This is a genomic window from Marinobacterium ramblicola (genome assembly GCF_019084545.1).
Classification (GTDB): Bacteria; Pseudomonadota; Gammaproteobacteria; order Pseudomonadales; family Balneatricaceae; genus Marinobacterium_D; species Marinobacterium_D ramblicola.
The window spans coordinates 56034-113704 of the sequence record NZ_JAHREP010000007.1; the positions used below are offsets into that span (position 1 = coordinate 56034).

47 protein-coding genes, 1 tRNA gene and 1 other RNA gene (1 of these 49 only partly in view) are annotated in these 57671 nt (G+C 59.3%); 31 read left to right on the forward strand and 18 right to left on the reverse strand.

Annotation, left to right across the window (positions count from 1 at the left end):
- The first annotated feature begins 9 nt into the window (after window positions 1–9).
- Window positions 10–2022, forward strand: a complete 2013-nt coding sequence (gene rep / locus KQ940_RS06985) for a DNA helicase Rep (protein ID WP_217412723.1) — start codon at window positions 10–12, stop codon at window positions 2020–2022.
- Window positions 2023–2088: 66 nt separating this feature from the next.
- Here the strand turns inward: rep and KQ940_RS06990 are convergent, their stop codons facing one another.
- Both KQ940_RS06990 and KQ940_RS06995 read right to left on the reverse strand, forming a co-directional pair.
- Complete coding sequence (locus tag KQ940_RS06990; RefSeq protein ID WP_217412724.1) at window positions 2089–2523, reverse strand: c-type cytochrome; 435 nt, start codon at window positions 2521–2523, stop codon at window positions 2089–2091.
- A 145-nt stretch (window positions 2524–2668) separates the two neighbouring features.
- On the reverse strand, window positions 2669–3391 hold the full coding sequence (locus tag KQ940_RS06995; RefSeq protein ID WP_217412725.1) for a proteasome-type protease: 723 nt from the start codon (window positions 3389–3391) through the stop codon (window positions 2669–2671).
- A 136-nt stretch (window positions 3392–3527) separates the two neighbouring features.
- On the opposite strand from KQ940_RS06995, the gene KQ940_RS07000 reads away from it, so the two are divergent.
- From KQ940_RS07000 to KQ940_RS07010, 3 genes are all read left to right on the forward strand, one after another.
- A tRNA-Arg gene (locus KQ940_RS07000) sits at window positions 3528–3604 on the forward strand.
- 47 nt (window positions 3605–3651) lie between these two features.
- Window positions 3652–3774, forward strand: a non-coding RNA gene (locus KQ940_RS07005) — RtT sRNA.
- Between the two features lie 194 nt (window positions 3775–3968).
- Window positions 3969–4490, forward strand: coding sequence for a hypothetical protein (locus KQ940_RS07010; protein WP_217412726.1), 522 nt, complete (start codon window positions 3969–3971; stop codon window positions 4488–4490).
- Between the two features lie 85 nt (window positions 4491–4575).
- Here KQ940_RS07010 and KQ940_RS07015 read toward each other — a convergent pair whose 3' ends face one another.
- Together KQ940_RS07015 and KQ940_RS07020 are read right to left on the reverse strand one after the other, a co-directional pair.
- Window positions 4576–4947, reverse strand: a complete 372-nt coding sequence (locus tag KQ940_RS07015; protein ID WP_217412727.1) for a thiol-disulfide oxidoreductase DCC family protein — start codon at window positions 4945–4947, stop codon at window positions 4576–4578.
- Window positions 4948–5075: 128 nt separating this feature from the next.
- Window positions 5076–5531 (reverse strand): hypothetical protein, encoded by a 456-nt coding sequence (locus KQ940_RS07020; RefSeq protein WP_217412728.1) that lies wholly within the window; start codon window positions 5529–5531, stop codon window positions 5076–5078.
- A 155-nt stretch (window positions 5532–5686) separates the two neighbouring features.
- Here KQ940_RS07020 and KQ940_RS07025 point away from each other — a divergent pair, with 155 nt between their 5' ends.
- From KQ940_RS07025 to KQ940_RS07040, 4 genes are all read left to right on the forward strand, one after another.
- Window positions 5687–6769: a TRAP transporter substrate-binding protein gene (locus KQ940_RS07025; RefSeq protein WP_217412729.1), complete on the forward strand. Its 1083-nt coding sequence runs from the start codon at window positions 5687–5689 to the stop codon at window positions 6767–6769.
- A 261-nt stretch (window positions 6770–7030) separates the two neighbouring features.
- On the forward strand, window positions 7031–8977 hold the full coding sequence (locus tag KQ940_RS07030; protein WP_217412730.1) for a TonB-dependent receptor plug domain-containing protein: 1947 nt from the start codon (window positions 7031–7033) through the stop codon (window positions 8975–8977).
- Window positions 8978–9036: 59 nt separating this feature from the next.
- Window positions 9037–9594: a YfiR family protein gene (locus KQ940_RS07035; RefSeq protein WP_217412731.1), complete on the forward strand. Its 558-nt coding sequence runs from the start codon at window positions 9037–9039 to the stop codon at window positions 9592–9594.
- Complete coding sequence (locus tag KQ940_RS07040; protein ID WP_217412732.1) at window positions 9591–11666, forward strand: putative bifunctional diguanylate cyclase/phosphodiesterase; 2076 nt, start codon at window positions 9591–9593, stop codon at window positions 11664–11666. Before KQ940_RS07035 ends, KQ940_RS07040 begins: the two co-directional genes overlap by 4 nt.
- Before the next feature lie 78 nt (window positions 11667–11744).
- On the opposite strand, the gene KQ940_RS07045 is transcribed toward KQ940_RS07040, so the two are convergent.
- Complete coding sequence (locus KQ940_RS07045) at window positions 11745–12371, reverse strand: outer membrane beta-barrel protein (protein ID WP_217412733.1); 627 nt, start codon at window positions 12369–12371, stop codon at window positions 11745–11747.
- Between the two features lie 230 nt (window positions 12372–12601).
- Window positions 12602–13393, reverse strand: a complete 792-nt coding sequence (locus tag KQ940_RS07050) for a TIGR00266 family protein (protein ID WP_217412734.1) — start codon at window positions 13391–13393, stop codon at window positions 12602–12604.
- A gap of 229 nt (window positions 13394–13622) precedes the next feature.
- Here KQ940_RS07050 and KQ940_RS07055 point away from each other — a divergent pair, with 229 nt between their 5' ends.
- The 3 genes from KQ940_RS07055 to KQ940_RS07065 are packed head-to-tail and all read left to right on the forward strand — an operon-like array spanning window position 13623 to window position 17904.
- A complete protein-coding gene (locus KQ940_RS07055) occupies window positions 13623–14579 on the forward strand; it encodes an AAA family ATPase (RefSeq protein WP_217412735.1) in 957 nt (318 codons plus the stop codon).
- On the forward strand, window positions 14576–15796 hold the full coding sequence (locus tag KQ940_RS23050; RefSeq protein WP_217412736.1) for a DUF58 domain-containing protein: 1221 nt from the start codon (window positions 14576–14578) through the stop codon (window positions 15794–15796). Before KQ940_RS07055 ends, KQ940_RS23050 begins: the two co-directional genes overlap by 4 nt.
- The gene (locus KQ940_RS07065; RefSeq protein ID WP_217412737.1) at window positions 15793–17904 is read left to right on the forward strand and encodes a transglutaminase TgpA family protein; all 2112 of its coding nucleotides are present in this window, start codon (window positions 15793–15795) and stop codon (window positions 17902–17904) included. The genes KQ940_RS23050 and KQ940_RS07065 overlap by 4 nt, the downstream gene beginning before the upstream one ends.
- Here KQ940_RS07065 and KQ940_RS07070 read toward each other — a convergent pair whose 3' ends face one another.
- The 3 genes from KQ940_RS07070 to KQ940_RS07080 all read right to left on the reverse strand — a co-directional run bounded on the left by KQ940_RS07070 (window position 17905) and on the right by KQ940_RS07080 (window position 21298).
- The gene (locus KQ940_RS07070; RefSeq protein WP_217412738.1) at window positions 17905–20187 is read right to left on the reverse strand and encodes a putative bifunctional diguanylate cyclase/phosphodiesterase; all 2283 of its coding nucleotides are present in this window, start codon (window positions 20185–20187) and stop codon (window positions 17905–17907) included.
- 160 nt (window positions 20188–20347) lie between these two features.
- Window positions 20348–20914 carry an elongation factor P-like protein EfpL gene (gene efpL, locus KQ940_RS07075; RefSeq protein WP_217412739.1) on the reverse strand — a complete coding sequence of 189 codons (567 nt, stop codon included), beginning with the start codon at window positions 20912–20914 and terminating at the stop codon, window positions 20348–20350.
- Window positions 20915–20929: 15 nt separating this feature from the next.
- Window positions 20930–21298, reverse strand: coding sequence for an aminotransferase-like domain-containing protein (locus tag KQ940_RS07080; RefSeq protein ID WP_217412740.1), 369 nt, complete (start codon window positions 21296–21298; stop codon window positions 20930–20932).
- A 242-nt stretch (window positions 21299–21540) separates the two neighbouring features.
- On the opposite strand from KQ940_RS07080, the gene KQ940_RS07085 reads away from it, so the two are divergent.
- On the forward strand, window positions 21541–22431 hold the full coding sequence (locus KQ940_RS07085; RefSeq protein ID WP_217412741.1) for an EamA family transporter: 891 nt from the start codon (window positions 21541–21543) through the stop codon (window positions 22429–22431).
- On the opposite strand, the gene KQ940_RS07090 is transcribed toward KQ940_RS07085, so the two are convergent.
- The 8 genes from KQ940_RS07090 to KQ940_RS07120 form a co-directional block, all read right to left on the reverse strand.
- Window positions 22425–23363: a 2-hydroxyacid dehydrogenase gene (locus KQ940_RS07090; protein WP_217412742.1), complete on the reverse strand. Its 939-nt coding sequence runs from the start codon at window positions 23361–23363 to the stop codon at window positions 22425–22427. The two genes, KQ940_RS07085 and KQ940_RS07090, sit on opposite strands and share 7 nt — an antisense overlap.
- Window positions 23364–23424: 61 nt before the next feature.
- On the reverse strand, window positions 23425–24795 hold the full coding sequence (locus KQ940_RS07095) for an aspartate aminotransferase family protein (protein ID WP_217412743.1): 1371 nt from the start codon (window positions 24793–24795) through the stop codon (window positions 23425–23427).
- A 33-nt stretch (window positions 24796–24828) separates the two neighbouring features.
- Entirely contained in the window at window positions 24829–26319 is a 1491-nt protein-coding gene (locus tag KQ940_RS07100; protein WP_246589826.1) for an NAD-dependent succinate-semialdehyde dehydrogenase, read from the reverse strand.
- Between the two features lie 443 nt (window positions 26320–26762).
- Window positions 26763–28484, reverse strand: coding sequence for an ABC-three component system protein (locus KQ940_RS07105; RefSeq protein ID WP_217412744.1), 1722 nt, complete (start codon window positions 28482–28484; stop codon window positions 26763–26765).
- Window positions 28481–28729 (reverse strand): ABC-three component system middle component 6, encoded by a 249-nt coding sequence (locus KQ940_RS23055; RefSeq protein ID WP_343222626.1) that lies wholly within the window; start codon window positions 28727–28729, stop codon window positions 28481–28483. Before KQ940_RS23055 ends, KQ940_RS07105 begins: the two co-directional genes overlap by 4 nt.
- On the reverse strand, window positions 28726–29646 hold the full coding sequence (locus tag KQ940_RS07110; RefSeq protein ID WP_217412745.1) for an ABC-three component system protein: 921 nt from the start codon (window positions 29644–29646) through the stop codon (window positions 28726–28728). Before KQ940_RS07110 ends, KQ940_RS23055 begins: the two co-directional genes overlap by 4 nt.
- A gap of 416 nt (window positions 29647–30062) precedes the next feature.
- On the reverse strand, window positions 30063–31058 hold the full coding sequence (gene doeB / locus KQ940_RS07115; RefSeq protein WP_217412746.1) for a N(2)-acetyl-L-2,4-diaminobutanoate deacetylase DoeB: 996 nt from the start codon (window positions 31056–31058) through the stop codon (window positions 30063–30065).
- A gap of 84 nt (window positions 31059–31142) precedes the next feature.
- Entirely contained in the window at window positions 31143–32321 is a 1179-nt protein-coding gene (locus tag KQ940_RS07120) for a M24 family metallopeptidase (protein ID WP_217412747.1), read from the reverse strand.
- A gap of 254 nt (window positions 32322–32575) precedes the next feature.
- Here KQ940_RS07120 and KQ940_RS07125 point away from each other — a divergent pair, with 254 nt between their 5' ends.
- From KQ940_RS07125 to KQ940_RS07205, 17 genes are all read left to right on the forward strand, one after another.
- Window positions 32576–33595, forward strand: a complete 1020-nt coding sequence (locus KQ940_RS07125) for a TRAP transporter substrate-binding protein (RefSeq protein WP_217412748.1) — start codon at window positions 32576–32578, stop codon at window positions 33593–33595.
- Between the two features lie 172 nt (window positions 33596–33767).
- The gene (locus KQ940_RS07130; RefSeq protein ID WP_217412749.1) at window positions 33768–34346 is read left to right on the forward strand and encodes a TRAP transporter small permease; all 579 of its coding nucleotides are present in this window, start codon (window positions 33768–33770) and stop codon (window positions 34344–34346) included.
- Window positions 34347–34372: 26 nt separating this feature from the next.
- Window positions 34373–35662 carry a TRAP transporter large permease gene (locus KQ940_RS07135; RefSeq protein WP_217412750.1) on the forward strand — a complete coding sequence of 430 codons (1290 nt, stop codon included), beginning with the start codon at window positions 34373–34375 and terminating at the stop codon, window positions 35660–35662.
- 10 nt (window positions 35663–35672) lie between these two features.
- The gene (locus KQ940_RS07140) at window positions 35673–36110 is read left to right on the forward strand and encodes a universal stress protein (RefSeq protein ID WP_217412751.1); all 438 of its coding nucleotides are present in this window, start codon (window positions 35673–35675) and stop codon (window positions 36108–36110) included.
- Window positions 36111–36223: 113 nt separating this feature from the next.
- Entirely contained in the window at window positions 36224–36943 is a 720-nt protein-coding gene (locus KQ940_RS07145; RefSeq protein WP_217412752.1) for a GntR family transcriptional regulator, read from the forward strand.
- Window positions 36940–37950: a hydroxyectoine utilization dehydratase EutB gene (gene eutB, locus KQ940_RS07150; protein ID WP_217412753.1), complete on the forward strand. Its 1011-nt coding sequence runs from the start codon at window positions 36940–36942 to the stop codon at window positions 37948–37950. Before KQ940_RS07145 ends, eutB begins: the two co-directional genes overlap by 4 nt.
- 26 nt (window positions 37951–37976) lie before the next feature.
- Window positions 37977–38972, forward strand: coding sequence for a cyclodeaminase (locus KQ940_RS07155; RefSeq protein ID WP_217412754.1), 996 nt, complete (start codon window positions 37977–37979; stop codon window positions 38970–38972).
- Between the two features lie 44 nt (window positions 38973–39016).
- Complete coding sequence (locus tag KQ940_RS07160; protein ID WP_217412755.1) at window positions 39017–39505, forward strand: Lrp/AsnC family transcriptional regulator; 489 nt, start codon at window positions 39017–39019, stop codon at window positions 39503–39505.
- Window positions 39506–39595: 90 nt separating this feature from the next.
- Window positions 39596–40219: a guanylate kinase gene (gene gmk, locus KQ940_RS07165; RefSeq protein WP_217412756.1), complete on the forward strand. Its 624-nt coding sequence runs from the start codon at window positions 39596–39598 to the stop codon at window positions 40217–40219.
- A gap of 58 nt (window positions 40220–40277) precedes the next feature.
- Window positions 40278–40490 carry a DNA-directed RNA polymerase subunit omega gene (gene rpoZ / locus KQ940_RS07170; protein ID WP_036188105.1) on the forward strand — a complete coding sequence of 71 codons (213 nt, stop codon included), beginning with the start codon at window positions 40278–40280 and terminating at the stop codon, window positions 40488–40490.
- Window positions 40491–40589: 99 nt separating this feature from the next.
- Complete coding sequence (locus KQ940_RS07175; RefSeq protein WP_217412831.1) at window positions 40590–42713, forward strand: RelA/SpoT family protein; 2124 nt, start codon at window positions 40590–40592, stop codon at window positions 42711–42713.
- Between the two features lie 129 nt (window positions 42714–42842).
- The gene (locus tag KQ940_RS07180; RefSeq protein ID WP_281419219.1) at window positions 42843–45074 is read left to right on the forward strand and encodes a type I secretion system permease/ATPase; all 2232 of its coding nucleotides are present in this window, start codon (window positions 42843–42845) and stop codon (window positions 45072–45074) included.
- A gap of 10 nt (window positions 45075–45084) precedes the next feature.
- Window positions 45085–46470: an HlyD family type I secretion periplasmic adaptor subunit gene (locus KQ940_RS07185; protein WP_217412757.1), complete on the forward strand. Its 1386-nt coding sequence runs from the start codon at window positions 45085–45087 to the stop codon at window positions 46468–46470.
- Between the two features lie 28 nt (window positions 46471–46498).
- A complete protein-coding gene (locus KQ940_RS07190; protein ID WP_217412758.1) occupies window positions 46499–47146 on the forward strand; it encodes a hypothetical protein in 648 nt (215 codons plus the stop codon).
- Window positions 47147–47201: 55 nt separating this feature from the next.
- The gene (locus KQ940_RS07195) at window positions 47202–48041 is read left to right on the forward strand and encodes a hypothetical protein (protein WP_217412759.1); all 840 of its coding nucleotides are present in this window, start codon (window positions 47202–47204) and stop codon (window positions 48039–48041) included.
- An 806-nt stretch (window positions 48042–48847) separates the two neighbouring features.
- Window positions 48848–53092 (forward strand): beta strand repeat-containing protein, encoded by a 4245-nt coding sequence (locus tag KQ940_RS07200; RefSeq protein WP_217412760.1) that lies wholly within the window; start codon window positions 48848–48850, stop codon window positions 53090–53092.
- Window positions 53093–53275: 183 nt separating this feature from the next.
- Window positions 53276–54604: an aminoacyl-tRNA deacylase and HDOD domain-containing protein gene (locus KQ940_RS07205; RefSeq protein ID WP_343222627.1), complete on the forward strand. Its 1329-nt coding sequence runs from the start codon at window positions 53276–53278 to the stop codon at window positions 54602–54604.
- 25 nt (window positions 54605–54629) lie between these two features.
- Here KQ940_RS07205 and KQ940_RS07210 read toward each other — a convergent pair whose 3' ends face one another.
- On the reverse strand, window positions 54630–56549 hold the full coding sequence (locus KQ940_RS07210) for an ATP-binding cassette domain-containing protein (RefSeq protein ID WP_217412834.1): 1920 nt from the start codon (window positions 56547–56549) through the stop codon (window positions 54630–54632).
- A gap of 76 nt (window positions 56550–56625) precedes the next feature.
- On the opposite strand from KQ940_RS07210, the gene KQ940_RS07215 reads away from it, so the two are divergent.
- Window positions 56626–57126 carry a TIGR02444 family protein gene (locus tag KQ940_RS07215; RefSeq protein WP_217412761.1) on the forward strand — a complete coding sequence of 167 codons (501 nt, stop codon included), beginning with the start codon at window positions 56626–56628 and terminating at the stop codon, window positions 57124–57126.
- 60 nt (window positions 57127–57186) lie between these two features.
- On the forward strand, window positions 57187–57671 hold the 5' portion of the coding sequence (gene bamJ / locus KQ940_RS07220; RefSeq protein ID WP_217412762.1) for a BamJ family beta-barrel-assembly machinery protein. Its footprint extends 250 nt past the window's final position; only the first 485 of its 735 coding nucleotides appear in the window; the start codon lies at window positions 57187–57189; its stop codon lies off the right edge, out of view.

Genomic DNA, 57671 nt, shown 5'->3' on the forward strand with positions numbered 1-57671 from the left:
TGAGGTGCTATGAGCAAGCTGAACCCCCGTCAGCAAGAGGCGGTCCACTATATCGGTGGGCCGCTCTTGGTTCTGGCCGGTGCCGGATCGGGCAAAACCAGCGTGATCACGCGCAAGATCGCCTACCTGGTTCAGCAGTGCGGCATCGAGGCGCGCCACATTGCGGCAGTGACCTTTACCAACAAGGCCGCCCGCGAGATGAAGGAGCGTGTCGGCAACCTGATCCAGGGCAAGGCCAGCCGTGGTCTGACCGTGTCTACCTTCCACAACCTGGGCCTCAATATCATCCGCCGCGAACACAAGGCGCTGGGGTTCAAGCCCGGTTTCTCGATCTTCGACGATCAGGACAGCAAGGCGCTGCTGCGCGACCTGCTGATCCATCACGACGAGGATGCCGATCATGTACAGATGGTGCAGCACCAGATCTCGACCTGGAAGAATGACATGATCGAGCCGCAGCAGGCGCTGGAGCTGGCGCAGGGGCCGCATGAGATCCTGTCCGCGCGCGCCTACGAGGCCTACAACCGCCATCTGCGCGCCTACAACGCGGTTGATTTCGACGACCTGATTCTGGTGCCGGTGCGGCTGTTCACCGCACAGCCCGACGTACTGGAGCGCTGGCAGCACCGCATCCGCTACCTGCTGGTGGACGAATATCAGGACACCAACCTGTCGCAGTACCGCCTGGTGCGCCAGCTGGTCGGCCACCGCGCGGCGCTGACCGTGGTCGGCGATGACGACCAGTCGATCTACGCCTGGCGCGGCGCCCGGCCGGAGAACCTGGCGCAGCTGCAGGAGGATTTTCCCGGTCTCAAGGTGGTCAAGCTGGAGCAGAACTACCGCTCTACCAGCCGGATTCTGAAGGCGGCCAACACCCTGATCGCCAACAACCCGCACGTGTTCGACAAGACGCTGTGGAGCGAGATGGGCTTCGGCGAACCTATCCGGGTGATCCATACCCGCAACGAGGATGCCGAGTGCGACCGCATCGCCACCGAGATTCTGGATCGCCATCTGCGTGAGAAGATCCAGTTCCGCGACTTTGCCGTGCTCTATCGCGGCAACCACCAGTCACGCCTGCTGGAGATGAAACTGCAGAGCTACCAGGTGCCGTACAAGCTCAACGGCGGCACCTCCTTCTTCGCCCGCGCCGAGATCAAGGACCTGATGGGCTACCTGAAGGTTCTGGTCAACCGCGAGGACGACAACGCCTTTCTGCGCATCATCAACCTGCCCAGGCGGGAGATCGGGCCGACCACGCTGGAGAGGTTGGGCCACTACGCCAACGAGCGCCATATCAGCCTGTTCGATGCCTGTGGCGAGATCGGCCTGGAGCAGGTGTTGCCGGAGCGCGCCGTCGAGCGCCTGCGTCGTTTCTGCCATATGCTCGAGAGCCTGTATCAGCGCTGCCTGCAGGGCGACCCGATCGCTGCCATCCGCGAACTGATCGCCGAGATCGAATACGAGGACTGGATCCGGCAGAACTGCTCCAGCGATGCGGTGGCCGACAAGCGGATCCAGAACGTCTGGTTCCTGGTCGACTCCCTGCGTTCTACGCTGGAGCGTCTGCAGGAGGAGGACCCGGATGCCGGCATCCAAGAGGCGATTGCGCGGCTGATGCTGCTCGATATGCTCGATCGACAGGAGGAGGAAGACGACTCCGACCGGGTTCAGCTGATGACGTTGCACGCCAGCAAGGGGCTGGAGTTCCCCCATGTCTACCTGATGGGGATGGAGGAGGAGCTGCTGCCGCACCGCAACAGCATCGAGTCCGATACCATCGAGGAGGAGCGCCGCCTGGCCTATGTCGGCATCACCCGCGCCAAGCAGACCCTGGCGATGACCCTGGCCAAAAAACGGCGCCAGTTCGGTGAGGAGGTGGAGTGCGCGCCAAGCCGCTTCCTGGAGGAGCTGCCGCCGGAGGATATCGAAACCGAGGGGCTGGGGCAGGTGAATCCCGAACGCAACAAGGCGCGGGGCAGAGCGACGCTTGCTTCGCTATTGGATGGACTGGATTGCTGAATCCGCGTTCCTGAAACAGAAAAGACCACCCGGAGGTGGCCTTTTCGATGGCACGGGTGCTGAATATCAGCCGCCGTTCGCCATGTACTCGATGGCAGACTTGATCTCGTCGTCGGAGCAGTCGGCACAGGTACCACGCGGCGGCATGGAGTTAATGCCATTAAGCGCATTGCTCAGCAGGGTGTCCAGACCCTTCTCGGCCAGACGGTCGGCCATCTCGCTGGTGCCGAATTTCGGAGCGCCCAGCACGCCGGAGCCGTGGCAGGCGGCACACTTGCCGTTGTAGATCTCTTCACCGCTACGGGCGCCACCGGTCGAAGCGGTTGCCGCCGCGGCTGCGCCGCCGCAGCTTTCATCGCCCTGGATGCAGACTTCGCCGACCGGCTTGATACGCTCGATGATCGCCTCATCGGAAGTGGCAGCCTGTACGGTGCTGGTCAGCGCCAGTCCCAGGCCCAGTGCGGCAAGTGCTTTAACAGCATTGGCAGCAAATTTGTTCACAGTCACAACCTCTTGTCAGGAAATGGGCTTGGCAGCTTGTCTGCACACCCCACGCGAGGCAGGCAAAACTGCACCAAAAAACTGGTCAGGGATTATACCGGCAAAAAAGCCCGCACGAAAAGGCGGACCTTAGTCTTGCGACAGGTTAAAGCTCGGTATTGGGCAAACGGTTGAACAATTCACGTATGCCTTCGCCCCAGGCTTTACGCAGGGCCAGAAACTGCTCATCCTCAGCACTGATCTGGCGGGTACGCTCCAGGCTATAGCTGTCCTTGTCGTAGATCAGCACATCCAGCGGCAGGTCGACCGTCAGGTTACTTTTGATCGTTGAGTCCATTGAGATCAATCCGCAGGTCAGCGCCGTTTCCAGCGGAGTATCGGGCTTGATGATGCGATCCAGGATCGGCTTGCCGTATTTGAACTCGCCGATCTGGAAGAACGGGGTCTCGGCACTGGCCTCGATAAAGTTGCCCTGTGGGTAGATCAGGAACAGGCGTGGTTCCTCGCCACGGATCTGGCCGCCGAGCAGCAGGCTGCAGCCGAGATCGACCCCCTGGCTCTGCTGCGGATGAGTGTCGCGATCGATGATCTCCCGCATCAGCCTGCCGATATACGCGGCCTCGTCATACATCGACGGCAGCGTCATCAGGTTCTCTTCGGCCTCTTCAATACGCCGCTTCAGCAGTTCGACGATACTCTGGGTGGTGGCCAGGTTGCCGGCACTGAGCAGCACCAGGGCATGGTCGCGGCCGTTGCCAAAGGTAAACAGCTTGCGAAAGGTGGATATATTGTCCACGCCCGCGTTGGTTCGCGAGTCGGCCACACACACCAGCCCCTCGGCCAGTTTCATCGCAACACAGTAAGTCATGGCGGCAAGCCCAAAATTAAGTTGCGCTTATAGTATGGCCGCGCCCTCCCGGCCGTCCAGCACCCGCGCAGAGGAAATCGCGCTTGCAAACCGCACACAGATCGGTAACATTGCGCTCCGCAAACACTTCCTTTGCGCGCCCGTAGCTCAGCTGGATAGAGTAGCAGGTTCCGATCCTGTTGGTCGGGGGTTCGAATCCCTCCGGGCGCGCCAGTTTTTCAATATCTCTCCTACGTTCAGTATCCTGCTGATGCCTTTTCAGTGCTTCGACGCCTGGAGGGCGACAATCCCCGATGGGTTCGAGTCGAGCGTAGCGAGACAACGTTGCCGCAGGCAGCGGCCCGAAGGGCGAGGCGAAGCCCAGTAATCCCTCCGGGCGGCCAGTTTTTCCAGTCAATTTCTTACTACTTCTTCCCTTTCGCTGTTTAGACGGCGGGTTTACCTTTTTATTTCGTGCTGACCACTCGGTTTCGCTGCGGCCTTTCCTCCCTGCACTACACTTAGATACCTGAAGGCTACGCAGAACTCCTGCGAAGACTTCCATCGAACGTGTCCATCATAAAAACGGGAGACGAAGATGAACAGGTTGATTGGTGGACTGGTATCCGGATTGATTCTGGTCTCGCCTGCGGTACAGGCCGAGGATGAGCAGGCTTTGATCGAACGCGCGCGGTCTGCGGCGCCCTCCATGGTGAGTGCGGATGCAACCGTGATGTACCAGGGAAAAGTATTGGCGGAAGGGAGCAACGGTTGGGTCTGTCTGCCCGAGACGTTGCCGGGCGATAACTCGCCGATCTGTAATGATGCGGTGTGGATGGAGATGCTTCAGGCAGTAGGCAGCAAGGCGCCGTTTGAAGCGAAGCAGATGGGGTTCTCTTATATGCTTCAAGGCGATGGTGGGGTAAGTAATTCTGATCCCTATCATGCTGACCATGCCAGTGCCGAGGACTATATCAAGGAGGGGCCTCATTTAATGATCGTTGTGCCAAAGGCGGCGCTGGGCGGGATCACGACGGATCCGCATGCTGGAGGGCCTTATGTGATGTGGGGTGATACGCCCTATGCACACATCATGATTCCGGTGGGTGAACGCGAGTAGCGCGTAGCGCGGATTAGGCTGGAGAACCTCAGGTCAGAAAGGAAGCGGCGTTGTTGCCGCTTCCTTTCATTATTGAACGCTCATCTCAAATCCGACCCTCTTTTCTGAGCCGTCGGGTTACCCACCGGTGGTATAGCCGGCTTGCGACCGGTCTTATCAGCGGCAGACCGATGATAAGACCGAGCAGCCGGTAACGGGGGATGCGGGCCATCAGCACACGATAGGCATCCAGCTCCGACAGAATACGACCGTCCGCGGTGCGGATATGCAGCTCCGTCAGCGCCTTGCGCGGGTCGATACCCAGCTCGATCAGCTCCTGCTCCCGCCCCGTTATGTCGAACCACTCGACGCGCTTGCCTGCTTCGGGATCCAGTCGTTCGTAGTTTTTGCGATCCCGTCTACAGCGGGGACAGGCGCCGTCATAGTAAACGGTGATCTTGTGCTCCGCGTCCGGCATAGCCAGCCTCGTTCAACTCTTATGGTGATCTGAGTTAAGGCTAGTCGATGAATTGCAGGCGCACAGGGGTAGACCGCAGCGAGGCTTCTGGTTGCCGCTATGTTCAGCACCGGTCTCAGGCTATCGACCTAGCGCGACCAGAACTTGTACTCCAGCTCCACGCCTATGGCGTCGTAACCAGCAGAGTCCTCGCCCAGCATGCAGCTGTGGTGGGTGTATTTGGCGTTGGTGCGGAAGCGCTCGTCGCCACTCTGGTAGATGTTGACGCGCATGCCGAGGTTCGAGGTCCAGCGCTCGTCGACACCGCCGCGCTCGCACTGGGGGCTGAGTTTTTTCACGTGGTCCAGACCCAGGTAGACGCTGGCATCCTTGAAGAACATGCCGGATTCGGCGGCGAACAGTTTGGGGACGAACGCCAAGGCGGCGCCGAACACCAGTGCCAATATGATCCCTTTGAGAACGCCTAGGCCGGTCCTGGTTTTGAAGTAGTCGATCCACTTGCTTGGTGGTATGACGATGGCGGTGATGATAAGCACTAGCGCGACCGCTGCCAAAACGAACTGCACGGAACTGGGAAGGTTCATCGCTTCCTCCTTGAATCGGTTGTGACTGGAGGTACTGAGTATATATAGCGTCGTCGTATGGCGTCAGTTGTACTGGGGTTCAGAACCGTGCGGTGTCGGGTTACTATCTGTCCGTTGATCGAACAGTCAAGATAACTACAAACGGACTTAATAAGATGAAAACACGCATTGCCCTGTTCAAACCGGCTGCGCTGCTCGCGGCGTTGCTGACGTTCGCGGGAGCGTCGGCGCAAGCCGAAGAGAGCTATACCCTCAAACTCGCCGAGACCTGGGGGCCCAACTCCCCGATCCTGGGTGAGACAACCCAGCATATGGCGGATATGGCTGAGAAGATGTCGGCGGGCCGACTGAAGATCCGTATCGACTCCTCCAACAAGCACAAGGCCCCCTTCGGTATCTTCGATATGGTGAAGTCGGGTCAGTACGACATGGGTCATACCGCGTCCTACTACTACAAGGGCAAGGTGCCCAACACCATGTACTTCACCACCGTGCCGTTCAGCATGACAGTACCGGAGCAGTACGCCTGGTTCTATCACGGCGGCGGTATGGAGCTGATGCAAAAGGTGTATGAGCCGCACGGCATGCTCTCCTTTCCGGGCGGCAACACCGGCAACCAGATGGGTGGTTGGTTCCGCAAGGAGATCAACTCGGTTGAGGATCTGAAGGGTCTGAAGATGCGTACCCCGGGCTTTGCCGGTGAGGTGATGTCCGAGCTGGGTGTTGCGGTGACCAACATTCCGCCGGGTGAGCTCTACACCTCGCTGGAGCGCGGCACCATCGATGCGCTGGAGTGGGTCGGTCCGGCACTGGATCTGCCGATGGGCTTCCATCGCATTGCCAAGTACTACTACTCCGGCTGGCAGGAGCCGGCGGCCGAGGTACAGTTCCTGGTCAACAAAAAGGTTTGGGACGGACTGCCGGAGGATCTGCAGGAGATCCTGCGCGTGGCGATGCGTACAGCGGCTTACGACATGTATACCCAGAGCACCCATATGAACAGCCTGGCCTGGGACAAGATGAAGGAGGAGTACCCGGACGTCACTCACAAAGTGTTCCCGTCCGAGGTGATCAAGGCGTTGCGTGACACCACCGAGCGTCTGCTGAAGGAGCAGGCTGCAGCGGATCCGCTGGCGGCCGAGATCATCGACAGCCAGCAGAGCTATCTGCAGCGGGCTCGCAAGTGGACCAATATCTCCGACAAGGCCTATCTGGACAGCCTGTCGATCGTGGAGTAATACGCCTCACCGCGTCTTGGTGGCAAGCCCCACCTACTTTCGGTGGGGCTTTTTGCGTCGATTGCTATCCGACATCTGTATCAATGTATCCATGGTAAAAAAATGGTAATAGATACCCTTGGCATGTGCGTGCTTTGCATGCCTGTTTGCGATGGCGTATTGGGGTTCTGTACCGAGGGGTAGATAGCTGTGGGCTACCATTCTTTAAGCGATAGGCTGGAATACAGAGAGACCAGTCGCCGCGCTCTACGAAAATCGTTGTTGGCACTGTTGATTGCCTGCCCCGTGTGCGCTTCCGCCGTTGCCGAAGAGGAGGTCGATCTCTCGGCGATGTCATTGAAAGAGCTGATGTCGCTGGAGGTGTTCACATCGGCCTCGCTGCTGCCGACCCAGATCAACCGGGCGCCGGGAACCGTCTATACCTTTGATCGCAGCGATTTTGCCCGTTTCGGCGTACGCAGGCTGGATGACCTGCTGGCATTCGTGCCGGGATTGCAGTTGAACCAGTATCGCAAGCGGCATCGGTCGATCTGGTCGCGGGGGATGATCGACCGTTACAACGATAAGATGGTGTTGATGGTCGATGGCGCGCGCATACGCCACCTCTACTATGGCCATTTTTCTCTTGGCGACAATCTGCCACTGGAAGCGATCGAGAGGGTGGAGGTGATACTCGGCCCTGCATCGAGCCTTTATGGCGCCAACGCGCTAAGCGGCATTGTCTCGATCACCACCCGTGAGTTCAGTAGCAGCGATAGCCTGGGTGCAACCCTGGAAACCGCCAACAACGACCGGGGCAAGGGTACGCTGCTCTATAACAGCGAGCGCCTCCAGGCGTTCGGCAGTTACCTGCAGCAGGATGCGCCGTTTCGCGAGGGACGCAAGAGCTTCATCGGTGGGGATACCGTTCAGCCGCTGGACGAGGAGTTCGGAAACCTGCTGGTCAAGGGCTCACCGATCGATGGACTGACGCTGTCGATGAACTATGCCAGGGAGGAGACCCCGTTCCTGTTCATACCCGATACCCAGGATGCCTATGTCGACGCCGAATCGCTGGTGCTGTCGGCGAACTACGAGCGCGGGAGCGTCGAAACAGGCCGTATTGAAAGCACCTTCTACTACCATCTGGACAACGCCCGCGAATACGAAATCGAGAATACGGGCGATACTCTCGGCTACGAGGAGTATCAGGACGCCTGGATGGCCGGCGGTAAGGTGACCGGGTTCAAACGCCTGGACCGGCATGTGCTGGCCGCGGGGGTCAGCTGGGAGCATGAGTCGGCGGAGAATACCCGTTATCAGCGTAACTACCATTTTGCGGCCGGCTATCTGACGCCGCCGGAGACCGGTGATCTATTGTCGAGCCCCGGTATCTCAAACGACGATTATGCATTCTATCTGCAGGATGTCTGGAGTCTCGCGCCCGAGCTGGACCTGACCCTGGGCGCACGTTACGACAAGTTCGAGGAGTTCGGCGGACACTGGAACCAGCGCGCCGCCCTGGTATACACCCCGGAAAGTTCGCAAACCTGGAAGCTGCAGTACGGCAGCGCGATTAGAACGCCGACCCTGCGCGAGTATCTGAAGGTGCTCGAAGGTACCAGCTTCGTGCCGCCGCCACTGGAGCCGGAGGAGATCGAGCAGATCGAGCTCGGCTATCTCTACCAGTGGGATAACGCCAACCTCAGCCTCAACCTGTATCGAAGCGAGCTGACCAATTTCATCATCGAGATGCCGACACCGGATGATGCCGATGAGTACTTTGCCAATACCGATGTGAAAGTGCAGCTCAACGGTATGGAAGCGCTGCTCAATGCCAAACCATCCGAGCATCTGAACCTGAGGGCAGGTCTGGCCTACCTGGAGCGGGTCGATGGCGATCAGGCGATACCCTATGTCTCCAGCTGGACCGGCAGTCTGCAGATGGACTATCGCTTTAGACCCTCGCATACACTGGGTTTTTCGCTGATTTACAATCAGGCGCGGGATGACTGGAACGGTTTCAGCGAGGACGATGAGGGCAGTTTCTACATCGCCAACCTCTACGGCTTTGGTTATCTGGCGCCGGACTGGTCCTATGCCTATGGGATAGACAATCTGTTCGATCGACGGGTATACGATCCGGCTGCCGACTTCGGCAATAAATACAGTAACGAGCGTAGTGAGCGTGAGATCTGGTTGCGCCTGACCTGGGATATGACGCTTTGATCCGATTTCGCTGGACTCGAGCTCTCGATGCACGACGCAGCCGACTACACAGGTTGGCCGTGTGGTCGCGGCTATGCCTGATCGGTGTGCTGTTCTCGTCAGTCGCTCTGGCCGGTCCGAGCGATGAGCGGGTAAGTCGTGTAAAAGCGGCATTTATCCTGAATATTGTAAAGTTCGTCGGTTGGCCCGCCGAGCGGCTGCCGGTTCCGGCCGACGCATTCACCTTGTGTTACTACCGCGAGGACTTACTCGGTCCCGGTGTCGAGATGATCCTGAACAAAAGTGTGAACGGACTGCCGATGGCAAGCAGGTTGATCCAGAACCTGTCGACGAGTGACGGGTGCAGAGTGTTGCTGATCGCTGCCGAACAGCTGCCGCAGTATATGGCGGAGATATACGGCTCCACTGAGCGCAAACCGGTGCTGACCATCGCCGACCTGACCGAAGAGGAGGGCCAGGGTGTCGCGTATTCGGGGGTGATCATGAATCTGGTCCGGCGTGGTAGCAGCATCGGATTTGAAATCGATACCAATGAATTGAAAATGCGTCAGCTCTCCATGAGTTCAGAACTGCTTAAACTTGCCCATATTATCGACGCTCCAAGGAGGGCCAAATGAATCTGGGGCGCCGTTCGCTGCGGCGCAAGCTGACGGTTGTGCTGATTCTGGTCAGCACGGCGGTGCTGGCACTGGCAAGCCTGGGATTTGCCGTCAACGACTGGAACAACATGCGCTCGACCATCTTCGACCGGATGGGGGCGCAGGCGGCGATTATCAGCGGCAATAGCGTTTCTGCTCTGCTGTTCAACGACACGGAGTCGGCCCGACGAACCCTGGCGACGCTTGAAAACGACCAGGAGATCGTGGCGGCGATGCTGTTCGATGCGCAGGGCGAGCCGTTTGCCAGCCATATGCGCCAAGGGCAGGCGCTAAGCCTGGAGCTGCCGCCCAGAGAGCGGGGCGATTTTCGCGGTTACCTCTATGTCAACAAACCGGTCGTGTTCGATGGCGAACAGCTGGGGCGGGTGGTGCTGCTGTTTGAACCGAAACAGTGGGATGCACTGCAGCGGGAGCGTCTGAGCATCGTGTCGGTCCTGTTCCTGGTGTCGGTTTTGGTGGCCGTGGGCCTGGCCAGCCTGTCGCAACGCTTCGTTACCGCGCCGATCCTGCAGCTGGCGAAAACAGCCAGGGGCATCACACGCACACGGAACTACCGGTTGAGGGCGCAGTGCTCCACCTCGGATGAGATCGGTGAACTGGCGGATGATTTCAACGCCATGCTGGATGAGATCGAACAGCGCGACAGGGAGCTGCAGCAGGCACAGTCAGAACTGGAAGCGAAGGTCAGCGAGCGAACCACCGAACTGCTTGAGTTAACCCGGCAGTTTGAGCATCAGGCGTTTCACGATGCATTGACCGGCCTGCCCAACCGGATGACATTCGATCGCGATCTGGAACGCAGTATTGCGATTGCACGGCGCACAGGGCACCAGCTGGCAGTGATGTTCCTGGATCTCGATCGTTTCAAGGCGATCAACGACACCCTGGGCCATGCAATCGGTGATCGCCTGCTGGTTCAGCTCGCCAAACGGTTGAGCGGATTGCTGCGCGAAACGGATACCCTGGCCCGACTGGGTGGTGACGAATTCGCTGTTCTACTGGTCGAAACCACGCCCGATGCGGCGGCCGAGGTGGCGGGGAAGCTGATCCAGGCGATCAATCAGCCGGTGGAGATTGATGGCTACAGCCTGCGTGTCACCACCAGCTTGGGTATCAGCGTGTGTCCGGACGATAGCCAGGATGCCGGTACATTGCTGAAAAATGCCGACACTGCGATGTACTTCTCCAAGGATGTCGGCCGTAACCGCTTCAGCTTTTACGCCAAGGAGATGAACGCCCGTTCGGAGCGTCGATTGATGCTGGAGGGCAAGCTGCGCAATGTCGTGGCCGAGCAGCGTCTGCAGGTGTACTACCAGCCCAAATATGACGCCATGAGCGGCAGTATCGCCGGTGTAGAGGCGTTGGTGCGCTGGTTCGACGAGCATGAGGGCAGCATCTCCCCGGAGGAGTTTATTCCCCTGGCGGAAGATTGTGGCCTGGTCGGCGAGATCGATGAGTTCGTTACCTGGCGCGCCTGTCAGGATCTGATGTCACTTGCGGCGGGAGGGCGCCCTGCCCTGACGCTGGCGGTGAACTTTTCCCCGGCGCATTTTATCCATCGCGGCCTGCATGAGCGGATCGAGTTTACGCTGAACAGCACCGGTTTTCCGGGTGAGCTGCTGGAGGTGGAGGTGACCGAGGCGGTGGTGGCGTCGGAGGAGGCGCATCTGCATGAGTACCTGAACCAGATACGCGGGCTTGGCGTGCGCCTGGCAATCGATGACTTCGGCATCGCTTACTCCTCGCTCAGTCGACTGAAGCAGTTGCCGATCAACACGCTCAAGATCGATCGCTCGTTCATTCGCGATATCGGTGACGATAGCGACGATGAGGTGATCGTTCGCACCATCATCGATATGGCGCATAACCTGAATCTCAAGGTGGTCGCCGAAGGGGTGGAAACCCAGGCTCAGTTGGATTTCATCCGTCGTCATGGTTGTGATCAGGTGCAGGGCTATCTGTTCAGCAAGCCGATGTCGATCGACCAGTTGAAAGCCTTGCTTGAGGCAGAGATCGAGGTTCCGATCTGAAGCTGATAGTGTCGACGTACATAAAAAACCGCAGCAGGATGCTGCGGTTTTTTACATCGAGCTTGGCGAGCCGCCTGACTAGAAGCGGTAGGCAAGGCCGACGGACAGGGTGTCGATGTCCAGATCCTCACCGAGCATGTCCAGCATGTAGCGATTCCACTGCGCGTTGACCGATACATTGTCATTGAACGCGTAGCTGGCGCCCAGACCGAGGTAGGGATCGGTACCGTCATCGAGTTCACCCGAACCGCTGGTGAAGGTGTCGCCATCGATGGTGATGGTGCCGGAGAAAGAGGCATCGGATTGCCAGCTCAGCATACCGGCACGGGCGAACAGGTCGACGGAATCGGAGACCGGCAGATCGCCGCGCACGCCGAAAAAGACACCGGTGGCGTCGATGGCGAATTTGCCATCGATAGAGAAGCTGCTGCCGAAAACAGTGCCGCTGATCGGAGCGTTGGTTGAGATCGTGCTCTCGCCCAGATCGACGTAGCCCAGTTCCGCGGAGAAGTAGTCATTGAAGCTGTAGCCAACGCCGATGCCGTACATGGTATCGGTTTCATCGACCGAGAAGCCCGGCGCACTGCCGAGATCGAAGTCGGACTGACCCAGGTCGCCGAAGACGTAGACGCCTTGGGCCGAGGTGGCGGTTGCGAAGGTGGCAGAAGTGGCGGCAAGCGCCAGAATGGCAAGGGCCTGTTTCATCCTTTGAATCCTCATAAGAAAGCACTATCCAGTAGTTGAGTCGGCTGTAGGGATCAGCCATCAACCCCGCGGAGTGTACCAGTATTCAATTTGGACAAATCTAGGAAAAATTCCTAATTGTCCGACTGGCGTCGGAAATGCCTGACCTCCATCAAGTTGCGCTCAGATTTGGCGGGCGCACCGGATTCGGCGAGGTCGACGACTCCGGTAGCCAGTATCGGCCGCTGAAATCAGCGGTCGCCATCGATCAGCCGGCCCAGGCCGCCGAGGACCGAGCCTTCGCCCTTGTCGCTGCCACCTGAGCTCGGCGCGCCGGCGATGATCCGATCCGCCATGCGCGAGAACGGCAGGCTCTGCAGCCAGACGGTACCGGTACCGCGCAGGGTGGCCAGGAACAGCCCTTCGCCGCCGAAGATCATCGACTTCAGGTTGCCGGCGCGCTGGATGTCGTAATCGATCCCCTCGGTAAAACCGACCAGACAGCCGGTATCGACACGCAGGGTTTCGCCGTTGAGCTTTTTCGGTACCACGGTGCCGCCGGCCTGGATAAAGGCCATGCCGTCACCCTCCAGGGTCTGCAGGATAAAACCCTCGCCGCCGAACAGGCCGGAGCCGATACGGCGGTTGAAGGCGATGCTGACCTTGGTGCCCAGCGCGGCACAGAGGAAGGCGTCCTTCTGGCAGGTGATCCTCTGCCCGATCTCCGCCATATTGAGCGGGACGATATTGCCGGGGTAGGGCGCGGCGAAGGCGACTCGGCGCTTGCTGGCGCCGCGGTTGGTGAAGTGAGTGGTGAAGATCGACTCGCCGGTGAACATCCGCTTGCCGGCGGAGAACAGCTTGCCCATGATCCCTTCGTCGGGGTTGGAGCCGTCGCCCATTTTGGTCTCAAAGTCGATATCCTGCTCCATGTAGGTCATGGCGCCCGCTTCGGCGATCACCGTTTCGCCGGGATCGAGCTCTACCTCGACCAGCTGCATCTCGGCGCCGATGATCTCGTAATCTACTTCATGGCAACGCATCTTGTGTCTCCTGTGTCCATTCCCTGTTCGGGTTGCTGAAGGTATGACGTTGAAAGTATGAGTGCCATTCTAGCCGCAAGGTTCGATTGACGGGACCTTTCTCAGCCCTTACCCTCGCAGCAGGAACAGGAGGTTCCATCGGCGAGTTACAGGGATAGTTATTCGTCATCTCTCTCCCTAGAGCGGACCGCCTTCTGTTCCTCCCCACATACCGAGTCGGAGGGCCAGGATGAGCGACACCCGCAAGCTGTTCAAGTCTCTGCACGATAATATGGCGCGCGCCATTGTCGGCAAGCACCGTACCCTGACGTTCAGTCTGATCACCCTGATCTGCCGCGGCCACCTGCTGATCGAGGATGTGCCGGGGCTGGGTAAGACCATGCTGGCGCGGGCGCTGACCCGCAGTATCGACCTCGATTTCCGTCGCATCCAGTGCACACCGGACCTGATGCCCTCCGATATCACCGGCGTGTCGATCTTCAACCAGCAGGAGCACCGCTTCGACTTCGTGCCGGGGCCGGTGTTCTGCAACGTGCTGCTGGCGGACGAGATCAACCGCACCTCGCCACGCACCCAGTCCAGCCTGCTCGAATGCATGGCCGAGTCACAGGTGACCGTGGAGGGGGTGACCCGGGCTCTGCCCGAGGTGTTCATGGTGATCGCCACGCAAAACCCGGTGGAGTACCACGGCACCTATCCGCTGCCGGAGGCGCAGCTGGACCGTTTTTTCATGCGCCTGTCGATGGGCTATCCGGACCGGGAATCGGAGATCCGTATCCTGCAGCAGCAGGCGTTGGGCCATCCCATCGATACGCTTGAGCCGGTGATCGGCATCGCCGAGCTGCGCCAACTGCAGCAGGCGGTGGAACGGGTGCATATCGATGACGCGGTACTGGGCTACATCGCCGACCTGGTACGCGCCAGCCGTGAACATCCGGACCTTGAGCTCGGTGCCAGCCCCCGGGGTGCGCTGGCGTTGATGAGGGCGGCACGGGCGGCGGCGCTGATCGACGGTCTCGACTATGTGACGCCCGATCAGGTGGTCAAGGTGGCGGTGCCGGTGTTGGCCCATCGACTGATCCTGAGCCAGCCGGCGCGGATGAAGAAACTGCGCGAGGAGGATCTGGTTCGTGCCCTGATCGAGCAGGTTGCGCCGCCGGTACTGAACGAGACGCAGAAGCTGTGAACCCCGCCGCGTTACGCCGGGTACTGCACAACCCCGGCTTTTGGCTGGGGATGCTGACCCTGGGTGTGCTGCTGGCGGCCTATAACACGGGTGAGGTCAGCCTCTACCAGTTCGGCGTGCTGCTGGTTGCCACGCTGGTAGCCGGGTACTGGTTGCCCAGCCGCAACATTCGCGGCGTCAGCGTCAGTCGCCAGCTGCCCGAGGAGAGTCACGAAGGGGATGAGATCGAGGTGACACTCAGGTTGAGGGCACGGGGTTTCTTCGCCCGTTACATGTTGCAGATACGTGATCTGATGCCCTTTCTGGACCAGCCGGATTATCCGGTGCTGATAGCGCGGCTCTCCGGCACCCAGCAGTTTCGATACCGCATCCGCTGCGAGCGGCGCGGTGTGCATACCATCGGGCCGCTGGTGGTGCGGTCCGAGTTTCCGCTGGCCCTGCTCAGCGTCTCGACCCGCCTCGACGACAGCCTGACCGAGATGCGTGTCCTGCCCAGTACCTTTCCCATCTCCGGTATGCCGCTGTCGGGGCGCGGCGGTTTTCCCACCGACAGTCACCAGATCGGTCCGGTGAGTCGCGGCCAGGACAGCTTTGCCGGGGTCAGGGAGTATCGTCGCGGTGACAGCATGCGCCATATCCATTGGCGCGCCTCGGCGCGACGCGGCGAGTGGATCGTACGCGAGTACGAGCAGATCGAGAATGTGGAACTGATCGTGGTACTCGACGCCCAGCCGGAAGCGAATGTCGGCCGCGGGCGGGAGAGCTGCTTCGAATATGCGGTGCGTATTGCGGCTTCTCTGGCGCAGTTCGCCATCGACAACGGACACCGGGTAGGTGTGTTCTGCCTGCAGCCATCCGGCGCCCGCTGGCTGGCGCCGGACAGCGGCTGGCATCACTATCGCCACCTGCTGGAGTATCTGTCCGAGGTCGAGGCGGATTGTCGACTGCCCTATCTCCAGGCTGTGGAACAGGCTGCCGCCCTGGCCGGGCGACAGGGACGGCTGCTGCTGTTCCATACCGTAGAAACGCCTGGGGATATGCCGGCAACACCGCTGCCGAGCCAGCGTATCGATCAACGGCCGATGCAGGTGCTGTTCGATGCCGGCAGTTTCCGTCATCCCCCCGGAACCGACCCGGACCGCCGCTCAGGCCCGATTGGCGATAGTCTGTACTGGGTGCAGTCAGGGGCGAATCTATCGGAGGTGTTTGGCAGATGACGCGACTGTCCGCCGGCGTTTTCCTGTCGCTGTGGCTCATGTTGACCCTGGCACTGTTTGGCTGGGCGGCGAACCTGTTCAGCCTGCTCTCCGCTTTCGCTCTGTTCACCGGCTACTGCTACAACCTCCAGCCCCAACCCTGGATGCGGGTGATGAAGCTGATCAGCGTCGGCGCGGGAGTGTTGCTGGTGCTGCCGCTGTTTTGGCAGGGGCAGTTGCTGAGCGCCCTGTTGAAACTGGTGATATTTCTGCTGCTGGCGATCGGTTTCACCCTGGCTACTCGGCGTGAGGTGTTCATGCTGATCCTCGGCTCGGTCGGTTTGATGCTTTATGCGGTGATCGAGCAGGAGAGTTTCGCCCTGCGGCTGGTGGCCTATCTGTTCAGTGTCGTGCTGGTGCTGATGCAGTTGCAGCTGTCCGCTGTGCGGCAGCAGGTCGCTCAGTATCAGGGCGCCGGCAGCGCGCTGGCGGCGGTACCGGTCTTTGTGATGATTCTGCTGCTCTCGGCGCTGTTGTATTGGCTGCTGCCGCAACCCGAACCAGCGCGATACGAGCTGCTGCCCCAGGGGTTGGAGCTGCGATATGGCGACCGCCAGTGGGAGGCGATGGCGGATCAACAGGCGACGGCTGGCTCCGGCAGTAGTGGCAGCAGCAGTGGCAGCAGTGGCGAGAGCGGCTCAGGGGGTGTTGGACCGGAAGGGACAGCCCGGACGGCATGGGGTACGGAGTCTGTGCTGAGGCTAGGTGCAGGGGGCGGGGACACCGCGCCGGAGCTGCTGCTGAGGGTCGAGGGGGAGCGGCCGGCGTTCCTGCGGGCCTTGGTGTTCGACCAGTTTGACGGTTCCAGCTGGTCGCGCACACACCCGGCCGGCGGCGACAGCTTCTATCGTCTGAACCATGGCGTATTTGACCGTGACGCAACTGCGCGGCGTGAGGCAAGGCGACAGCGCATCGAGGTGGTGGAGACGCCGGGCACGGCGTTACCGCTGATGCCTCATGCTTTTCGTATCGAGCTGCCGGCAACCGTACTGCGCATCGATGCCCAGGGCAATCTCTACCTGCCGGACAGGATGGAGCCAGGACTCAAATATGAGGTGTTGTCGACTCAGGGGCGGGTCGATGGTCGGCGGCTGTTCCCGGACCCGGTCAAGGGGGGCGATTGGTTGCAGATACCCGCGGTGGCGAGGCCGCTGTGCGAACTGAGCCATCGGTTGGCGAGCGGACGTGAACCGATGGCGGCGGCGAGGCAGATCGAGTACTACCTGTTGCACGATCTGGACAAGCGCGAGTCGGCCGCGGGGCTGTCGGACTTCAGCTGGCTGGATCCGCAGTGGTTTATGGAAAATGGCCTGAGCGCCGGGCAGAAGCTGAGCCTGATGGTGCTGATGATGCGCTGCGAGGGTGTCCCCGCGCGTATCGCCACCGGCTACAGCTCCAAACTGCAGCACCCCCTGAGCGGCATCTGGGAGGTCACCAGCGAGCATGCCGGCTACTGGTCCGAGATCTATCTGCCGGGTCAGGGGTGGGTGGTGTTCCTGGTCAGCGATAAGCCCGGTGAGGAGCCGGGCAGCTGGCTGGAGCGTGCTCTGGATTACGCCAACCAGTGTCTGAAACGGGACAACATCAGCCTGACCCAACGACTGATATTGCTCAGCCTGAGGCCTGTGCTGGAGTCGGCGTTGGCGTTTGAGCGGGCGCGATTGACCACCAAAGCGCTGCTGATTACCGGTTTCCTGCTGCTTCTGTTGTTGGTATGCCTGGCCTGGTATTACCGGCGGCGGATCGGGGACTGGTGGTTGCAGCGACGGCTGCTGGCGCGCCTCGAGCGTGAACCGGAACGGGCCGCGATTCACCTGTTCGCGGCGCTGGAGGCCTGGATGGCGCGAAGGGAGCAGCGGCGCTATCGACATGAAACGGCCAGCGCCTGGCTCGGTCGGCTGGAACTGGATTATCCCTGGCTGGGTGAGTTGCTGCCGAGCATCGGCAGCGCATTCAATCATCAGCGCTACGGCAAAGATGCGGGTGTGATGGATGCGCGCCAGGCGCGTCAGTGGTGGCGTGAGTTCCAGCGCCTGGCGGCGCAGCATGGGTGGAACCTCAAGGGTTGATCAGATCGGTCTGTTCAAGTCCCCGTCATTGCGGCTAGAGGTGGCGAACGCCAGCAATGACTCGGGATCACTGGGTTTGGCGAACAGATAACCCTGCAGAAGCGGACAGCCCATCTCGGTCAGGATACGGGCCTGTCCCTCGGTCTCCACACCCTCGGCGATAACGCCCAAGCCAAGGCTCTGTGACATGGCGAGAATCGCGCGGATCAGCTCTCGATCATTGCCGTCGCTCTCCATATCGCGGACGAAGGTGCGGTCGATCTTGACCGTATCGACCGGAAAGCGTTTCAGATAGCCCAGACTTGAGTATCCGGTACCGAAATCGTCGATGGCGATGCTCAGGCGTAGCATCTTGAGCCGCTGTAGCGTTTGCAGAATCGTCTCAGGATCGGCCATCAGCGTCGACTCAGTGATCTCAAGTTCGAGCTGCCGGCCGTCGAGATCGTACCGGGCCAGCGTCTGCTCCACGGTGTGTACGAACGCCAGGTTTTTGAGCTGAAGCGCCGAGGCGTTGACCGCGATCGTCACGCGCTCCAGTTCGCTGCCGCGCCAGCGTAACAACTGCTCGCAGGCCTGCTCCAGCAACTGCTCGCCCAGCGGCAGGATCAGCCCGGACTCCTCCGCTACCGGGATGAAGTGATCGGGACTGATGAACCCCTGGCCGGGCCGGTACCAGCGCACCAGCGCCTCCACCGACACGATGCGACGTGACTCGGCGTCGACGATCGGTTGGTAATGGAGTACAAACTCCCGGTTCTGGATCCCGTGGCGGATGTCGTTCTCCAACTGCAACCGAGCCAGTGCGGTGTCATCGTCCTCGCGCGAAAACAGGTGGATGCAGTTGCGACCGTCGCGCTTTGAACGATACATGGCAGCATCGGCGTGCTTCATCAGGCTGTCCGCATCCTGGCCATCCTGTGGGTAGAGGGCGATACCGAAGCTGGCCGTGATCACCAGTTCGAGATCATCGAGCCGGCCCGGCGCGCTCAGGCTATCGACGATCTTGCGTACGATCCGTATCGCCTGTTCACCGGAGTCGACATCCTCGAGCAGCAGCACGAACTCGTCGCCGCCGAGACGGCAGACGGTATCGCTGGCCCTCAGTGTCGAGGTCAGCCGCCGAGCTACTTCGCATAACAGCTTGTCGCCGCTGCCGTGTCCGAGCGAATCATTGACACGCTTGAAGTGGTCCAGATCCATGAACACCACGGCGAAGCGGTGGTTGCGACGCTGACCTGCCGCGCAGGCGTGTGCCAGGCGATCGGCAAACAACATGCGGTTGGGCAGGTCGGTCAGGGCGTCATGGTGGGCCATATAGGCCATTTTTTCCGCCAGTTCGCGGGACTCGGTGACATCGCAGGTGAGGCGGGAAGAGGCGAGATTGAGTTGTTCCAGCACGCAGGAGAGCAGGATCGGCGGTAACAGGGTCAGCACCAGCGCGGGATAGAAGGATATCAGCAGATCGACCCCAGTCGCGCTGGAATGGGGGAGGGTGCCGGTCGAAATCAGCCGGCCGAGCAACAGTGTACAGCCCAGTACCGTGACCGCCGTGCCGGCGAACTGGCCGCTGATCGCGACCAGCATCAGGGTGGCGGAGATGTAGATGAAAGCATTATCAAGCTGCAGCGAAGCCTGGCCGGCCAGCGCCCATACTGCTGTGATGGCGAGCAGCGTGTAGGGCTGCTTGAGCAGAGCACGGAGTGGGTTGGAGCCACGGGCCAGCAACAGCACCCCCAAGGGCAGTATCGCGGCGCTGCCGATGGCGTGTCCTGCAAACCAGTACAGCCAGGGCGAAGCCGGTACGACACCGCCCTGGGTTGCGGGCATAAGGGCGAACAGGCCGGCACCGATCGCCGCCGGAATCAGGCTGCCGCAGAGCAGGGCTCTCAGGAACTGCTCGACCTGGGTGACGCAGGGTGCTGGACGGCAATAGCGCTTCAACAGCAGGGCGCCAACGAGTATTTCACTCAGGTGAGCGGGCAGGGGGATCAGCGCCGAGGCGCTGTCGCCAAGTGCGAACAGCTGGGCGCCGAGGCTTGCCAGCGCTGTCGTCAGCAGTAGGGTCGGCCAGTTGGCGAGCGGCCGTGACAGCAGGATGAACAGGGCGATGGCGTTGGAGAACCAGAACAGGGGCGTATCCTGTTCCTGTCGGTACAGCGAGAGGCTGGCCACGGCAGAGTAGAGATAACTGAGCCCGATCAGTAAAGGCCAGAACAGTTCCTGCGGTATGAACGTGGTACGCGTAACGCTTTTTTGGGTTAACCCCTCGACTGATCGATGCATTCCCTGGTGTGCCTTATCGTTCTCTGCCAGTGTGCACCGATGCGCCCGGAACCTGTGTCCGGGCGAAACGGTTACCAGCTTATAACGGCCTAATGCACTGATTCTTTATGACAAATTTAAATTGATGCTACCTGGTGACGTTTTCGAGTGTTCGCCTCCCTTATGCCCGGGAGCTGAACTTGCCGGTCTCGGTGTTGATCTTGACCTTCTCGCCGGTCTCCAGATATTCGGGTACCTGCAGCTCCAGGCCGTTGGCGAACTTCGCCGCCTTGGTGCGACCGGTGGCGCTGGCCGCCTTCATGCCGGGCACGGTTTCGACGATCTCCATGATCACGATCGGCGGCAACTGGATGGCGATGGCATTACCGTCCACCAGTGACAGCATGATCCCCTCCATGTTCTCGACCAGGAACGGCAGTTGGTCTTCGATCACCGAGCCGTTGATGCCGTACTGGCTATAGTCCTCGGCATCCATGAAGTAGTACAGGTCGTCCTCGCGGTAGAGGTAGGACGCCTTGCGCCGCTCCAGCGCCACCTCCTTGAGGATATCGTCGCCGACGTAGGTGGCCTCGTGCTTGCCGCCGCCCGGGATCTGGCTGAAACGGACACGGTACAGGGTGGAGGCGCCGCGTGCGGTGGGGTTACGCACGTCGATACTCTGGGCCATCATCAGTTTGCCGTCGATATCGACGACCTGGCCACGCTTAAGTTCGGATGCCTTGGGCATGTTGACCTCGAAAAATCAGGGATGTTGTATAAGACCGATCAGTTGTTGCAGGGCATCGCGCGCCGGATATCGGCCATTCTGTTCATAGTCCAGTGGCCAGCCGGCGTTGATCCTCAAGCAGTCCTGGTACAGTGAGAGCGTGGTGAACTCGCAGCCTGGGCGAATACCCAGCCCTATCTCTCTGGCTCGCCGATTCAGCTCCCTGCAGTTCAAGCCGGGGCTCTGCAGCCAGAGTACCAGTCCCCCGGAGGGGTGGCTGAGCGCAATATTATCCGCTAGGGCGTTTTGCAGGAAGCTCTGGTAGGCGGATATCTGCTGTTTTAACTGCGAGCGTACTTTCTGCAGGTGAGTATGGTACTGCCCGGTCCCGATAAAGTCGGCCAATGCCGCCTGTGACAGTGCGTTGAGACCGAATTGTCCAACCGACCGATGTTGACGATAGCCTTCCAGATAACGCCCCGGCAGACACCAGCCGATGCGCCAGCCGCTTGTATCGCACCCCTTATCTTCCCGTCAGCTCTATCTCTCCAATAACTGTATATGTTTTTTTGTCAAAAACTGCATCTGTTTACTTTTTTGGCCGGCGCGATAATCCCCTCCTAGCTGTTTAACGGGGAGTCAGAATCATGCGAACTCAGGATCTGTTGATCGGTCTGGCGGTGATGTGTCTGTGGGGCGCCAACTTTTCGGTGATCAAACTGGGCGTCGATCAGCTCGACCCGCTGTTGCTGGCGTGTCTGCGATTTACGCTGGCCACCTTTCCGGCGATTCTTTTTGTTCGGCGACCGGCGGTGGCGTGGCGTTACCTGCTCGCGTATGGGGTGGTGTTCGGTATCGGTGTCTGGGGCATGGTGACCTGGTCGATCGAGGCGGGTGTATCCGCTGGTATGGCGGGCTTGCTGCTCCAGCTCAGTGTGGTGTTCAGCCTGTTGATCGGTGTGCTTTGGCTGCGGGAAAAGCTTGGGCTGAAGTCTCTTGCCGGGGCGTTGCTGGCGATCCTGGGGCTGTCGGTGAGCCTGATGCTTGAAGATGGTTCGGTGACGACCGCTGGATTGGCCCTGGTCATGCTGGGCGCCTTCAGTTGGAGTCTGACCGGCGTGATCGTCAAACGTTCGGGAACAGAGCACGTATTCGCGTTTAGCGTCTGGGGTATGCTGTTTGCGCCCCTGCCGCTGTTCCTGATGGTGTGCTGGCGGCTGGGGCTCGATGGCGCACTGCAAGGGGCGCAACAGCTTAATGCCAGCGCCTGGTTTTCGGTGCTGTTCCAAGCCTACCCGACCACGCTGCTGGGCTACTGGCTGTGGAACCGCTTGCTGGTGCGCTACCCCCTGTCCAGGGTAGCGCCTTTGACGCTGCTGGTGCCGGTGTTCGGGTTGCTCGGCAGTGCGATTTTCTATGCCGAACAGGTCGGTACGATCAAGCTGATCGCCTGTCTGTCGATTTTGGCGGGCCTGGTTGTCAGTCAGTGGCAACCGGGTTGGACAGGGCTGGTGATGCGCAGGCGAGCGGTTCAATAGCCCCGTTGGTAATCCACCGCCGACGGTAGAGTGTTGGTGCTCAGGTAGCGGCGGATGTTCTGCTGCACGATACGGCTGGCGCTGCGGATATCGGTGGGCCCGGAGATATGTGGTAGCAGAGTGATCGACGGATGCGCCCAGAGTGGGCTGGTCGGCGGCAGCGGCTCCTGTTCGAACACATCGAGCACGGCGTGCTTTAGCGCGCCGCTGTCGAGCCGCTCCACCAGCGCGTCGTAGTCGAAGATCGCGGCGCGGGCGAAGTTGATGAGGCTGGCGCCGGGTTTGAGCTGGTTCAGCCGTTTGGCATCGATCAGCCTACGGGTCTCGTCGGTCAGCGGCAGCAGGGCGACCAGGATATCGCATTGGCCGAGCATGGGCTCCAGCTGATCGGTACCGGCGTAGTGCGATACGCCTTCAATCTGCTGTGGCGAGCGGCTCCAGCTGCACACCTTGAAACCGTTGGCGCGCAATCTGTGGATCGCCGCCTGCCCCAGGTTGCCGCTACCGAGTACACCCACGCTGCGCTCCGACGCGGGCGTGTAGAGATGCTGCTGCCAGACTTTCTGTTGCTGTTGGCGGGCGTAGGTGGGCATCTCGCGATGCAGGTAAAGGGTCCAGGCCAGTACCGCCTCGGCCATCACCCGCGCCAGTTCCGGATCCTGCATCCGCACGATGGCGATCCGTTCCAACTCCGGCATCCCTACCATCTTCTCCACCCCGGCCCAGAGGCTCTGCACCCAGCTCAGGTTGGGGAAACGGCGCAACTCCTCCGGCCTGGGGTTGGCGACGATGGCAAACCCGGGGGTCTTGGCCTGCTCGTCGCTGAACCGCTCCGAGGCCAGGATCTCCAGTTCGGGCAGGGCGGCATTCAGGCTTTCCCGCCAGAGTGCGTGCTCGGCGGGGTCGATATCGGCGATCAGCGGTATCTGCATCGGGGGCTCCAAAACGGCAGAGGGGGCGTCCGTCGCCCCCTTAACATCGGTTCCGTAGAGCTTACCCGAGCACTTCGGTCACTGCATCCTTGAGCGCTGCAACCACCTGGTCGCACTCATCCGGCGTGATACACAGCGGCGGTGCGAAGCCGAGGATGTCGCCCTGCGGCATGGCGCGGGCGATGACTCCACGCTTGAGCAGGGCGGCCGCCAACTGGCCGCCCACCGTGCCGAGCGGTTCGTAACGCTTGCGACTGTCCCTGTCGTCGACGAACTCCACCGCGCAGAGCAGCCCTTCGCCGCGTACCTCGCCGACATGGGGGTGATCGCCGATCGCCTCGCGCAGCGCCCGCTTGAAGTAGGCGCCGGTTTCGGCGGCATTGGCGACCAGGTTCAGCTCATCCACCAGTTCCAGGTTGGCGATACCGGCAGCGGCGCCGATCGGGTGGGCGGAGTAGGTCCAGCCGTGACCGAACACGCCGAACTTGTCGGTGCCCTGCTCCAGCACCTGCCATACCCGGTCGGAGACGATGGAGCCGGACAGCGGCGCGTAGGCGGAGGTCAGCCCCTTGGCGATGGTGATGATATCCGGCTTCATGCCGTAGTGTTCCGAGCCGAACATGCTGCCCAGACGGCCGAAGCCGGTGACCACCTCGTCGGAGATCAGCAGGATGTCGTGCTTGTTCAATACCTGCTGGATCGCCTCCCAGTAGCCTTTCGGCGGCGGCACCAGGCCACCGGTGCCCAGCGCCGGTTCCCCGATAAAGGCGGCGACGCTATCGGCGCCCTCGCGCAGGATCAGTTTCTCCAGCTCCTCGGCACAGTGGGCGGAGAACTGCTCCTCCGACAGGCCGCCATCCTCGCGCAGGTAGTAGTAGGGCGCTTCGGTGTGCACCACCTGGCTCAGCGGCAGGTCGAACTGCTGGTGAAACAGCTGCAGACCGGTCAGAGAACCGCTCATCAGGCCTGAGCCGTGATAGCCGCGCCAGCGCGAGATGATCTTCTTCTTCCGTGGCCGGTCGAGCACGTTGTTGTAGTACCAGACCAGCTTGATATTGGTCTCGTTGGCATCGGAGCCGGACAGGCCGTAATAGACTTTGGACATGTGCGCCGGTGCCCGGTCGAGGATCATCTTCGACAGGGTGATCGAGGCCTCCGTGCCGTGGCCCACGTAAGCGTGGTAGTAGGCCAGCTGGTTGGCCTGCTGGCTGATCGCGTCGATCACCTTCTGCCGCCCGTAACCGACGTTGACGCAGTACAGACCGGCAAAGGCATCGAGCAGCCGGTTGCCGTTGATATCCTCGATGAACACTCCCTCGCCGCCGGTCACGACGCGGTTGGGCATCTCGCCGCGGGCGAAGTTGGCCAGGTGGGTGGAGGGGTGGAAGAAGTTGTCGCGATCCCAGCTCTCCAGGGTGTTGATATCGGTCATAAGTACCTCCAGATTCTACGTACGCGAGGCCGGTCAGGCGTAATCGCGACAGACATATTTCACTTCGGTAAAGGCTTCGATCCCCAGGCGCGCACCTTCGCGGCCGAGGCCGGACTGCTTCATGCCACCGAACGGGATCGGGGCGCCGGTGACCTTGGTGCGGTTGACCGCCACCATGCCGTACTGCAGCGCCCGGGTCAGACGGTAGATGCGGTGGGCGCTCTCGGTGTGGATGTAGCTGACCAGGCCATATTCGCTGTCGTTGGCACGCCGTATCGCCTCCTCCTCGCTGTCGAACGGGGCGATGGCGGCCACCGGGCCGAAGGTCTCCTCGCGGAAGATCGATGCTTCCGCCGGTACGTCGACCAGTACCGTGGGCTGGAAGAACAGCGCTCCGGCCGGGTGGCGTTTGCCGCCGGTGAGCAGGCGGGCGCCGTGCAGCAGGGCGTCGGCGACCTGCTCCTCCTGCTTGGCGATGGCGCGCTCGTTCATCAGCGGCCCGATCTGCGGATCGTCGATGCCGGAGCCCACCGACAGCGCCTCCGTTTTCTCGGCAAAGCGGCGGCAGAAGGCCTCGTACACCGGGCGCTCCACCAGAATCCGGTTCGCCGCCAGGCAGTCCTGACCCGAGGTGGCGAACTTGGCATCGATGGCGCAGTCGACCGCGTGCTCCAGGTCGGCATCGGCAAACACCAGGAAGGGGGCGTGACCGCCCAGCTCCAGCACCAGATGCTTCACTGTTTCCGCACTCTGGCGGTAGAGGCGACGGCCGATCTCGGTGGAGCCGGTAAACGACAATGCACGCACCTCCGGCATCACCGTCCAGGGCGCAACCACGGTCGGCGCTTCGCCGGTCAGTACGTTGAACACACCGGGCGGCATGCCGGCACGTTCCGCCAGCTCGGCCAATGCAAGAGCCGAGAACGGCGTTTCCCAGGAGGGGTGGGCAACCACGCTGCATCCGGCGGCCAGCGCCGCGCCCGCCTTGCGGGTCAGCATCGCCGAGGGGAAGTTCCACGGCGTGATCAGCCCGGCAACACCGAGCGGTTCGCGCCAGAGCTCTACCTCGGCGCGCTCCAGGTGCGACATCACACTCTCGATGTTGAGGCGTTTGCCCTCCTCGGCGTAGTACTCGAGGAAGGAGGCGGCGTAGTCGATCTCGCCGCGCGCTTCGGAGATCGGCTTGCCCTGCTCCAGCGTCATCAGCAGTGCCAGGTCCTCGCGGTTCTCACGCATCAGCTCGAACCAGCGGTGCAGGATCTGGCCGCGCTCCTGCGGCAGTTTCATCGACCAGTCGGCGAACGCCTCCTGCGCACACAGCACGGCGGCGCGGCTCTGGTCGGCACTGAGGCTGGCGACCGAGCCGAGCCAGTTACCGCTCGCCGGGTTGCGCACCTCGATCAGCGCGTCGGCGTCGCCGGAACACCACTCGCCGTTGATATAGGCGAACTCCCGTAGCAGGGTGGGATCCTGCAATCTGTCCAGATCGGCATCCCGTGCATGGCGTTTCTGCATCGACTGCATAGTCAGGCCCTCCTGTTGTCACAATGCATACCCTCATTGTGGGTCGGACTGGCGGGAGAGGTTTTCTGAACTTGGGTCCTGTTGGGGAGAGATTCTCTTTTTTTACAGGTTCTGAGAGAGAGGGTATCGGGAACACGTTCGCGAGGTATGTGATGAGGTTTTCAGAACTTGGCCGCTGGCTGGAGGGCTTGTTCGATTTGTTACAGAGTATACGGGCCGGTCCTGCCTCTTCTGTCTGACACGCCGTAAACCCCTCCCTGGGGGCTCGCAGCCGCCATCCGTGGCGGCAGACGGTCAGCCAGAAGAGGCAGGACCGACCCTCGATAGCGCGGTGCCGACCCTCACCCTCAGCGGCAGGGTCGAATATTTCTCCGCATTATCCTTATTTCCCGTTAGGGCAACGATGAGACGCCACGGTTAGATTCCAATTGCTACCAATCTGTTTAACCAAACCTTATGCCAAACAATCCACCGTCTTCGGTGGCATCGGTCAAGCGTTTAGGTAGCACATAGTCGTTAAGGTCGAAGCCGTCGATGGTCTCCTTGAAGGCATCATCTTCATTCATCGTCACGATGTATTGAAAACCAAGCTCCTGCGCGATCTCCGAGCCAAGACGCAATGCGCTGATGACTTGGCGCCCGTCAACGCCATCGAATAGATGGCTGTCATGGATCAGGAATCCTGGCCCGATCTGTCTCTTGGCGCACAAGCGCATAAGCATCATATCGAAGCAGAAAATTTGCATATTTTTGATGCCTTTGCTGCGTTCGCCCTGCATCGGGAACTTGAATATCGGTCCGTTGGAGGTTTCATCGATCGTCATGCTGCCGGCCGATTCATACAAGCGTTGTGAGGTTTCCTCGAAGGCAACGATGGCTTCCGCCAGTCGATCCTTCTGCTCGGAAAAGTCACGCCGCAGCCGGATCGTGAGGCGATTGCGTTCGATGTCCAGCTCGTTCTTGGTTCCTTCGAGTTGTTCTGCCGCTTCGAATCGTTGCCGCAGTGATTCCACTTCGGATTCCTGTCGGCCAAGTTCTCCTTGCAGCTTGAGGAACTGTTCGAGCGCACCATGGCTCTTGAGAATGCCCAGGATTTCTCCGCGTCGCTGGTCGAGTCGAGCCTTTTGTCCGTCACGCAGTTCGATACGCAACTTTGCCGCTTCAAGTTCGCTGGACAGATAATCCTTACGATTACGCACCACAGATTCGTGAAAGCTCTTCACGTCCTCATAGCGGCGTTTAACCAAGCTGGGCAGCACAATGCCTGCTTCTTGATAGACAGCCTGGAGGTCTTCATGGTCCGGAGGGACCTCGGAGGCAAGTGCGCTTTCCAGATCACGAATAGCCGAGAAGTCGATGGTGTTGGCGTTGGCCAAATCGTTGAGCTGGCGGGTCAACGTGGCGCTTTCGACCTCCAGTTCCCGGTATTCCGGCAAGACCTGGAAAGTCTCAACTTCAGCGTGGAGCTTCTTGAGACGAGCTTCCTGAATGGTCAGCTCGGTGCGCAAGTCAGCGGCCTTGCCGATGATGGAACCGAACACACCGTTCCCGGCCGCTTTCTTCAGTTCTTCGAGGGTCTTTTCTCGGTCGCGAACAGCTTGCCAATCACGGGCAATTTGCCAGTCCAATCCGAGCAGGAACATCAGCGCCATCTGCATGTCGCCAGTACCCTGCATCGTTGCCTGCTTTTCCGGCGTCATGAAGGCGCCGCTTGACTGTCGGCGCACAAAGTAGGCAAACAGCGACCGGAACGACGGCGGTTTGCTGCCCGCAGCTTCGAGACTGCTCAGCCCAAACATTTGTTCGCCGAGAAACGTACACCACTCGGTGGCTGAAAACTTGACCTTCGCTGAAGGAGGAGCCGTCACAAAGATTTTAGCTTTGGAACCACCGCTGCGCTCGACGACCGTGCGTTCCGACTTTAGATCGAAGTCCATGCGGAAGGTATGCTCCGCCAGTTCAGGGGTGCGGAAAATCGAGTCTGGACCGGCGTCGGCACCAAGCAGAAAATGAACCAGCTCAACAAAGCTGGTTTTGCCGGCGCGATTGCGTGTTTGCTTGCTGGTCGAACCTTCAGTTTTTTGAGCAAGCAGCACATTCAGGCCTGGCTTCAGATCCCCAAGATTCTTGAAGCTAGGTAGCGTACTGAAAATGTGATGAATCACACTGTCCTCCGTGCCACAAGGCCGCTTTCAAGTTCGATGGTTCCAAGTGCGTACAATAAATCGAGGGCGAGCAAGAACCAATCATAGGTAATTCGCCGAGGCGTTGAGGCCGAACTTGAGTCCTGCTTGTTCAACTCCTCCCAAAGCGCAGAGACCGTCTTGGGGTGTGCAAGGAAAGTCAAAACATGCGCGCCGACGGTCAATAGGGCACGATCCGGCGGCAGATGCTTGGATGGCAGGATCATGTTGTCCCCACCACTTGAGCGTCTTCAAAAATCTCGCACTTGTCGAACAAGTACGCCATGACGGCCAACACTGCCGCCTTATGTGTGGGCGTGGTATTTGCAGTGCCTCCCGCCCATGCTTCGAGGCGTCCGAAAATTTCATCGGGATGGAGTTGGGGAACTTCATCCCGTAGCGCCACGTACTCGCTTTTGAATGCCTGCGCGATTTGTTCGCCGTAGGTAGGGTTCTTCCAGTTATTGAAAAACTGTGCGACGAGAGGTGACTTTTGCATGCCGATCTTCAGGAAGTCGGCGACAGCTTGAGACAGAAGGTTTGCCTCGATCTTTCCGCGCGAAACATCCTTCACATCGCTCGTCGTAGGCACGGGCATGGTGCTGATATGGGTAAGTACGGCCACCAAGTCGCTAAAGCCCAGATTGATGTTCGCTTCCATCGTTAGTGAGGGGCCGAACCAGGATTCAAGATCCTGCAGGCTTAACTGGCGGAACTTGGCCAACATTTCTTCGTATCCGCAGTGGCCGATTCTGATCTTCGGATTGTCCTGCCTGAGTTTGGCTAGGGCTTCGATGATATGTGGGCTCAGGCGACCATCCGGTGCGTTGTGGACAAAGGTCCATTCATCGAAATATTCTTCCCAATGCCCTTTGGCACCCTCGAAATCCTCGTTGATCTTCTTGACGGCCTCGGCGGCGCTCAATTCATTGGGGGCGTAGCTCTGGAACAGAATTCGCGCGGAAGGTAAATATCCGTCGTTTTTCCGGTCTCCAGCATTGCCCCAGGGCCGGCAAGCCATGAAATCGTTGGGATGAGCCTTCGACATCAGCTTCTCAAACAGGTGTTGAAACCCGTCCCCCTTGGATTCCAAGAAGGCAATGCGGAAGTCCTTTTCGTAGTTGAGCTGTTGTATTCGATCCATGGGCTAAGGTCCGTGACTTAGGTGTTCTTGGATTTCTTCAGGCGAGCCTCTATAGCTTCTTTGTATCCGATGGCGGCTGGGCTCGATTGATATCAAAGGAAAATGTTATGTCGGCCAAATACAAGGAAATAACATCCGAATGGTGTCGAAAACAGTCTGTCCCATTCTGGCCAACATGACTGTGGTTTTCTCTTTGATTTGAGTATCAATCGCGAGTGCGCTGCAATTAGTCCTTACATGCGGCTGCATTGTGCTTCATTTGTGCAGCAGTGTCATTTGGGCCTACCCAGAAAATGTAGACACTTGATTATACACCTTCGCGCTCATACTCCACCGAGCTGACATAGCCCAAGATTGAACCAAGCTGCCGGGTACCCCCGAATAGCATATCGCGGATACAATCTCTTACTTATCCCTCACACCACTTCACCAATCACAAACAGGCAGTCGCCAATCTGGATTCGCGAGGGCAGGTGGCGGGCGATCACCAGGCCGTCTCGGGGCGCCCGGTACACAGCCGGTGCAAGCGCGGTGCGCTCGATACTGTGGATGCGCGCCATCGGCTGACCCTCGCAGACCTGGTCGCCGAGGGCGACGCAGGGTTCTACCAGCCCCGTGTGTTCGCTGAACAGAAAGGAGCGGAAGTCGGGCATGTCCAGAGAGAGGCTCTCCCGCTCCGGCGCCTCTACTGTCCCGTCGAGGATGCCGGCGTGGATCAGAAAGTTATCCACACCCCGTTTGGCGATGCGGACAGTGTCCGGCGAGGTGGTACCGCCGCCGCCGAGCTCGGTGGTGACGAACACCTTGCCGCAGCTCTCCACCTGAGTGTCGTACAGGCCGGCGGCATCGATCTCCAGCATCTGCAGTCGGTAGGGGGCGCCGAATGCCCTGGCGGCGGCTGCGCAGCGCTGCTGCTGAGCCTTGTCGTCAAGAATATGGGAGGCGGCAAAGGGCAGGAAATCGAGGGTCTTGCCGCCGGAGTGGATATCCAGCACGTAGTCGGCCATCGGCACCAGTGTGCGGGAGAAGTAGTCAGCGATCACTTCGGTCACACTGCCGTCGGGGCGGCCCGGGAAGATCCGGTTCAGGTTCAGGCTGTCGATGGGGGATACCCGGGTGCCGGCCTGGAAGGCGGGGTAGTTCATCGCCGGCACGATGATGATACGGCCCTGGATATCGTCGATACGGTCGCGGGCGGCAAAGTTGAACAGCGCGGTCGGCCCTTCGTATTCGTCTCCGTGGTTGCCGCCGGAGAGCAGCGCGGTAGGACCCTCGCCGTGCTTGAACTGGGTGACCGGGATCATCACCGCGCCCCAGGCGGAGTCGTTGCGGGAGTAGGGCAGGCGCAGGAAGCCATGCTGGATACCCTCGCGGTCATAGTCGATGGTCGGCGTAATCGGATTGGCTCGCATGCTCTGGCTCCTATCTTAAAAACAGCTGAGGCTCTTGTCCTGGAAACAGCTGAGGCCCTTAATTTAGAAACGGCTGAGGCGCTCCTATTTCACGAACAGATGGCGCGGCACCTGGGACAGCGTCTGGCCGCCATCGGGGGTCACGCACAGGCTTTCGGTGATCTCGAAGCCCCAGTCGTCGAACCACATCCCCGGCATGAAGTGGAAACACATCCCCTCCTGCAGTTCGGTATCGTCGATATCCCTCAGGCTCATGGTGCGCTCGCCCCAGTCCGGTGGATAGCTCAGGCCGATGGAGTAACCACAGCGATTCTCCTTCTCGTAGCCGTGACGGCGGATATGCCGGGTAAAGGCGTCGGCGATCTCACAGCAGCGGGTTCCGGGCCTGCACATCTCCAGCACCATGTCGATGGCATCAAGGATCACCGCCTCGATATCGCGATACTTTTTCGGCGGCGGACCGAAATGCAGGGTGCGGCTGACCGGGCAGTGGTAGCGGTGGTGCGTGCCGGCCAGTTCCAGGCAGATACCGCTGTTGTGCTGCAGCGGCTTGTCATCCCAGGTCAGGTGGCAGGCGCAGGCCTCCTTGCCGGAGGATATCAGCGGCTGAATCGCGGCATAGTCGCCGTAGACCTGCGGTGTACCGCGGGTACCGGCGTGCAGAATCTCGGCGATAAGGTCGTTCTTGCGCATGCCGGGCTCGGCCACTGCCAACACCCGCTGGTACACCTGCTCGATCACTTCGCCGGCGCGGCGCATGTAGGCGATCTCGGTCGGTGACTTGATCGCCCGCTGCCAGTTCACCAACGCGGTGGCGTCGCAGAAGGTCGAATCCGGCAAGCACTCCATCAGCAGGTGCATGCCGCGGTAGGTCTGGTAGTAGTTGTCCATCTCGGCACCGATATGACCGCGGTCGAGCTGGCGCTGCTTGAGCACCTGGGCCAGGTATTCGGTGGGGTGCACCTCCGATGACTGCACATAGTGGTCCGGGTAGGCGACGATATCCTCGTCCGGCAGATTGGTGGTGATATGCGCGGCCGGGGCATCGATACCACGACCGAACCAGAACAGCTCGCTGTCGGCACTGATCACCACGCACTGGTAGACGTAGAAGGACCAGGCGTCGTAACCGGTGAGCCAGCATATGTTGGATGGATCGGCGATCACCAGCAGGTCGATCCCCTGCTCGATCATCGCTCTGCGGGTTTTGGCCTGGCGGGCCAAATACTCCGCTACCTCGAAACGCAGGCGACTCGCTTTCATCTGTGCAGCCCCAATTTCTGTGTTTTGGACTAAGATGTACACATGTACAGCTGGTTTTTGAGCTTGTATGGCTATTTATGGCTAATATGTAGTACCAAATTACGCATATGTATACATCTAGTTTGCATTCCCAGACTCAGGCTGTATGTTGAAAAGGCGCTGGCGACCGAGAATGGAGTCTTTCGGGACTGCCTCTTCTCGTTCGCGGGCGCGAGTCCAATCCGAATCCAAAACTTCAAGCAGAGGGATTTCAGATGAAGAAACCACTCACTCCGACATTTATCGCCAGTGTGCTGGCCGGTTTGGTCATGAGCACTGGTGTGGCGCAGGCTGACACCTGGCGTTATGCCTTCGAAGAGGCGTTGACCGACGTTCAGGGGATCTATGCGACCAAGTTCAAGGAGGAGATCGAGAAGAACTCTGACCATGAAGTGGAGTTGTTCCCCTACGGTACCCTGGGTGAATCCGCCGATATCATGGAGCAGACTCAGGCCGGCATTCTGCAGTTTGTCGACCAGTCTCCCGGCTTTACCGGCGCGGTGATTCCCGAAGCCCAGGTGTTTTTCGTACCCTATCTGCTGCCCGCCGATCCGGCAGAGCTGAACGAATTTTTCCGTACCAGCAAAGCGATCAATGAAGACTTCAAGAGGCTGTATGCCGAGCAGGGCCTGGAGCTGTTGAAGATGTTCCCGGAGGGGGAGGTCGCCATGACCACCCAGGAACCGGTGAAGCGGCCCGCCGACCTGAATGGCGTCAAGTTCCGCGTCATGACCAACCCGCTGCTGGTGGAAACCTACCAGGCGTTTGGCGCCACTCCGACACCTCTGCCCTGGGGTGAGGTGTACGGCGGACTGCAGACCAATATCATTCAGGGCCAGGAGAACCCGGCATTCTGGATCGAATCGACCAAGATGTACGAGGTCACCGATGTGATCACCTTCGCCGGTCACAGCAACTTCACCACCGCGGTGATGGCCAACAAGGCGTTTTATGACGGCCTCAGCGATGCGGACAAAAAGGTGGTGCAAGACGCCAGTCAGGCCGCCTTCGACTACATCATCGAGTATCAGAAAGGCCTCACCGAGGAGTCGATGGACAAGATCATGAAGGCCAAGCCGGAGATGGTCGTCAACGTACTCACGGAAGAGGAACGTGCTCCGTTCAAGGCGGCTGCGGCCGAGGTGGAGAAGAAGTTCATCGAGATGACCGGTGATAGCGGCAAGGCGATCCTTGATCAGATGAAAGCCGATCTCGAGGCGGTCACCAAGAAGTAAATGTTGACCGGTAGCTGACCCGGGGGGGCTTTGATCCTCGGGTCAGGTGCGGGATCTGCGCCCCCTGGCGATGGCGCCTGCGCTGTATGCGGGGCCGCAGATCCCGCCATCCTTTACGGTTATCCCGCGGCATATGGATGCTCAGCTGCGGGCAATTTCCGGGAGCAGTGTAATGACCAATAAATCCCCTCCGGGCGAGCATGACTCTGCCTTGCCCGGCTTCCTTGGCACCATCGATTCGATCATCAGTCGGCTTGAAGCCGCGGGTCTTGCGCTGAGCGTGCTGTTGATGGCGCTGAACACCATCTCCAACGTGATCGGCCGCTTCGTATTCCAGGAGAGCCTGTTCTTCAGCGAAGAGGTGAACCGCATCCTGATCGTACTGATCACCTTCGCCGGGATCGGCTACGCCGCCCGCCACGGTCGCCATATCCGCATGTCGGCGATCTATGATGCGCTGCCGACGGCGATGCGCAAGGTGTTCATGGTCGGCATTGCGGTGATCTCCTCACTCTGCATGTTTGCGCTCTGTTACTTCTCCGTCGGCTATATCGACAAAGTGGCCACCTCAGGTCGCATCCTTCCGGCGCTGCAGATTCCGGTGTACTGGATCTATCTCTGGGTCCCGGTCGGGTTCGCGGTCACCGGCATACAGTATGCACTGACCGCGGTGAAGAACCTGGTGGAGAAGGATATCTACCTGTCGACCAAGGTGCTCGAAGGGTATGACGACACCGAAGTGGAACTTTAGGTAGGCGAGTTTTAGGAGGGCCGGGCATGGCCGCAACCATCTTTCTCACCATGATTGTCCTGCTGTTGCTGGGCTTTCCGATGATGATTCCTCTGATCGTCGGCGCCTTTATCGGCTTTTTCGAGCTGTTCAACGGCATCGACAAGATGGATTTCATGGTGCAGCAGTTCATGGCCGGTATTCGACCGGCGTCGCTGATCGCTGTGCCGATGTTTATCTTTGCTGCGGATATCATGACCCGCGGCCACTCCGCCAACCGTCTGATCGACATGGTGATGAGCTTTGTCGGTCATATCAAGGGCGGCCTGGCGGTCAGTACCGCCACCGCCTGTACCCTGTTCGGGGCCGTCTCCGGCTCGACTCAGGCCACGGTGGTGGCGGTGGGTTCTCCGTTGCGCCCGCGCATGCTGCAGGCGGGCTACAAGGACAACTTCGTGCTGGCGCTGATCGTCAATTCCAGCGATATCGCCTTCCTGATCCCGCCCAGCATTGGCATGATCATCTACGGCGTGGTCTCCAACACCTCGATCTCCGAGCTGTTCATCGCCGGTATCGGACCGGGATTGCTGATCCTGGTGTTGTTCTCGATCTACAGCATGATCTACGCCCGCATCAAGGATGTGCCCACCGAACCGAAAGCGAGCTGGAAGGAGCGGGCGCGCTCGGTACAGCAGGCGATCTGGCCACTGGGCTTCCCGGTGATCATCGTCGGCGGCATCTATGGCGGTATCTTCAGCCCCACCGAGGCAGCGGCGGTCTGTGTGCTCTACGCCATTCTGCTCGAGTTCGTTGTGTTCCGCGCCATCAGCGCGCGCGATATCTACGAAACAGCCAAGTCCACCGGTCTGATCACCGGTGTGGTGTTCATACTGGTGGGGGCCGGCGCTGCATTTTCCTGGGTGATCTCCTTTGCCCGTATTCCGCAGGAGCTGCTCGGCGCCGTCGGCGTCGCCGATATGGGGCCGATCGGTGTGCTGTTCGTGATCTCGATCGCCTTCTTTATCGGCTGCATGTTCGTTGACCCGATCGTGGTGATCCTGATTCTGGTACCAATCTTCGCACCGGTAGTGGAAGCTGTAGGGTTAGACCCGGTACTGGTCGGTACCATCATCACCCTGCAGGTGGCGATCGGGTCGGCCACACCACCCTTCGGCTGCGATATTTTCACCGCCATGGCGGTGTTCAAACGCCCCTATTTCGAAGTGATCCGCGGTACGCCACCGTTCGTGTTGATTTTGCTGGCGGTGGCGGTGGCGCTGATCTTCTTCCCCGATATCGCCCTGTTCCTGCGCGATCTAGCGTTCGCGAAAGCTTAAGGAGGCGCCTGTGTTCAAACGCATATTGCTACCGGCCGACGGTTCCGAAGGGGCTTTCGAAGCGCTCAAACTGGTGGTCGAGCTGCAGAAGGTGCATGGTGCGGAGCTGATGATCCTGTCGGTATTCCGTCACCATAGCCTGCGCGAGGCGTCGATGTCGATGGTGCGTCCGCGCGAGCCTGAGCATATGGACGATCTGATGAAAAGTTATGCACAGGAGGTGGCGGAGAGTTTCAAACGCTACGCGATCGAGCAGGGCTGCCCGGGCGTGCGGGCGTTCGTCAAAAGCGGTCATACCGCCAAGACCATCGTCGAGTTTGCCGGGCGCAACGCGATCGACCTGATCGTGGTCGGCAGTCATGGTCTGGGCGATGCGGAAAATTTCCTCGTCGGCAGTGTATCGCAAAAGGTGGCGGGGATGGCCGATTGCCCGGTCTTGGTGGTGTAACGGCACAGGTTCGCCGCGCATAACGGGGCGCAACAATAGTCGTGGTTCGAGAACTGGGGCATTATCGAACGCAGAACATCTGTGATTGGCTTAACGGGATCGACAGGGCAACCATGAACGCTTTACCTGAAAACGCCGTCGACACTGGCGCCGGCGAAGGCGGCAGCAGCGCGGAGCAGCGCTTCGACAATCTCTACCGCACACTGCGCAGCCGCATCTGCCTGCTCGACTACGAGCCGGGTACCCGCCTGTCCGAAGTGGCACTGGCCAAGGAGTTCGGCGTCAGCCGCACACCGATCCGGCGCGTGCTGGGGCGACTGGAGCTGGAGGGGTTGGTGGAGATCCGCCACGGCGTCGGCACCCAGGTCACCGAAATCGATTTCGACTACCTGTGCGATGTGTATGAGCTGCGTATGGAGCTGGCCTCCCAGCTGGGACTGATGTCGCCGCTACCGCCCACGGACGATCTGCTACTGCGGGTGCAGGCAACCCTGGACAGAGCGATCGGCGTGGCCGAAGCCCAGTCGCCGCGGCGGCTGTTTGCCCAGGTGAATATCGAGTTTTTCGAGGCGCTGATGGAGCTGGTCGGCAATCACGCCCTGCGCGAGGTACTGGTGATGCTGTTCTACCGCTCCTCACGCATGTGGCCGTTCCTGATGCGGGAGGAGGTGATCTCGATGGAAGCGGAACTGTTCTGCAACGAGATCCGCGAAACCATGCAGTTGATCGAGAGCGGACAGCTGGTGGCGCTGGGCAACCTGCGCCGTCGCCATATCGCCATGGCGCTACAGCGCTTGAAGCTGATGTCCGCCGAAAACGGACGAGTGGCATGAAACTGATCGAACTGGCCCAGATCTATCGCGCCCGCCGGGCGATCGCCGGGCGGGTGACGCGAACCCCACTGATTCCGGCGTTGAGCCTGTCTGACGCGCAGACCGAGGTCAGGCTAAAGCTGGAAACCACCCAGCCCACCGGCGCATTCAAGCTGCGCGGCGCGGTCAATGCGCTGGCCAATCTCAGTGTCGAGCAGCGGGCCAAGGGGGTGGTCTGTGCCTCCACCGGTAATCACGGCAGGGCGCTGGCCTGGGCGGCCGGTCAGCTCGGGGTGCAGGCGACCATCTGCCTGTCGGCGCTGGTGCCGGGCAACAAGGTGGAAGCGATCCGCCGGCTGGGCGCCGATGTGCGCATCCATGGCAACAGTCAGGACGCGGCGCAGCAACTGGTGGAGGAGCTGGTCAAGCAGCAGGGGATGATCGAGATACCGCCGTTCGACCACGCCGATATCATCGCCGGCCAGGGCACCATCGGGCTGGAGATCCTGGAGGAGTGGCCGGAGGTGGACACGCTGATCGTCGGGCTGTCCGGCGGCGGGCTACTCAGCGGCATCGCGCTGGCGGCGAAGGCGATCAAGCCCTCTATCCGGGTGATCGGTGTCAGTCCGGCGCGCGGTGCGGCGATGGCGGCCAGCCTCGATGCGGGCAAACCGGTGGATGTGGAGGAGCTTGCCACCCTGGCCGATTCCCTCGGCGGCGGCATTGGACTGCACAACCGTTACACCTTCGCCCACGTGCGCAGGTTGATGGACGAATATGTGCTGCTGGAGGAGATCGAGATCGCGCGCAGCATGCGTCATCTTTATCGCGAGGAACAGTTGGTGGCTGAGGGTGCCGCGGCGCTGGGTGCGGCGCTGTTGCTGGAACCTCCGCGCCGTGCGGCGCTGGCTGAACGACTCGGGCGACGGGTGGCGATTATCGTCTCCGGTCGCAACGTGGATATGGACAGTTTTACCGCCATCGTCGATGGCACGCATGAGGTGTGGAACACGCCCACCGTGGATTAACCGGCCGAACAGGGCAGGAGGTACGCATGGCCGAGATCAAGATACTGACCGAAGCCGAGCTGCGCCAATGCGTCGCCCTGAGCGGCGAGCTGAATGACGTGATCGCCGACGCCTTTGCCCGGCTGGCCGAACCGGGCGTGGTGATGCCGCCGGTGCTGAGCATGGATCTGCCGGCGGTTAACGGCGAGGTGGATATCAAGACCGCCTGGGTGCCGGGTGTGGATAACTTTGCGATCAAGGTTAGCCCCGGCTTTTTCGACAATCCGTCCAAGGGGCTGGCCAGCCTGAACGGGCTGATGGTGCTGCTCAGTGCCGACACCGGCATGGTCAGCGCGGTGCTGCTCGATAACGGTTACCTGACCGATCTGCGCACCGCCGCGGCCGGCGGCGTTGCCGCGCGCTATCTGGCACCGCAGCAGGTACACACCGTCGGGGTGATAGGTACCGGCGTCCAGGCCCGGTTGCAGATCGAGGCGTTGCTGCTGGAGCGCAGCGTCGAGCGGGTGCTGGTCTGGGGGCGCGATGCGGACAAGGCGGCGGAGTATGCTGCCGAGCGGTCGCGCAGCCTCAAACTGCCGGTATCGGTGGCTGACAGTGTCGAGATGCTGGTGCAGGAGTCGCAGCTGGTGGTGACCACGACACCGGCACGGGAGCCGCTGATCCGGGCCGAGTGGCTGCACCCCGGCTTGCATATCACCGCGATGGGTTCGGACTCACCGTTGAAGAACGAGCTCGCGCCACAGGTACTGGCCGATGCGGATGTGCTGATCGTCGATCGCCTCAGCCAGTCGCTGGAGCGGGGCGAGCTGCGCAGCGCAGTGTTGGCCGGTGCGCTGGATGCGCAGATCGATCTGCCCGAGCTGTCGGCGCTCTGCGCCGGTCGGCATCCGGGACGCAGCTCCGACGACCAGATCAGCGTCTGTGACCTGACCGGCACCGGCGTGCAGGACACCGCCATCGCCGATCATGCCCTGCGCCTGGCGCTGCGCCAGGGGCTGGGCAGATCGATCCACAGCAAATAAATCATCTGTCTTGGCTGGGTTAAAGGAGAGCGGTTGCGCCGGGTATGAGGGTAAAATTGGACGATCGGGATATTCAGATGCTGTCGATCCTGCAACGGGAGGGACGGATCACCAAGACCGAGCTGGCGCGGCGGGTCAACCTGTCGCCGACACCCTGCTGGGAGCGGCTGCAGCATCTGGAACAGCTCGGCATTATCGAGGGCTACGGCGCGCGGGTGGACTGGTCGATGATCAGCCACCGAACCATTGTGTTCATGCAGGCGGAGCTGGCCAGCCACCAGGCGATCGATTTCAGCCGTTTCGAACGGGAGATGCAGGCGCAGCCGGAGGTGTTGGAGTGCTGGGCGCTGGGCGGGGGGATCGACTACCTGCTCAAGGTGATCGCACCCTCCATCGATGACTATCAGCGTTTCGTCGACCGTCTGCTCAATGCCGATATCGGTCTCAAACGCTACTACACCTATATCGTCACCAAGCGCGTCAAGGAGAGCGCGGCGATTCCGGACAACCTGCTGGCCGAGTTGAAGGGGTGACGGCGCGCATTGGCAAGGCCTTGCGTCATAACATCGACAAGGGCTTTCTGCTAGAATGCCGCCTCTGCTAACAACACTCGGCACAACCCTATGAAACAGCTCGGACACCTCTATATCGTCTCCGCTCCATCGGGAGCGGGCAAAACCAGTCTGGTCAAGGCACTGCTCGAACGCGATGCGCAGGTGGTTGTGTCGGTCTCCCACACTACGCGCCCGCGTCGTGAGGGGGAGATAGAGGGTGTGGATTACAACTTCGTCACCCCGGAACAGTTCGAGACCAAGATCGAAAACGGTCAGTTCCTGGAGTACGCCGAAGTGTTCGGCAACAAGTACGGTACCTCCCAGGTCTGGGTTCAGGAGCAGCTGGCAAGAGGGCTGGATGTCATTCTGGAGATCGATTGGCAGGGCGCCGAGCAGGTACGCCGGTTGATGCCAGAGGCGCGCTCCGTGTTTATCCTGCCGCCGAGTCGCGAGGTGCTGGAGCGCAGACTGCGCGGGCGCGGCACCGATACCGAAGAGGTGATCCAGCGTCGTCTGTCGAAAACGGTGTCGGAGATCAGTCACTATGGCGAATTCGACTACCTGATCGTCAACGACGACTTCGAAACCGCACTGGCCGATCTCGCGTCGCTGTTTCGCAGCGCACGTTTGACCCAGAAGATGCAGCAGCAGCGTCACGAGGCGTTGCTGGCCGCCCTCTTGTCTAAGGTTTGATCGGACCGTAAACTACCCAGTCTTTTCATTTAGACCCAACTTCCCGCCGAGGACTGCAATGGCACGTGTAACAGTTGAAGATTGCCTGGATAACCTTGATAACCGCTTTGAGCTGGTGATGGTTGCCTCCCGCCGCGCCCGTCAGCTGGCCACCGGTGGTAAGGACGCCAAGGTCGAGTGGGAAAACGACAAGCCGACCGTCGTTGCACTGCGCGAGATCGCCGAAGGTCTGGTTGACCGGACCGTGCTCGACGAGCGCGAAGAGGCCTGATCTTTCCCTTCGTCTCCGGATACGGCATCATCTTCCTTAGGGGTTAAACTGCATCCAGTCCAATCTGGTGCAGGGATAACACGTGGAGCCTGGGGAATGATGCCGACAATCGACGCACTTTCTGAAAACCTGACCGAATACCTGGATCTGGCACAGATTCGGCAGGTGCGTCGTGCCTATTTCTACGCCGAGCAGGCCCATGACGGTCAGCGGCGCAAGAGCGGCGAGCCCTATGTAACCCACCCGCTGGCGGTGGCCGGCGTACTGTCCGAGATGCATATGGATCATCAAAGCCTGATGGCGGCGATGCTGCATGATGTGATCGAAGACACCGAGATCAGTTACGAGGGGATAGAGTCCCAGTTCGGCAAGCCGGTGGCGGATATCGTCGACGGCGTCTCCAAGCTGACCCATCTGGAGTTCGAAACCAAGGCCGAGGCCCAGGCGGAGAACTTCCAGAAGATGGTGTTGGCGATGGCAGAGGATATCCGCGTCATCCTGGTCAAACTGGCCGACCGCCTGCACAACATGCGCACGCTGGGCGCCATGCGTCCGGACAAGCAGCGCCGCATCGCCCGCGAAACCCTGGATATCTACGCCCCGATCGCAGCCCGTCTGGGCATGCGCGATCTGCAGGTAGAGCTTGAGGACCTGGCGTTCCAGGCGTTCTACCCGATGCGCGCCAAGTATATTCGCCGGGCCGTGGTCAAGGCGCGCGGCCAGCGCCGCGATGTCATCACCCAGATCGAGCAGGCGATTCAGGGCCGTCTCGATCAGGAGCATCTGCCGGGGATCGTCACCGGCCGCGAGAAACACCTGTACAGCATCTACCGCAAGATGAAGAGCCAGAAGAAGTCGTTCAGCGAGATCATGGACGTGTTCGGCTTCCGCATCGTCACCGAAACGGTGGATGACTGTTACCGCATCCTCGGCGCCGTGCACAACCTGTACAAGCCGCTGCCGGGGAGGTTCAAGGACTACATCGCGATTCCCAAGGCCAACGGCTACCAGTCGCTGCACACCGCGCTGTTCGGCTCGCGGGTGACCATCGAGGTGCAGATCCGCACCCGCGAGATGGACGCGGTGGCCAGCCAGGGGATCGCCGAGCACAGCCACTACAAGGTCTACGGCGACTCCGACAGTGCCGTGGGCTCCTACAACCGGGCGCGCAAATGGGTACAGGGACTGCTGGAGATGCAGCGCCGCGCCGGTGACTCGATGGAGTTCATCGATCATGTGAAGAAGGATCTGTTCCCGGATGAGGTATACCTGTTTACGCCCAAGGGACGGATCCTGGAACTGCCGCGTGGCGCCACCCCGGTGGATTTCGCCTACGCCGTGCACACCGATATCGGCAACTCCTGCGTCTCCTGCCGCATCAACCGCCGCCTGGCACCTCTGTCCGAGCCGCTGGAAAGCGGGCAGACCGTCGAGATCATCACTACGCCCCGCGCCCAGCCCAATATGGCCTGGCTCAACTTCGTGGTGACCGGCAAGGCGCGTTCCAGCATTCGACACTTCCTGAAGAATCAACAGCGACACGAGTCGATCGAGCTTGGCCGTCGCCTGCTCAACCAGTTCATGTCCAACTACGGCTCCAGCGTCGATGATGTGGATGCGGACAAGCTTGACGCGCTGCTCAAGGAGGCGGAACTGGCCGATATGGATGCGCTGCTCGAGGATATCGGCATGGGCAACCGCATGGCCTACGTGGTGGCGCGTCGTCTGCGTGCGGAGCAGCCGGTGGACGCCGACAGCGACACTGCCGGTTCGAGCCCGTCACGCAAGCCGATGGCGATCCAGGGCGCCGAAGGGACCGTGCTCCACTACGCCAAATGCTGCCATCCGATCCCGGGCGACAGCATCATCGGCCATATCAGCACCGGGCGCGGGCTCGTGGTGCACCGCACCGATTGCCGCAATATCGGCTACATGAAAGAGGATCCGCAGAAGTGCATCTACCTCGAGTGGTCCGGCAGCGGCGACGAGGAGTATCCGGTGGCGTTGTCGCTCGAGGTGGAGTCCCAGCGCGGTATGATCGCGCAACTGGCGATGGCAGTCGCGTCGGCGGAAGCCAACCTGCTGAAGATCGACTCCGGCGAGCGTGACGGACAGCTGAACAGCGTGCAGATGGAGCTGACCGTGTATAACCGCATCCACCTGGCCCGGGTGATCAAGGCGTTGCGCCGTCAGGTTGCGGTCACCCGTATCACCCGGCAGTAGTCTGCTAGCTCCTGTGCCGAAGGAGGCTAACTTCCCTGAAACCTGGGTTTCTTGGCGTTAATTCTCAGGGCTTGAAAGAGATAACTCGGTTGGTTAGTATTTGAGCATATGTCTCCAAAAGGAGACTTGTTGCTGCCGAAATCCTGCGCAAACTCTGGATCGAGTGTGGATAACGGCAATGGACGACAGGCTATGGATAGTCCTCGGGTCAAAATGGATGTAACGTCAAAAGATCAGGCCGCTCATTATAAGCACGATACCGTTCAGGACACGGGAATCCTGTGCTTGGCGATACTTCTGAAGTATCACAAGCTCCCTTCTGATCTCGCCCAGCTGCACCACCAATACGTTCCGGCCGGAAAGCCAGTCGATACCCTGTCTTTGGTTAGAGCTGCCAAGCAACAGGGCTTGAAGGCCCGCGAAGTGGTCGTGAAACGTGATCGTTTATCCAAGGTGCCGCTGCCGGCCATTGGGCAAGATCAAGCCGGGCAGTTTTTCGTTCTTGCCAAGGTAACGGATGATCAGGTGCTGCTACAACGCCCGGGGAATGCGCCTCAGACATTATCCCGAGACGATTTTCTGCAAGAGTGGACCGGAACGCTCGTTCTCGCGACCCGGCGGGCCGGAGTCGAGGGAGAAACCCGCTCATTCGACCTTGGCTGGTTTATTCCGGCTCTCTATAAATATCGACGTCTCTTCGTCGAGGTGTTGTCGGCCTCCTTTTTTCTTCAGCTGTTTGCGCTGGTATCGCCGCTCTTCTTCCAGGTCGTCGTCGATAAGGTGTTGGTACATCGAGGGCTGACCACGCTTGATGTGCTCGTAATCGGGCTCCTCGGCATTACCCTGTTCGAGGTGGTTCTGGGTGGGCTGAGAACCTATATATTCTCCCACACCACGAGCCGGGTTGATGTCGAGCTGGGTACTCGTCTCTTCCGCCACCTGCTCTCCCTCCCCCTCAACTATTTTGCTTCTCGACCCATCGGTCAGACCGTTGCCAGGGTTCGGGAACTGGAGACGATCCGCGATTTCCTGACCGGTTCGGCGCTGACCGTCGTGCTCGACCTGCTGTTCACCTTCGTATTTCTCGGCGTGATGTACTACTACAGCCCCACACTGACCTGGATTGTGCTCGGCGCCATACCCTTCTACATAGCGCTGTCACTGCTGATTACTCCGGTGCTGCGGCGTCGGGTTGAGGAAAAGTTTCAGCGCGGTGCCGCCAATCAGTCATTCCTGGTGGAGTCGATGGCCGGTATCGAAACCCTTAAGTCGATGGCGGTAGAGCCGCAGATGCGCCAACACTGGGAGGAACAGCTTGCCGCCTACGTGAAATCGTCGTTCCGAGCGATGCAGGTTGGTCTGATCGGCAATCAGGGTGTTGCGCTGATCAACAAGCTCGTGGTGACGATTACGTTATGGTTTGGTGCCCGCCTCGTTATCGGCGGTGATATAAGCGTGGGGCAGCTGATCGCATTCAATATGCTGGCGGGGCAGGTCAACGGGCCAATCCTGCGTTTGGCACAGCTCTGGCAGCAGTTCCAACAGATGCGGATTGCCATCGACAGACTGGGAGATGTATTGGACTGCCCCGGAGAATCCGAGCAGATCAGTCGCACCCGGATGCCGCCTATCAAGGGGGAGGTCAGTTTCGAACAGGTGACGTTCCGCTACAAGGCCGATGGCCCGGAGATACTGCGGAATCTGTCGTTCAGTATACCGCCCGGCAAGATGGTTGGCGTGGTCGGACGCTCCGGGTCTGGCAAAAGTACGTTAACCAAGTTGGTCCAGCGCCTTTATATACCTCAGTCGGGACGCGTGTTGGTGGACGGTGTCGATCTTACATTGGTCGACCCCGCCTGGCTGCGACGTCAGGTCGGGGTTGTCTTGCAAGACAACATGTTGTTCAACCGAACGGTTCGCGAAAACATCGCGCTTGCGGATCCATCCTTGTCTATGGAGCGCATCGTGCATGCGGCTCGCATGGCCGGTGCCCACGATTTCATTCTTGGACTGCCGCAAGGATACGACACCGTACTTGAAGAGCGGGGGAGTAACCTATCCGGTGGGCAGCGCCAGCGTATCGCCATTGCCCGTGCTTTGGTGACGGATCCTCGTATCCTGATATTAGATGAGGCTACGAGCGCTCTGGACTACGAATCGGAACGTATCATTCAAGAGAACATGAAACAGATCTGCCGCGGTCGCACGGTTATCGTCGTTGCACACCGGCTGTCCGCCGTTCGTCAGGCCGACTGTATCCTGGTCATGGACAAAGGGATATTGATCGAAGCCGGTGCTCACCAGGAACTCATCCAGCAGCAAGGTGTATATGCACACCTGCATCGTCAACAAGCGGCATAGGGTACAGGCGATGACGGATCGGGTTTCGTATCTGACGGCACGGTTGAGGAACTGGTATATCGGCACAGATGGATCTGCACGCCGGGATGAACTGGAGTTTCTGCCGGCCGCATTGGAGATCCTGGAAACACCGGCTTCGCCGCTTGGCCGATCAGTGGCACTGCTTATAGGGGTGGTGATGACACTAGTGTTGGTTTGGGCCTACTGGGGACAGATCGATACCGTTGCGGTTGCGAGGGGGAAGCTGGTGCCGGGCGGCCAGGTGAAAATCGTGCAGCCGGTAGAGCTGGGTGTGGTGCGGGCGATACATGTGACCGACGGGCAGCATGTCAACGCCGGTCAACTACTGGTTGAGCTGGATCCAACGGAAAGCGAAGTGAGCAAGGACCGGATCATCCAGGCGCTGAGTGATGCTCGTATTGAAGCGCGCAGGCTTGAAGTGACATTAAGACTGTTGGATGGAGAGGCCGCCGAGCTGCTTATGTTGTCGGATACCGACCCGATACGCTTCCGGGAGCAGCAGCATAAGCTGCAAGCCGACCTGAACGAGTATCGCGCCAGTCTGGCGGCACTGGAAAGCGAGCGGCGGCAGGTCGAAGCGCAATACCGGGCCGGACAGGCCGAGGTGGACAGGCTGAAAGCACTGTTGCCCATCGTCCAGGAGCAGGAGAAGGCTTTCCGCACCCTGATGGAGCAAAAGGTAGGGGCCAGGTTACGTTGGCTCGACGTCAAACGCGACTTGATAGAGCAGCAACAGGATCTGGCGGTGCAGCAACAGCAGTTGCAGGAGTTGAATGCCAAGTCTCAAGCGATCCAGGACAGGAGCAGGCAGCTGCAGGAGACCTTCCGCAAGACAGTTGTCGGGGAGCGTCTGGATGCACTGGAACGGATCGCCCAGGCAGAGCTGGAACTGAAGGCGGCGGAAACGCGGGAGCGCCGCAACCGGCTGCTCTCTCCGGTTGATGGTGTAGTCGAGGCGTCGACCGTGCACACCGTCGGTGGTGTCGTCAGGCCCGCCGACGCGCTGATGAAGATCGTACCCGATGATGTGCCTCTTGAAGTGGAGGCGATGCTGCTCAATAAGGATGTCGGATTTGTTCACCGGGGACAGAAGGTCGAGGTCAAGGTGGACAGCTTTCCCTTCACCAAATATGGGCTGATCGACGGCGAGGTCTTGAAGCTGTCGTCAGATGCGACAGTCGATGACAAGCAGGGTTTGATATATACGGTTCGGGTTTCGATTGATAAATCACGCATGAATATTGATGGATATGAAGTTGATCTAAAATCCGGGATGGCAGTGAGTGCGGAGATCAAAACAGGTCGACGACGGCTGATTGAGTTTTTTCTGTCGCCGCTTTTAAGGTATGGGCGAGATTCGCTAAGAGAGCGATAGATGATCATATGGTTATAAGGAGTTTGTATTGAAAATAAATTTTAAAAAAATATATATTTTTTTTGTCTTCTCCGTATTCACGTTGATATTTTTGTTAGTGGTCTATTATTACCAGCCCGGAATTTTTGGTCTTCAGCGAGAAGGGTTGGAAGATGAGTATCTTGAGTCATATAAATCATGCGTTGAAAATGATGGAGTCGATGATTTCAACGAAGACCTATTTAACTCATATTTGAGACGTTTTAATAGAGATGAAATATTGGCATTATCTAATAATGAGTGTGAGGATGGATCTATAGAATGTGCAGAACAATATTTGATTGTCGCTAATCAGCTATCCTTTTCAATGTTTAAAAAAGATGTCGATAAAGTTAGGAAGATGGCTAAAAATGCATTGAGTCTAATTGCTTTAGCAAAAAGAATAATTGGTGATGATTTGGTCGTAAGAGCATCTATAGAGTTACTCGTTGCTACCTTGAAGGGAGTTGGATTAGAAAGCGATGCTAGAGAAATATCGAAAGTTGCGGCTTATTCTGGCCCTGCTAAAAGTAGATACTCTTGTGTATATGCAAACAATATTTTTTATTCTTCAATTGCGTATGGCTTATTGGTAGATGGAGAGTATTTTGATTCTATCTTTATATTTAGGGGGCTGTTGTATAGAAATTCGTATTAAGTTCGTTATTTATATGTGGCTCTGGAATTTTTATGATAAATTTTGAGGATTTAAAATGATGATTATTAAAATTTATTATAGAATATTTTTGAAATTTTTGTGCAGTGTTGATAACAATTGGCTTTGGAGATATAGCACGGTGCGTAGTGTATTTTTTTGTTTATTGTTGGTGCTTTGTGGAAATGTTTATGCGAATGTCGACAAGATTGGGAAGGATTGCGCTTCCACTATCGATGATTTTTTAAAAATATATATATATTCTGAAAAATATGGCGTTACAAAATGGACTGCTGAAATAACTTACAAAGTTGTTAATTTTACAGACCAGTTGTCAGATCTGGATGTTGAAAGAGTGGTTAGAAATCAGACTGATATCTTACATGATAGCTATGGTATTGACTTCAAGCGCGCAGGAGAATTTGAAGATGAAAATGTCAATCTAATACTGATTATTGTCGACACCTCCGAAAAGGCAAAAAGAGTTTTGTTCAATGAAAATTCTGTCAATTTATTTGGAGAGCGTAATCAAAATTATGAGGACTACATAGAAAAAAGAAAGAAAACTATAGATGAAGATATAAGTAATGGCATTATTTTTAGTTTGTATAGTTCTGATATTTATTGTTGCAATGCGGCGATTTTAGCCGTTCTTTCAGAAGGTGATGAAATAGTTAAGAAGGTTAGACAGGCTTTTATTGGTATTTTAATTCATGGTAATAAATCATCTAACGGTTTGTCAGATTTATTAAATGATTATTTCGATGAGTCATTTCTTGATATTGTTAATGGTGAATTGATTAATGGTATATACAGCAAAGGGTTCCATCATGGTGATCCTGTCACTAAGTTGATTGGTGAAGTGTCGCCGTTAATTAAAGAGAAGTTTTGTAAATAAAAGGACTTATAATGGAAGCTAATTTATCAAAGACGCTTGATAAGACTGGTAACTTTAATACCTCTATTAACTCTGATGGTCTTAAGGTTGAATATAGTAAGGGGATTTCATATTGGGGTAATATATCTCTTTCAGCTACTGCTGGATATGGAAGCCAAAAATTGGAAGGTAGATTGCAAGCAGGGAAAGATATTGCAAACATAGGTGTGTACGGAACGGTTTCAGCATCGGAAGACGCAGATGATACTCTTGGTGTTGTTAAATATACAACTGATTATAGTGTAGGTATTTCCGCTAAGTCTGAGGCGGAGATTGATTTAGGGATCGCCAAGTTTAAATTTGGCGATGAGCTTGACCTTGCTAAATATTCAGTTCATAGCGAATGGAGTATCAATGAAGATGGAGCTGTAATATCTGAGAAGACGACCACAGATATAAAGACGGCTTTTGATGGAGAGCCCCTATATAGTCCTAATAACGGAGGGCCTCCGGGGACCGCTGATACAAGCCCCGAGCTGTTATCCTATCTTGAGGCCTTTAATAATACGTACAGTGATCTAGCTGCTTTGTCCGAGACACAGGCTGCAGTGTCAGAATTTGCCATAGATGACGACAAAGCCGCCTCCTCCTATCAAAGTAGCTCGGATAGTGGGGGCTATGATGGGGGATACGCCAATGATGCACATTCAAATGACTACGCGGGCTCCTTTGGAGATTCCGGATATGGGAATAGTGACCATTACGGCGGTGATTTTGGTGGCTACGCCCCCATAGCACTCGACCTGGATGGTGATGGGGTCGAGTTGGTGTCACCGGACGAGTCCTCAGCAAGTTACGATGTAGATGGCGACGGCTACCGTGAACCGACCGGTTGGGCCGGGCCAGACGATGGCATATTGGCCTATGACAAGGACAACGATGGAACGATCAACCAGACCGATGAGATCGTATTTACCGGATATAAAGAGGGCGCGACGACGGACCTGGAGGGGCTCGCCGCATTTGACTCGAATGGTGATGGCCAGCTTGGCGCAGCAGACGATAGCTGGAGCCAGTTCGGTGTTTGGCAGGACCAGGACCAGGATGGCGTGGTCGATGATGGTGAGTATGCCAGTCTGGACGAGGCGGGGATAAGTGCTATCTCTCTCGGTTCCGATAGTGTCTCTTATGAGCAGGATGGCAATGTCGTTAACGGTACCGGTAGCTATACCAAGAGCGATGGCTCGGTGGGGCAATTGGGTGACGTTTCGCTGAGCTATATCGATGCCGAAGCTACCGATCTGCCGTCAGGCATTACTGATCCCCGTTCCGAAACGATCGCGTCTACCAATCAGGCCCTGGATACTGATGTCGAGGCTGACGGAATACTGGGGACGAATTCAAACGATTCTCTGAGTGCCGACGGCAGTACATCCGTCTTTATGCATGGCGGCGATGGCGACGACACGCTCACGGGGAGCACCGGTCACAATGTGCTGATCGGCGGTAACGGCAGCGATAGCCTCAGTGGCGGCGCCGGAAACGATATTCTCGGTATCGACAGCGCAGATTCCAATATAGATGGCGGAAGCGGTACCGATGCGGCCTATGTATTGGGCAATGCCGGCGTTTCTCTGGATCTCGGCAGTTCGAATATCGAAGTTGCCGTAGGCGGTAGCGGCAATGACACGTTCTCCACCAGCTCCGCGGCAGCCGTGACACTGAACGGCATGGATGGTCAGGATGCACTTTCAGGTGGGCATGGCGATGATCTGGTGCTCGGCGGCAATGGGGCAGATACCCTGTCGGGCGGAGACGGTAATGATGTGCTGGTCGGTGGTGATGGTGCCGATAGTCTGAGCGGCGGTAACGGGCACGACGTGCTGTATATCGACAGCAACGATACTCAGGTTGATGGTGGTGCCGGTTTCGATCAGTTGCTGGTAGCGGATAGTCAGGGCGTCTCTTTTGATCTGGGTGCCGGCGATATCGAGTATGCGGTCGGTGGTGCCGGCAACGATACCTTTACGGCAACCGGCTCGTCATCCGTCACGATGGCTGGCGCTGCCGGCAACGACACCCTGTCGGGATCCGAATTCTCGGATCGCCTTTACGGTGGCAGCGGTGACGACAACCTGAACGGTAATGCCGGTCACGACGGTCTGATTGGCGGAGAGGGGAGCGATATTCTGGTCGGTGGTGCCGGTGACGATCTTCTGATCGGTGGCACTGGCTCTGATACTCTGCACGGCGGTACGGGGCATGATGTCCTGGGGATCGACGCGGACGATCTGCAGTCCAATCTCGACGGCGGTGCCGGTGTCGACATGGCCGTGGTTACCGACGGGCGCGGCGTGACCTTCGATCTGGGCGCTGCCAACTTGGAGATCGCCATCGGTAACACCGGTGATGACCAGTTCAGTACCAGTGGCGCCGACTCGGTGCTCATTGATGGCGGTGCCGGCAGTGACAGCATTAGTGGTGGTAGCGGTGACGATATCCTGTTTGGTAACGTCGGGGACGATGTGCTGGCAGGCAACGGCGGCGCCGATCTGCTGATTGGCGGTGAGGGCTCGGATACCCTGCAGGGCGGTGTCGGTGATGACCTGCTGGGCATTGATGCCGATGATCAGCAGGCTGACCTCGACGGTGGTGCGGGTGTCGATATGGCCGTTGTTACCGACAAGCGTGGCGTGACCTTCGACCTGGGTGCTGCCAACGTGGAGATTGCCTTCGGCAACATGGGCGATGACCAGTTCAGCACCAGTAGTGCCGAAGCGGTGCTCATTGATGGCGGCGCCGGCAGCGACAGCATCAGTGGCGGCAGCGGCGACGACATCCTATTCGGTAACGCCGGGGATGATCTGCTGGCCGGAAACGATGGCGCCGATCTGCTGATCGGCGGTGAGGGCTCCGATACCCTGCTGGGTGGTGACGGCGATGATCTGCTGGGTATCGATGCTGATGATCTGCAGTCAAATCTCGACGCGGGCGAGGGTGTCGATATGGCGGTGGTCACCGACAAGCGCGGGGTGACCTTCGATCTGGGCGCTGCCAACGTTGAGATCGTCATCGGTAACACGGGCGACGACCAGTTCAGTACCAGCACTACGGACTCAATCCTGGTAGATGGTGGTGCCGGCAACGATAGCATCAGTGGCGGCAGCGGCGAGGATGTCCTGCTGGGTAGCTCGGGTGACGATCTGCTGGCCGGAAATGACGGCTCCGACCTGCTGATCGGTGGTGCGGGCTCGGATACTCTGCGCGGTGGTGCAGGTAACGATATTCTGGGTATCGACGCCGACGACCTGCAGTCCAACCTCAATGGCGGTGAAGGGGTCGATATGGCCGTGGTTACCGACGAACGCGCCGTCACCTTCGATCTCGGCGCGGCCGATGTCGAGATTGCTGTCGGCAATGTTGGCGATGACCATTTCAGCACCAGCACGACCGGTGCAATTTTAGTCGACGGTGGCGCCGGTAATGACCGTATCAGTGGCGGCGCCGGCGACGATATCCTGCTGGGCGCCGAAGGCGCCGACGACCTGAAGGGGCTGGGGGGCGGTGACTGGCTGAGCGGCGACAGCGGGGCGGACCGTCTCGACGGTGGTGAGGGTATCGACACCGCATCGTACTACGGCAGTGGGTCGGGGGTCACCGTAAGTCTGACCAGTGGTTTAGGGAAGGGTGGCCATGCTGAAGGCGATCAGCTGACGAATATCGAAAATCTGGTCGGCTCCCAGTGGGACGATCATTTGATCGGAGATGGACAGAGCAATCGCTTGGTGGGTCATGACGGAGATGACCATCTCGAAGGATTGGCCGGAGATGATTGGCTGAAAGGTGGAACAGGGGCCGATGTCATTGACGGTGGTGCCGGTATCGATACCGCGGACTTTGAAGGCAGTACCACCGGTGTGGTGGCCGATCTGGCGTCAGGTATTGGCTCGGCGGGCGATGCTGCCGGCGATACCTATATCTCGATAGAGAATATGCATGGCTCGGAGCACGATGACCGCCTGTTTGGCGACGAGGGGGCCAATCGGATCGACGGCTATCTTGGCAACGACCATATAGAGGGCCGCGGCGGTAACGATGTCCTGCTGGGCAACGGCGGCGATGACTACCTTGATGGCGGCGCCGGAGATGACCTGATTCAAGGCGGTGAAGGCGATGACTGGTTGATCGGCCGTACGGGGGCCGATGTGCTCGACGGCGGTGAAGGAAGCGATACCGCCGATTACAGCTGGAGTACCCGGGGAGGGTTCAAGGTCGATCTTGCCAACGGCGCCCTGGCAGGTCCTGATGCTCGGAAAGATACCTTGATCAGTATCGAAAACATAAAGGGAACGACCAAAGTCGACTTCATCTACGGTGACGACGGCAGCAATATCCTGGATGGATACCTCGGCGATGACCGGTTGTACGGGCGAAAGGGTAATGACACGCTGATCGGTGGCCAGGGCCATGATCGCCTCTATGGCGGAGAGGGCGATGATCGGCTCGATGGTGGTGCCGATATGGATCGCTTGTACGGTGAAGACGGCGACGACGTGCTACTTGGCGGCGGCGGTGATGACAGGCTTTATGGGGGAGGGGGTAACGATGTACTGCATGGCGGTGCAGGTTCCGATCGCCTCTATGGCGGTGCCGGACAGGATACCTTCATTTTTAACCGAGGGGATGGTCATGACCGAATCGGCGACGCGGAAGGGTACGATGCGATGCCAAAAGGCAGGAAGACCGCTCCGCTGGATGCCGATACGCTCGGTTTTGGAGAGGGTATAGGCAAGGAGGACCTTTGGTTCGAGCGACGCGGACAGGATCTGGAGATCGACATTATCGGCTCCAATGATCACGTATCGCTGGAGGGCTGGTTCGCCGCGCGGGGCGAGAGAGTGGGTACGATCGAACTGGCATCAGGCGATCGACTGGTTGCCGGCAACGTACAACAACTCATCGATGCCATGGCAGGATTCGATCCTGAAGCCGGTTCCATCGATACCAGCGCCTACGGAGATAGAAGGGAGAGTGTGCAGGCGGTCATTGCCGCCAGTTGGCAAGCCGCCTAGTGTGACGGACATATCCGAACCGCAGTAAATACCCATCCCACTGGTGAACCCGGCGGGATGGGTATGTCAATGCAGGCAAGTCCCTAGGTTTTTTGCTGCTATACGGGACACTTTCCTATACTCTAGGCGCATCTTTGAGCGTTAAGACTCGGCTCGACATCATCGGAAAAAACGGAGATTACGGTGTCTGTTGGCGTACACTTTCCCGAATCGGATTCGACTCTCGATAGCAGCATTCGTCTGGTGCTGATGCACGACGCCCAGGGCAAGGTTCTGGTGCTGCTGCCGGTATCGGCGATGCTGAACCTGGCGGTGCTGTGGACGCTGACCGGGCGCAAGCTGCAAGCGGTGCGCGGTGAAGACGCCGAGCGCTTCTTCAACCAGCAGGGATTGCAGAGCGAGCAGGGGCAGCAGCGGCTGATGCAGAGCTTCCCGCTGGTGATCGACGCCTCCCTTGAAGGGCGTGCCGAGCTGCCGCTCTGTGAGCTGACCTCTGGCCTGACCTTCCGCTGGCAGTACCTGGTTGCGGAGCAGCAGGTGCAGTTCGGCGCTATCGCGGTAAAGCCTGAGTTCGGGCGCATGCGCAAGCAGCCGGGGGGCGGTGAGGACGTGGTCGCCATCACCCGTGCCGTCGAGCGTTTCACGGCGTTGCGGGTTCAGCAACGGCTGGAAGATACCCTGGGCCTGCCTGCTCTGGCGCCGACCACGCAGAAGATCATCATGCTGCGCTCCGACCCGGATGCGGGTGTGGACCAACTGGTGCCGGTGGTACGCCTGGATCCCAGCCTGTCGGCTCAGGTGATGAGCTGGGCGGTCTCCCCCTATTACGCGGCACCGGGCAAGGTCAATTCGATCGATGAAGCGATTATCCGCGTGCTGGGCTTCGATCTGGTGGTCAATCTGGCGCTGGGCATCGCCATGGGCCAGGTGCTCAAGGTACCGGAAGAGATGCCCCGAGGCTCGACCCCCTACTGGCAGCAGTCGATCTATACCGCAACGCTGTGTGAAAAGCTCGCGCGCAAGATTCCGCTCGAAAATCGGCCCAAGATCGGCCTGGCCTACCTGGCCGGCCTGCTGCACAACTTCGGCTATCTGGTATTGGGCCACCTGTTTCAACCCCAGCAGGCCGTTCTGTCCCGCTATGTTGAAGCCAACCCCCATCTGGAGCCGGTATTGATCGAGCAGCAGGTGCTGAACGTGACCCGGGATCAGATCGGCGGCTGGCTGCTGGAGAGCTGGAACCTGCCGGAGGAGGTCTACAGCGCGATCCGCCAGCAACAGTGTGAGGCGCCCGACGGCGAGTGCGCAAGCTATGCCGGCCTGCTGCAGCTGAGCAAGCAGCTGCTGCGGCGCGAGGGGCTGGCCGACGGGCCTATCTTCGGTATTGATCCGGAGCTGTGCGAGCGCCTGGGGCTGAGCCTGGAGCAGGCGGATGATGCGGTCAGGGAGCTGCTCGGCTATCAGGACGATCTCAACGAGCTGACGCGCACCCTGAGCCGGGCACGCGCCTAGTGCTGTCTAACTTGGGGCTGAGCGCTTAACCGGCGTCGCTCAGCTCCGCTTCCAGCTGTTCCAGCGCTTCCAGCTGCTCCAGCCAGGACTCTTCCAGCGTCTGCTGTTGCTGTACCAGTTTGGCCTGATCCGCCAGCAGCTGTTTCAACTGCTGCTTCTGGCTGTCGTCGTAGATCGACGGGTCGGACAACTGGCTCTCCACCTCGGCCAAGGCCGCGTTGATCCCCTCCAGCTCCTTCTCGAGTTTCTCGACCGTCTTGCGTAACGGGCGCAGTCGGGCGCGATTGTCCGCTTCGCGCCGCTTCTGCTCCTTGCGCTCGGCGGCGCTCAGCGAGCGATTGTCACGGGGTTCGGCGCCGGACGCCTCCTGCTCCCGACGCTGCTGGCCGAGCCACTGGTGGTAGTCATCCAGGTCACCCTTGAACTCCTCCACCCTGCCGTCGGCCACCAGCAGGAACTGATCGACGGTATTGCGGATCAGGTGGCGATCGTGGGAGACCAGGATCAGCGCGCCGTCGAAAGATTGTAGTGCCAACGTAAGTGCGTGACGCACCTCAAGGTCCAGGTGGTTGGTGGGTTCGTCGAGCAACAGCAGATTGGGCTTGCGCCAAGCGATCAGGGCCAGCGCCACCCGTGCTTTCTCGCCGCCGGAGAAGGTCTTGACCGGATCCAGCGCCTGGTCGCCGATGAAACCGAAGCTGCCGAGGAAGTTGCGCAGCTCCTGGTCCGAACTCTTCGGCGATATGCGTTGCAGGTGCAATAGCGGGGATGCATCCAGGTCCAGCGCTTCCAACTGGTGCTGGGCGAAGTAGCCGATCGCCAGGTGTTCGCTCTCGTGGCGTTCACCGCGAACCAGCTCCAGATCGCCGACCAGGCTCTTGATCAGCGTCGACTTGCCGGCGCCGTTGTGACCAAGCAGGCCGATCCGCTCGCCCGGGGTCAGGGTCAGGGCGATATCTCGCAGCACGGTGCGATGGGGGTAGCCCAGGTCGGCATCGTACAGGGTCAGCAGTGGCGAGGAGACCTTGTCGGAACAGTCGAACTGGAAGCTGAACGGACTGTCGATGTGGGCAGGCGAAAGCTGCTCCATCCGCTCCAGCTCCTTGATCCGGCTCTGTGCCTGCTTGGCCTTGGAGGCCTTGGCCTTGAACCGGCGGACGAAACTCTCGATCTGCTCGATCCGTGCCTGCTGCTTGTCGTAGGCGGCCTGCTGCTGCGACAGTTTTTCCGCCCGCATGCGCTCGAACGCGCTGTAGTTGCCCTTGTACAGATCCAGCGAGCGGTTGTGCATATGCACCACATGGCCGACCACCGAGTCGATGAAGTCACGGTCGTGGGAGATCAGCAGCAGGGTGCCGGGGTAGAGGCGCAGCCACTGTTCCAGCCAGATGGTGGCGTCCAGATCCAGGTGGTTGGTCGGTTCGTCTAGCAGCAGCAGATCGGAGCGGCACATCAGTGCCTGCGCCAGATTCAGGCGGATGCGCCAACCACCGGAGAAGCTGTTCACCGGCCGCTCGGCATCGCCGGGCATGAAGCCCAGGCCATCGAGCAACAGGTGGGCACGGGATTCGGCCCTATAGCCGTCGATCGCTTCCAGCTCTGCATGCAGCTCGCCGATTCGGCCGGCCAGATGCTGGGTTTCGGCTTCTGCCAGCTGCGCCTGGATCTGGCGCAGGCGGGCGTCGCCATCGAGAATATACTCCAGCGCGCTGCAGTCGGCGGAGCTGACCTCCTGCGCCATATGGGCGATCGACAGCCCTGCCGGCAGCGACAGTTCTCCTGCGTCGGCCTGCAGCTGCCCGAGCAGCAGCTTGAACAGGCTCGATTTGCCGACGCCATTGTTGCCGACGATACCCACCTTCCAACCCGAGTGCAGGGTCAGGTTGGCCTGCTCTAGCAGGGGCAGTGCGCCGCGATGTAAGCTTAGGTTCTGGATCTGAATCATGGCCGCGAATAGTACAGCGCTTGCCCCGGCCAGCGCCAGTACCTGTGCATCTAGCCGCACCGATAATGGAGTGCTCGTGTCGCTGAACAATCCCCTCTGGCAGACCGCCTTGCGGCTGTATGCCGTGCCCGGCGTCGAACAGGCCGCGCTGGAGCTGCAGCGCGCCGGTTGCAGTATCAACCGGATGCTGCTGGCGTGCTACCTGGCGCAGCAGGGGCGACGGCTGGTGCCGGCGCTGCTGATCGGTGAGGCACTTGAGTGGCAGCAGGCGCTGACCCATCCACTGCGTGAGCTGCGCTATAGGGTTCGCGCGCGGAAAGCGGAAAATGAGGAGCTGGAACCCTGCTACCGTGCCTTTCGTCAGGCGGAGCTGGCGTGCGAGCAGGTCGAACTGATGCTGCTCTGGGATGCGTTGTCTGCGCTGGAGCTGCCCACCGCCGAGGCGGGAGAACCCCTGGCCAGACGCAATCTGGAACAGGTGCTGGTCGCGTCGGGGGTCAGTGATCCGGGTCGATTCGATGCCGAACTGTCGCTGCTGATAGGTGCGACCTTGGCTGATCCTCTGGCCAGCGGCTGAACTTTCACGTTTAATGACCGACTAACACTGCACATGCGTTCAATCGTTAAGGAATCGAGAATGAAAAAGACCGTACTCGCTGTAGCCCTCTCAGGCGCTCTGTTGTCGGCACCGGCGCTGCAGGCCGAGGAACTGACTACCGATGAGCAGAAACTGAGCTACAGTCTGGGGCTGATCCTTGGCCAGAAGCTGAAGATGGATGTCGAGAATCTGGATATCGAATCCTTTCGCGATGGCGTCGAAACCGTGTATTCCGGTAAGGAACCTCTGCTGACCGAAGAGCAGATCGGTGGTGTCATGCAGGCGTTCCAGCAGCGCAAGATGGAGGAGCAGCGTGCTGCCTTCGCCAAGTTGGCCGACGACAACAAGGCCGCCGGCGAGAAGTACATGGCCGAAAACGGCAAGAAGAAAGGCGTCAAAACCACCGACTCCGGCTTGCAGTACGAAGAGCTGACCGCCGGCAGTGGCAAGAGTCCGACCGAGTCCGATACGGTCAAGGTGCACTACCGTGGCGAACTGATCGACGGCACCGAGTTTGACAGCTC

Coding starts and splice junctions, on each gene's coding strand:
- rep (WP_217412723.1), top strand. CDS start 10: ATGAGCAAGCTGAACCCCCGTCAGCAAGAGGCGGTCCACTATATCGGT.
- KQ940_RS06995 (WP_217412725.1), bottom strand. CDS start 3,391: ATGACTTACTGTGTTGCGATGAAACTGGCCGAGGGGCTGGTGTGTGTG.
- KQ940_RS07010 (WP_217412726.1), top strand. CDS start 3,969: ATGAACAGGTTGATTGGTGGACTGGTATCCGGATTGATTCTGGTCTCG.
- KQ940_RS07015 (WP_217412727.1), bottom strand. CDS start 4,947: ATGCCGGACGCGGAGCACAAGATCACCGTTTACTATGACGGCGCCTGT.
- KQ940_RS07020 (WP_217412728.1), bottom strand. CDS start 5,531: ATGAACCTTCCCAGTTCCGTGCAGTTCGTTTTGGCAGCGGTCGCGCTA.
- KQ940_RS07025 (WP_217412729.1), top strand. CDS start 5,687: ATGAAAACACGCATTGCCCTGTTCAAACCGGCTGCGCTGCTCGCGGCG.
- KQ940_RS07040 (WP_217412732.1), top strand. CDS start 9,591: ATGAATCTGGGGCGCCGTTCGCTGCGGCGCAAGCTGACGGTTGTGCTG.
- KQ940_RS07045 (WP_217412733.1), bottom strand. CDS start 12,371: ATGAAACAGGCCCTTGCCATTCTGGCGCTTGCCGCCACTTCTGCCACC.
- KQ940_RS07050 (WP_217412734.1), bottom strand. CDS start 13,393: ATGCGTTGCCATGAAGTAGATTACGAGATCATCGGCGCCGAGATGCAG.
- KQ940_RS07055 (WP_217412735.1), top strand. CDS start 13,623: ATGAGCGACACCCGCAAGCTGTTCAAGTCTCTGCACGATAATATGGCG.
- KQ940_RS07065 (WP_217412737.1), top strand. CDS start 15,793: ATGACGCGACTGTCCGCCGGCGTTTTCCTGTCGCTGTGGCTCATGTTG.
- KQ940_RS07070 (WP_217412738.1), bottom strand. CDS start 20,187: ATGCATCGATCAGTCGAGGGGTTAACCCAAAAAAGCGTTACGCGTACC.
- efpL (WP_217412739.1), bottom strand. CDS start 20,914: ATGCCCAAGGCATCCGAACTTAAGCGTGGCCAGGTCGTCGATATCGAC.
- KQ940_RS07085 (WP_217412741.1), top strand. CDS start 21,541: ATGCGAACTCAGGATCTGTTGATCGGTCTGGCGGTGATGTGTCTGTGG.
- KQ940_RS07090 (WP_217412742.1), bottom strand. CDS start 23,363: ATGCAGATACCGCTGATCGCCGATATCGACCCCGCCGAGCACGCACTC.
- KQ940_RS07095 (WP_217412743.1), bottom strand. CDS start 24,795: ATGACCGATATCAACACCCTGGAGAGCTGGGATCGCGACAACTTCTTC.
- KQ940_RS07100 (WP_246589826.1), bottom strand. CDS start 26,319: ATGCAGTCGATGCAGAAACGCCATGCACGGGATGCCGATCTGGACAGA.
- KQ940_RS23055 (WP_343222626.1), bottom strand. CDS start 28,729: ATGATCCTGCCATCCAAGCATCTGCCGCCGGATCGTGCCCTATTGACC.
- KQ940_RS07110 (WP_217412745.1), bottom strand. CDS start 29,646: ATGGATCGAATACAACAGCTCAACTACGAAAAGGACTTCCGCATTGCC.
- doeB (WP_217412746.1), bottom strand. CDS start 31,058: ATGCGAGCCAATCCGATTACGCCGACCATCGACTATGACCGCGAGGGT.
- KQ940_RS07120 (WP_217412747.1), bottom strand. CDS start 32,321: ATGAAAGCGAGTCGCCTGCGTTTCGAGGTAGCGGAGTATTTGGCCCGC.
- KQ940_RS07125 (WP_217412748.1), top strand. CDS start 32,576: ATGAAGAAACCACTCACTCCGACATTTATCGCCAGTGTGCTGGCCGGT.
- KQ940_RS07130 (WP_217412749.1), top strand. CDS start 33,768: ATGACCAATAAATCCCCTCCGGGCGAGCATGACTCTGCCTTGCCCGGC.
- KQ940_RS07135 (WP_217412750.1), top strand. CDS start 34,373: ATGGCCGCAACCATCTTTCTCACCATGATTGTCCTGCTGTTGCTGGGC.
- KQ940_RS07145 (WP_217412752.1), top strand. CDS start 36,224: ATGAACGCTTTACCTGAAAACGCCGTCGACACTGGCGCCGGCGAAGGC.
- eutB (WP_217412753.1), top strand. CDS start 36,940: ATGAAACTGATCGAACTGGCCCAGATCTATCGCGCCCGCCGGGCGATC.
- KQ940_RS07155 (WP_217412754.1), top strand. CDS start 37,977: ATGGCCGAGATCAAGATACTGACCGAAGCCGAGCTGCGCCAATGCGTC.
- KQ940_RS07160 (WP_217412755.1), top strand. CDS start 39,017: ATGAGGGTAAAATTGGACGATCGGGATATTCAGATGCTGTCGATCCTG.
- gmk (WP_217412756.1), top strand. CDS start 39,596: ATGAAACAGCTCGGACACCTCTATATCGTCTCCGCTCCATCGGGAGCG.
- rpoZ (WP_036188105.1), top strand. CDS start 40,278: ATGGCACGTGTAACAGTTGAAGATTGCCTGGATAACCTTGATAACCGC.
- KQ940_RS07175 (WP_217412831.1), top strand. CDS start 40,590: ATGCCGACAATCGACGCACTTTCTGAAAACCTGACCGAATACCTGGAT.
- KQ940_RS07185 (WP_217412757.1), top strand. CDS start 45,085: ATGACGGATCGGGTTTCGTATCTGACGGCACGGTTGAGGAACTGGTAT.
- KQ940_RS07195 (WP_217412759.1), top strand. CDS start 47,202: ATGATGATTATTAAAATTTATTATAGAATATTTTTGAAATTTTTGTGC.
- KQ940_RS07210 (WP_217412834.1), bottom strand. CDS start 56,549: ATGATTCAGATCCAGAACCTAAGCTTACATCGCGGCGCACTGCCCCTG.